At 71.9% G+C, this 56,255-nt stretch carries 49 protein-coding genes and 3 tRNA genes (2 of these 52 running past the window's edge); 27 read left to right on the top strand and 25 right to left on the bottom strand.

The genetic code is table 11. The features are described 5' to 3' along the window. A protein-coding gene (locus ACN6LM_RS03315; protein ID WP_445063743.1) for a sensor histidine kinase crosses the window boundary here: on the top strand, positions 1 to 1,240 show its 3' portion. 437 nt of this gene lie to the left of the window's left edge; the window shows 1,240 of its 1,677 coding nt (coding positions 438-1,677); the start codon falls outside the window, past its left edge; its stop codon occupies positions 1,238 to 1,240. Positions 1,241 to 1,303: 63 nt separating this feature from the next. Here the strand turns inward: ACN6LM_RS03315 and ACN6LM_RS03310 are convergent, their stop codons facing one another. Continuing rightward, positions 1,304 to 2,170 carry a Cof-type HAD-IIB family hydrolase gene (locus tag ACN6LM_RS03310; protein ID WP_445063742.1) on the bottom strand — a complete coding sequence of 289 codons (867 nt, stop codon included), beginning with the start codon at positions 2,168 to 2,170 and terminating at the stop codon, positions 1,304 to 1,306. A 143-nt stretch (positions 2,171 to 2,313) separates the two neighbouring features. Here ACN6LM_RS03310 and ACN6LM_RS03305 point away from each other — a divergent pair, with 143 nt between their 5' ends. Then, on the top strand, positions 2,314 to 3,180 hold the full coding sequence (locus ACN6LM_RS03305; RefSeq protein ID WP_445063741.1) for a DUF72 domain-containing protein: 867 nt from the start codon (positions 2,314 to 2,316) through the stop codon (positions 3,178 to 3,180). A gap of 9 nt (positions 3,181 to 3,189) precedes the next feature. Beyond that, on the top strand, positions 3,190 to 4,140 hold the full coding sequence (locus ACN6LM_RS03300; protein WP_445063740.1) for an LLM class flavin-dependent oxidoreductase: 951 nt from the start codon (positions 3,190 to 3,192) through the stop codon (positions 4,138 to 4,140). A 35-nt stretch (positions 4,141 to 4,175) separates the two neighbouring features. On the opposite strand, the gene ACN6LM_RS03295 is transcribed toward ACN6LM_RS03300, so the two are convergent. From ACN6LM_RS03295 to ACN6LM_RS03285, 3 genes are all read right to left on the bottom strand, one after another. Further along, positions 4,176 to 4,718, bottom strand: coding sequence for an RNA 2'-phosphotransferase (locus ACN6LM_RS03295; RefSeq protein ID WP_445063739.1), 543 nt, complete (start codon positions 4,716 to 4,718; stop codon positions 4,176 to 4,178). A 171-nt stretch (positions 4,719 to 4,889) separates the two neighbouring features. Beyond that, positions 4,890 to 5,801, bottom strand: a complete 912-nt coding sequence (locus tag ACN6LM_RS03290) for a MerR family transcriptional regulator (protein WP_445063738.1) — start codon at positions 5,799 to 5,801, stop codon at positions 4,890 to 4,892. A gap of 53 nt (positions 5,802 to 5,854) precedes the next feature. After that, positions 5,855 to 7,627 (bottom strand): SDR family oxidoreductase, encoded by a 1,773-nt coding sequence (locus ACN6LM_RS03285; RefSeq protein WP_445063770.1) that lies wholly within the window; start codon positions 7,625 to 7,627, stop codon positions 5,855 to 5,857. Positions 7,628 to 7,952: 325 nt separating this feature from the next. Between ACN6LM_RS03285 and ACN6LM_RS03280 the strand changes: the two genes are divergently transcribed. The 5 genes from ACN6LM_RS03280 to ACN6LM_RS03260 all read left to right on the top strand — a co-directional run bounded on the left by ACN6LM_RS03280 (position 7,953) and on the right by ACN6LM_RS03260 (position 12,499). Then, complete coding sequence (locus ACN6LM_RS03280; protein WP_445063737.1) at positions 7,953 to 8,963, top strand: ABC transporter ATP-binding protein; 1,011 nt, start codon at positions 7,953 to 7,955, stop codon at positions 8,961 to 8,963. After that, complete coding sequence (locus ACN6LM_RS03275) at positions 8,953 to 9,861, top strand: ABC transporter permease (protein WP_425813138.1); 909 nt, start codon at positions 8,953 to 8,955, stop codon at positions 9,859 to 9,861. The genes ACN6LM_RS03280 and ACN6LM_RS03275 overlap by 11 nt, the downstream gene beginning before the upstream one ends. Then, positions 9,858 to 10,769 carry an ABC transporter ATP-binding protein gene (locus ACN6LM_RS03270; protein WP_445063736.1) on the top strand — a complete coding sequence of 304 codons (912 nt, stop codon included), beginning with the start codon at positions 9,858 to 9,860 and terminating at the stop codon, positions 10,767 to 10,769. The genes ACN6LM_RS03275 and ACN6LM_RS03270 overlap by 4 nt, the downstream gene beginning before the upstream one ends. Positions 10,770 to 10,792: 23 nt before the next feature. Further along, positions 10,793 to 11,512 (top strand): ABC transporter permease, encoded by a 720-nt coding sequence (locus ACN6LM_RS03265; protein WP_445063735.1) that lies wholly within the window; start codon positions 10,793 to 10,795, stop codon positions 11,510 to 11,512. 294 nt (positions 11,513 to 11,806) lie between these two features. After that, entirely contained in the window at positions 11,807 to 12,499 is a 693-nt protein-coding gene (locus tag ACN6LM_RS03260) for a hypothetical protein (RefSeq protein WP_445063734.1), read from the top strand. Between the two features lie 80 nt (positions 12,500 to 12,579). Here the strand turns inward: ACN6LM_RS03260 and ACN6LM_RS03255 are convergent, their stop codons facing one another. The 9 genes from ACN6LM_RS03255 to ACN6LM_RS03215 all read right to left on the bottom strand — a co-directional run bounded on the left by ACN6LM_RS03255 (position 12,580) and on the right by ACN6LM_RS03215 (position 22,285). Beyond that, the gene (locus ACN6LM_RS03255; protein ID WP_445063733.1) at positions 12,580 to 13,386 is read right to left on the bottom strand and encodes an HAD family hydrolase; all 807 of its coding nucleotides are present in this window, start codon (positions 13,384 to 13,386) and stop codon (positions 12,580 to 12,582) included. Further along, positions 13,383 to 14,672, bottom strand: a complete 1,290-nt coding sequence (serS, locus tag ACN6LM_RS03250) for a serine--tRNA ligase (protein WP_445063732.1) — start codon at positions 14,670 to 14,672, stop codon at positions 13,383 to 13,385. The genes ACN6LM_RS03255 and serS overlap by 4 nt, the downstream gene beginning before the upstream one ends. A gap of 516 nt (positions 14,673 to 15,188) precedes the next feature. After that, on the bottom strand, positions 15,189 to 16,124 hold the full coding sequence (pheA, locus tag ACN6LM_RS03245) for a prephenate dehydratase (RefSeq protein WP_445063731.1): 936 nt from the start codon (positions 16,122 to 16,124) through the stop codon (positions 15,189 to 15,191). Between the two features lie 61 nt (positions 16,125 to 16,185). After that, the gene (gene efeB / locus ACN6LM_RS03240; RefSeq protein ID WP_445063730.1) at positions 16,186 to 17,472 is read right to left on the bottom strand and encodes an iron uptake transporter deferrochelatase/peroxidase subunit; all 1,287 of its coding nucleotides are present in this window, start codon (positions 17,470 to 17,472) and stop codon (positions 16,186 to 16,188) included. A gap of 8 nt (positions 17,473 to 17,480) precedes the next feature. After that, complete coding sequence (locus ACN6LM_RS03235; RefSeq protein WP_445063729.1) at positions 17,481 to 19,415, bottom strand: copper resistance CopC/CopD family protein; 1,935 nt, start codon at positions 19,413 to 19,415, stop codon at positions 17,481 to 17,483. A 14-nt stretch (positions 19,416 to 19,429) separates the two neighbouring features. After that, entirely contained in the window at positions 19,430 to 19,879 is a 450-nt protein-coding gene (locus ACN6LM_RS03230; RefSeq protein ID WP_445063728.1) for a copper chaperone PCu(A)C, read from the bottom strand. Further along, entirely contained in the window at positions 19,876 to 20,529 is a 654-nt protein-coding gene (locus ACN6LM_RS03225; protein ID WP_445063727.1) for an SCO family protein, read from the bottom strand. Before ACN6LM_RS03225 ends, ACN6LM_RS03230 begins: the two co-directional genes overlap by 4 nt. Positions 20,530 to 20,598: 69 nt before the next feature. Then, positions 20,599 to 21,330 (bottom strand): YcnI family copper-binding membrane protein, encoded by a 732-nt coding sequence (locus ACN6LM_RS03220; RefSeq protein WP_445063726.1) that lies wholly within the window; start codon positions 21,328 to 21,330, stop codon positions 20,599 to 20,601. Between the two features lie 139 nt (positions 21,331 to 21,469). Continuing rightward, positions 21,470 to 22,285: a hypothetical protein gene (locus tag ACN6LM_RS03215; RefSeq protein WP_445063725.1), complete on the bottom strand. Its 816-nt coding sequence runs from the start codon at positions 22,283 to 22,285 to the stop codon at positions 21,470 to 21,472. 267 nt (positions 22,286 to 22,552) lie between these two features. Here ACN6LM_RS03215 and ACN6LM_RS03210 point away from each other — a divergent pair, with 267 nt between their 5' ends. After that, positions 22,553 to 23,098, top strand: a complete 546-nt coding sequence (locus ACN6LM_RS03210; protein ID WP_445063724.1) for an ATP-binding protein — start codon at positions 22,553 to 22,555, stop codon at positions 23,096 to 23,098. A gap of 36 nt (positions 23,099 to 23,134) precedes the next feature. Here the strand turns inward: ACN6LM_RS03210 and ACN6LM_RS03205 are convergent, their stop codons facing one another. Both ACN6LM_RS03205 and ACN6LM_RS03200 read right to left on the bottom strand, forming a co-directional pair. Beyond that, the gene (locus tag ACN6LM_RS03205; RefSeq protein ID WP_445063723.1) at positions 23,135 to 24,595 is read right to left on the bottom strand and encodes an aminopeptidase P family protein; all 1,461 of its coding nucleotides are present in this window, start codon (positions 24,593 to 24,595) and stop codon (positions 23,135 to 23,137) included. 98 nt (positions 24,596 to 24,693) lie between these two features. Next, entirely contained in the window at positions 24,694 to 26,181 is a 1,488-nt protein-coding gene (locus ACN6LM_RS03200; RefSeq protein WP_445063722.1) for a PP2C family protein-serine/threonine phosphatase, read from the bottom strand. Positions 26,182 to 26,659: 478 nt separating this feature from the next. Here ACN6LM_RS03200 and ACN6LM_RS03195 point away from each other — a divergent pair, with 478 nt between their 5' ends. Beyond that, positions 26,660 to 27,361: a bifunctional DNA primase/polymerase gene (locus ACN6LM_RS03195; protein WP_445063721.1), complete on the top strand. Its 702-nt coding sequence runs from the start codon at positions 26,660 to 26,662 to the stop codon at positions 27,359 to 27,361. A gap of 609 nt (positions 27,362 to 27,970) precedes the next feature. Here ACN6LM_RS03195 and ACN6LM_RS03190 read toward each other — a convergent pair. The 3 genes from ACN6LM_RS03190 to ACN6LM_RS03180 form a co-directional block, all read right to left on the bottom strand. Continuing rightward, entirely contained in the window at positions 27,971 to 28,936 is a 966-nt protein-coding gene (locus ACN6LM_RS03190) for a DUF5926 family protein (RefSeq protein WP_445063720.1), read from the bottom strand. A gap of 132 nt (positions 28,937 to 29,068) precedes the next feature. Then, positions 29,069 to 29,545, bottom strand: a complete 477-nt coding sequence (locus ACN6LM_RS03185; protein WP_445063769.1) for an ATP-binding protein — start codon at positions 29,543 to 29,545, stop codon at positions 29,069 to 29,071. Between the two features lie 326 nt (positions 29,546 to 29,871). Then, on the bottom strand, positions 29,872 to 30,708 hold the full coding sequence (locus ACN6LM_RS03180) for a glycerophosphodiester phosphodiesterase family protein (RefSeq protein ID WP_445063719.1): 837 nt from the start codon (positions 30,706 to 30,708) through the stop codon (positions 29,872 to 29,874). 190 nt (positions 30,709 to 30,898) lie between these two features. Between ACN6LM_RS03180 and ACN6LM_RS03175 the strand changes: the two genes are divergently transcribed. The 5 genes from ACN6LM_RS03175 (at position 30,899) to ACN6LM_RS03155 (ending at position 35,999) form a co-directional block, all read left to right on the top strand. Beyond that, positions 30,899 to 32,410, top strand: coding sequence for a trypsin-like peptidase domain-containing protein (locus ACN6LM_RS03175; RefSeq protein ID WP_445063718.1), 1,512 nt, complete (start codon positions 30,899 to 30,901; stop codon positions 32,408 to 32,410). A gap of 53 nt (positions 32,411 to 32,463) precedes the next feature. Next, positions 32,464 to 32,548: transfer RNA gene (locus tag ACN6LM_RS03170), tRNA-Ser, on the top strand. A gap of 393 nt (positions 32,549 to 32,941) precedes the next feature. Further along, positions 32,942 to 33,253 (top strand): hypothetical protein, encoded by a 312-nt coding sequence (locus tag ACN6LM_RS03165; RefSeq protein ID WP_445063716.1) that lies wholly within the window; start codon positions 32,942 to 32,944, stop codon positions 33,251 to 33,253. A gap of 268 nt (positions 33,254 to 33,521) precedes the next feature. Further along, positions 33,522 to 34,181: a SigE family RNA polymerase sigma factor gene (locus ACN6LM_RS03160; protein ID WP_445063715.1), complete on the top strand. Its 660-nt coding sequence runs from the start codon at positions 33,522 to 33,524 to the stop codon at positions 34,179 to 34,181. Between the two features lie 168 nt (positions 34,182 to 34,349). After that, a complete protein-coding gene (locus tag ACN6LM_RS03155; protein ID WP_445063714.1) occupies positions 34,350 to 35,999 on the top strand; it encodes a long-chain fatty acid--CoA ligase in 1,650 nt (549 codons plus the stop codon). Positions 36,000 to 36,074: 75 nt separating this feature from the next. Here the strand turns inward: ACN6LM_RS03155 and ACN6LM_RS03150 are convergent, their stop codons facing one another. Together ACN6LM_RS03150 and ACN6LM_RS03145 are read right to left on the bottom strand one after the other, a co-directional pair. Next, positions 36,075 to 40,553: a PAS domain-containing protein gene (locus ACN6LM_RS03150; protein WP_445063713.1), complete on the bottom strand. Its 4,479-nt coding sequence runs from the start codon at positions 40,551 to 40,553 to the stop codon at positions 36,075 to 36,077. Positions 40,554 to 40,765: 212 nt separating this feature from the next. Further along, on the bottom strand, positions 40,766 to 41,224 hold the full coding sequence (locus ACN6LM_RS03145) for an SSI family serine proteinase inhibitor (protein WP_445063712.1): 459 nt from the start codon (positions 41,222 to 41,224) through the stop codon (positions 40,766 to 40,768). Positions 41,225 to 41,422: 198 nt separating this feature from the next. On the opposite strand from ACN6LM_RS03145, the gene ACN6LM_RS03140 reads away from it, so the two are divergent. The 5 genes from ACN6LM_RS03140 to ACN6LM_RS03120 all read left to right on the top strand — a co-directional run bounded on the left by ACN6LM_RS03140 (position 41,423) and on the right by ACN6LM_RS03120 (position 43,765). Continuing rightward, positions 41,423 to 41,513 (top strand) — tRNA-Ser (locus tag ACN6LM_RS03140). Between the two features lie 160 nt (positions 41,514 to 41,673). Then, a tRNA-Arg gene (locus tag ACN6LM_RS03135) sits at positions 41,674 to 41,746 on the top strand. Positions 41,747 to 41,862: 116 nt separating this feature from the next. Next, positions 41,863 to 43,077, top strand: a complete 1,215-nt coding sequence (locus ACN6LM_RS03130; RefSeq protein WP_445063711.1) for a helix-turn-helix domain-containing protein — start codon at positions 41,863 to 41,865, stop codon at positions 43,075 to 43,077. A 125-nt stretch (positions 43,078 to 43,202) separates the two neighbouring features. Then, complete coding sequence (locus ACN6LM_RS03125) at positions 43,203 to 43,619, top strand: ATP-binding protein (protein WP_445063710.1); 417 nt, start codon at positions 43,203 to 43,205, stop codon at positions 43,617 to 43,619. Beyond that, positions 43,616 to 43,765 carry a hypothetical protein gene (locus ACN6LM_RS03120; protein ID WP_161212536.1) on the top strand — a complete coding sequence of 50 codons (150 nt, stop codon included), beginning with the start codon at positions 43,616 to 43,618 and terminating at the stop codon, positions 43,763 to 43,765. Before ACN6LM_RS03125 ends, ACN6LM_RS03120 begins: the two co-directional genes overlap by 4 nt. A gap of 42 nt (positions 43,766 to 43,807) precedes the next feature. Here ACN6LM_RS03120 and ACN6LM_RS03115 read toward each other — a convergent pair whose 3' ends face one another. Together ACN6LM_RS03115 and sigJ are read right to left on the bottom strand one after the other, a co-directional pair. Then, positions 43,808 to 45,004 (bottom strand): NAD(P)/FAD-dependent oxidoreductase, encoded by a 1,197-nt coding sequence (locus ACN6LM_RS03115; RefSeq protein WP_445063709.1) that lies wholly within the window; start codon positions 45,002 to 45,004, stop codon positions 43,808 to 43,810. A 114-nt stretch (positions 45,005 to 45,118) separates the two neighbouring features. After that, positions 45,119 to 46,063, bottom strand: coding sequence for an RNA polymerase sigma factor SigJ (sigJ, locus tag ACN6LM_RS03110; protein ID WP_445063708.1), 945 nt, complete (start codon positions 46,061 to 46,063; stop codon positions 45,119 to 45,121). A gap of 49 nt (positions 46,064 to 46,112) precedes the next feature. Between sigJ and ACN6LM_RS03105 the strand changes: the two genes are divergently transcribed. The 4 genes from ACN6LM_RS03105 (at position 46,113) to ACN6LM_RS03090 (ending at position 50,248) form a co-directional block, all read left to right on the top strand. Beyond that, positions 46,113 to 47,015 carry a DUF2797 domain-containing protein gene (locus ACN6LM_RS03105; RefSeq protein WP_445063707.1) on the top strand — a complete coding sequence of 301 codons (903 nt, stop codon included), beginning with the start codon at positions 46,113 to 46,115 and terminating at the stop codon, positions 47,013 to 47,015. Between the two features lie 13 nt (positions 47,016 to 47,028). Further along, positions 47,029 to 47,904, top strand: a complete 876-nt coding sequence (locus tag ACN6LM_RS03100; protein WP_445063706.1) for an amidohydrolase family protein — start codon at positions 47,029 to 47,031, stop codon at positions 47,902 to 47,904. 78 nt (positions 47,905 to 47,982) lie between these two features. Further along, on the top strand, positions 47,983 to 48,723 hold the full coding sequence (locus ACN6LM_RS03095) for a response regulator transcription factor (RefSeq protein WP_445063705.1): 741 nt from the start codon (positions 47,983 to 47,985) through the stop codon (positions 48,721 to 48,723). A gap of 4 nt (positions 48,724 to 48,727) precedes the next feature. After that, positions 48,728 to 50,248 carry a sensor histidine kinase gene (locus ACN6LM_RS03090; RefSeq protein WP_445063768.1) on the top strand — a complete coding sequence of 507 codons (1,521 nt, stop codon included), beginning with the start codon at positions 48,728 to 48,730 and terminating at the stop codon, positions 50,246 to 50,248. Here ACN6LM_RS03090 and ACN6LM_RS03085 read toward each other — a convergent pair. Then, positions 50,245 to 50,607: a hypothetical protein gene (locus ACN6LM_RS03085; RefSeq protein WP_445063704.1), complete on the bottom strand. Its 363-nt coding sequence runs from the start codon at positions 50,605 to 50,607 to the stop codon at positions 50,245 to 50,247. The genes ACN6LM_RS03090 and ACN6LM_RS03085 overlap by 4 nt on opposite strands. 130 nt (positions 50,608 to 50,737) lie before the next feature. Here ACN6LM_RS03085 and ACN6LM_RS03080 point away from each other — a divergent pair, with 130 nt between their 5' ends. Both ACN6LM_RS03080 and ACN6LM_RS03075 read left to right on the top strand, forming a co-directional pair. Next, positions 50,738 to 52,111, top strand: coding sequence for a glycosyltransferase (locus tag ACN6LM_RS03080; RefSeq protein ID WP_445063703.1), 1,374 nt, complete (start codon positions 50,738 to 50,740; stop codon positions 52,109 to 52,111). Continuing rightward, positions 52,108 to 54,231: an ArnT family glycosyltransferase gene (locus ACN6LM_RS03075; protein ID WP_445063702.1), complete on the top strand. Its 2,124-nt coding sequence runs from the start codon at positions 52,108 to 52,110 to the stop codon at positions 54,229 to 54,231. The genes ACN6LM_RS03080 and ACN6LM_RS03075 overlap by 4 nt, the downstream gene beginning before the upstream one ends. 12 nt (positions 54,232 to 54,243) lie before the next feature. Here ACN6LM_RS03075 and ACN6LM_RS03070 read toward each other — a convergent pair whose 3' ends face one another. Continuing rightward, a complete protein-coding gene (locus ACN6LM_RS03070) occupies positions 54,244 to 55,116 on the bottom strand; it encodes an endonuclease/exonuclease/phosphatase family protein (RefSeq protein WP_445063701.1) in 873 nt (290 codons plus the stop codon). A 219-nt stretch (positions 55,117 to 55,335) separates the two neighbouring features. On the opposite strand from ACN6LM_RS03070, the gene ACN6LM_RS03065 reads away from it, so the two are divergent. Then, positions 55,336 to 56,100 (top strand): TetR/AcrR family transcriptional regulator, encoded by a 765-nt coding sequence (locus tag ACN6LM_RS03065; RefSeq protein WP_445063700.1) that lies wholly within the window; start codon positions 55,336 to 55,338, stop codon positions 56,098 to 56,100. 6 nt (positions 56,101 to 56,106) lie between these two features. Here ACN6LM_RS03065 and ACN6LM_RS03060 read toward each other — a convergent pair whose 3' ends face one another. After that, positions 56,107 to 56,255, bottom strand: partial view of an NAD(P)-dependent oxidoreductase gene (locus ACN6LM_RS03060; protein WP_445063699.1) — the 3' end only. 766 nt of this gene lie beyond the right edge of the window; only the last 149 of its 915 coding nucleotides appear in the window; the start codon falls outside the window, past its right edge — the gene reads right to left on this strand; it ends in the stop codon at positions 56,107 to 56,109.

Raw genomic sequence — 56,255 nt, 5'->3', positions numbered from 1 at the left:
TCTCGCGGAGAAGGACGGCGGCGGAGAGTTCAGCGACTACGACCTGCACCTGGTGCGGGTCCTCGCGACGGAGGCCGGGATCGCCATCGGCAACGCGCGGCTGTACGAGGCGGCCCGGCAGCGCGAGCGGTGGATCGACGGCTCGGTCGCCGTGACGACCGCGCTGCTCTCCGGCAGCGACGCCGACGAAGCGCTCACGGTCGTCGCGGAGCAGGCCCGCCGTCTCGCGGGCGCCGCGGCCGGCATCGTGCTGTTGCCGGCCGAGGGCGGCGGTCTGGAGATCGTCGCCGTCTCGGCGGATGATCCGGCCGACTCGCTCGGGGTGATCGTTCCGGCCCAGAGCCCCGTGGTGGGCATGCTCCTGAGCGGCGAGGCGGTTTTCGTGGACGACTCGGCCACCGACACCCGACTGATCACCAGGCTGGCGGATCCGTTCGGTCCGAGCATGCTGCTGCCCCTGCACAGCGGGGGCCGGGTGCTGGGCGCGCTGGCGATGCCCCGGGCCAGGGGCGACCGGTCCTTCACGGAGACGGAACGGACGCTGGCCACCCAGTTCGCCTCGCAGGCCGCGCTGGCCCTGATGATGGCCGAAGCCCAGCGCGACCGGGAACGCCTCGCGGTCTACGAGGACCGCGACCGGATCGCCCGCGACCTGCACGATCTGGTCATCCAACGGCTGTTCGCGACCGGGATGATGCTCGAGAGCGCGCAGCGGCGGTCGGACGTGCCGGAGGTGCAGACCGGGGTCGGCCGGGCGGTGGACGAGCTGGACGTGACCATCCAGGAGATCCGGACCGCGATCTTCGCGCTCCAGCAGGAACCGGCGGAGGCGCCGTCCGGGCTGCGCACCCGGGTCCTGCGCGAGATCAACATGGCCGCCGTGCCTCTGGGTTTCAAGCCGTTCCACCGCTTCGTCGGGGCGGTCGACTCGCTGGTCGGCGAGCTGACGGCCAAGAACTTGATCGCGGCGCTGCGGGAGGCGCTGTCCAATGCCTTCCGGCACGCCGCCGCGGCGCGCATCGAGGTGGTCGTGGACGCGACCGTCACGCTGGACGACGGGCGGAACGCGGTGCGGCTCTCGGTCGCCGACGACGGGGTGGGCATGCCGGAGGGTGGACGCCGCAGCGGTCTGCGGAACCTGGCCCGCCGGGCGGAGTCGCTGGGCGGGGCGAGCTGGTTCGAACAGGGGATCGGGGAGGGCGGCGGCGGTACGACGGTGGTGTGGCAGGCACCGCTGTGAGCACTGCTGCGCGGCCTCAGGGACAGGCCGGGCCCCAGGGGCCCGGCCCGCAGGCCCCTGGGCTCAGCGTCCCGCGAGGCTTCCCGCTCGTTCGGCGAGGATGCGCTCGATGACCACGGCCACGCCGTCCTCGTTGTTGGTGACCGTCCGGCCGGACGCGGCGGCGAGGGCGGCCGGGTGGGCGTTGCCCATGGCGTACGAGGTGCCGGCCCAGCTCAGCATCTCCACGTCGTTGGGCATGTCACCGAAGGCGACGACCTCGGCGGCCGCGATGCCGCGCTCGGCGCAGCACAGTTCCAGGGTGCTGGCCTTGGAGACGCCAGGCCCGCTGATCTCGATGAGCGCGGTGGGGCTGGACCGGGTGAAGGCGGCCCGTTCCCCGGCGGCCGCCCGGGCCAGCGCCAGGAACTCGTCCGGGTCCAGCTCGCCGTGCTTGGCGAGCAGCTTCAGCACGGGCACGCCTCCGCCCGGGGTCTCCTCGTGCAGCAGCTTCTCCGCGACCGCGATGGTGGCACCCGGGTCGAGGTGGAAGGGCGGATAGGCGGGCTCGTAGTGGATACCGGTGGTCAGCTCGACGGCGAAGGACGTGCCGGGCGCGGCGGCGCGCAGCGTGTGGACGACGTCCAGGGCCGTCGCGCGCTCAAGGCCCCGCACCTTCAGCAGCCGTCCACCGGCGTGCAGATCGGCGACGGCGGCGCCGTTGGCGCAGATCGCCAGACCGTGTCCGTGGACGTGGTCGCTGACGACGTCCATCCAGCGGGCGGGGCGGCCGGTGACGAAGAAGACCTCGACGCCCGCCTCCTCGGCGGCGGCGAGTGCCCGGACCGTGCGGTCCGAGACGGTCTTGTCGTCGCGGAGAAGAGTGCCGTCCAGATCCGTGGCGATCAGCCGGGGAGCGACAGGCGCGGACTGCTCGATAACGGTGGTCACCCGTACATTCTCGCGTACGAAAGCGCACGGGCGTGCGGAGGGTCGCACATTTGAGAGCCTATGGCTCTGACCTCCGAACATTCCTCCGGCATATGTCCGCGTCGCCCCGGAGTCGTGAGGAGAAGACGGGGAACACGGGCGGGATGGGAGAGATCCGGGTCGGCACCTGCTCATGGACGGACAAGGCCCTGTTGGCCAGCGGCTGGTACCCCCGGGGCAGCCGCGACGCGGAGGGACGGCTACGGCACTACGCCGCGCGGTTCCCGGTGGCGGAGGTGGACTCCACGTATTACGGGCTGCCCAGCATCCGCAACAGCCGTCTGTGGACCGACCGCACCCCGGACGGCTTCCGGTTCGACGTGAAGGCGTTCTCCCTGCTGACCGGGCACCCCACCCGTCCGGAGGCGCTTCCGGCCGACCTGCGCCCGGCCCTCGCGCGAGAGCGGGCGGGCGCCGACCCGGGCCTGCTGGACGAGGTGTGGCAGCGGTACAGCGCCGCGCTCGAACCGCTGCGGGCGTCCGGCCGGCTGGCCACGCTGGTCTTCCAGTTTCCCGCCCGGCTCGTACCGGGGAGGCCGGCGGAGGAGTTCCTCCGGCGGTGCCGTGCGCGTGCCGCGGGATGGCCCGTGGCGGTGGAGTTCCGGCATCCGGGCTGGTGGCACGGGGACCGGGCCGATGAGACGGCTGCCCTGCTGACGGATCTGGACGCGGCTGCCGTGGCCGTGGACATGGCCCAGACGCTGCCGGCCTCCGTGCCGCCGGTCGTACGGGTCACCCACCCGCGGTTCGCCCTCGTGCGCCTGCACGGCCGCAGCAGCGCCTGGGGAACGGGAACCAAGGAGGAGAGGTTCCGTCACACGTACACGACCGCTGAGCTCTCCGAGTGGGTGCCGCGTGTCCGCGAGATGGCCGAGCGGGCGCACGAGGTCCATGTGCTCTTCAACAACTGCTGCGGCGACGCCGCCGTCCGCGCCGCGGACGCGATGCGGCACCTCCTCGACCTCTCATAGGGTCGCCCCATGCGACTGAGCACTGTGATTCTGCCGATCCACCGCTGGCACCAGGATGGACGCGAGCGCTGGCGGCGCGCCGAGGAGCTGGGATTCCACGCCGCCTACACCTACGACCACCTGTCCTGGCGGGCCTTCCGGGACAGCCCGTGGTTCGGGGCACTGCCGACGCTCACGGCAGCCGCGGCAGCCACCGACCGGCTCCGGCTCGGCACGCTTGTCACCTCGCCGAACTTCCGCCACCCGGTCACCCTGGCCAAGGAGCTGATCTCGCTCGACGACATCTCGGCGGGCCGGATCACCCTCGGGATCGGCGCGGGAGGCAACGGCTTCGACGCGACGACCCTGCTGAGGAGCGGCGAGGTCCCGTGGACGCCGCGGCAGCGCGCCGACCGCTTCGGGGAGTTCGTCACGCTGCTGGACGCCCTGTTGCGCGAGCCGGCCGACAAGTCGTACGAGGGGGAGTTCTACGCGGCCACCGAGGCACGGAACCTCCCCGGCTGTGTGCAGCGGCCCCGGTTGCCCTTCGCCGTCGCCGCTACGGGGCCGCGCGGTCTGGCGCTGGCCGCGCGCCACGGTCAGGCGTGGGTGACCACGGGGGACCCGAAGCTGTACGAGGCGGGCAGCGGCGCGCAGTCGGCCGAGGCCCTCGGCCGGCAAATGGACGGGCTGGGGCGCGCGTGCGCGGAGACCGGGCGGGACGTGGCCGAGCTGGAGAAGATCCTGCTCACCGGATTCACGCCGGAGTTCAACCCGGGCCTGGCCGCGGGCGGGGGCCGGCCCTTCGACTCCGTCGACGCGTTCGTGGACTTCGCGGGCAGGCACGCGGAGCTGGGGTTCTCGGAGATCGTCGTCCACGCGCCGGTGCCCGCCGACGGACCGGGGTTCGACGCGGCGGTGCCGGACGAGAAGCTGTTCGAGGAGATCGCGACGCGGGGCGCGGCCCAGCTGGCCGGCTGACGGGGGGCGGGGTCCGTATGCTCTCGGGCCCCGGCTCAGCCCGGCAGGCGCAGGAACTCGGCGGGCACCGCATTCGTGAGCCACACCCCGTTGGCGCTGACCCAGAACGTGTGGCCCGCGCGGTGCATGGCGCCCGCGTCCACGGACAGCACGACGGGGCGCCCGCGCCGGGCCCCCACGCGGGTAGCGGTCTCGCGGTCGGGCGAGAGATGCACGTGGGTACGGTTCATCGGGCGCAGCCCCTCGGCACGGATCGCGCCCAGGGACCGGCCGACCGTACCGTGGTAGAGGTACTGGGGCGGTTCGGCCGGCGGCAGTCCCAGGTCCACGGTCACGGTGTGGCCCTGGCTCGCCCGGATGCGGTCGGCGTCCACGGCGAAGCGCTGCTTGTCGTTGGAGGCGACCACATGGTCGAGCTCCGCCCTGATGATCGGAAAGTGATGGCGAGCCGCCGCGCTCAGCAGCTCCTCGATCGGCACCCAGCCGTGGGCGTCGAGCGTGATTCCGATCCGGTCGGGCTGGTGCCGCAGGTGTGTGGAGAGGTACTTGGACACCTTGACGGTGCGTCTTTCGTCCATCCTTTCAGCGTGACCCTGACACGTCCTTGGCGCATCCTCATTTCGTTCGCGCTTCACCGAAACGATGTGGGCGCAGAGGTTTGATCCACAGTCAGTTTGAGTTATCCACAGGCAAATTGCAGCATCTGTGGACAACGGCCCGCCCGAATAGGCGTTTTGGGCAACATGTCGCTATCCGCGGGGTGGTGAGGCCAGCGAGTCCAACGTCCTTTTGTTCACCTCCCGTTCGGTCGCAGCGGCGATGAAGGCGCCCACGCCCTTGGGCCCAACCAGCTTTTCCACGGCATTGATCGTCGAGGCCGGCAATTGCACGGCGACCTCGCCACCAGCGGCGTGGACCGCTTCGGCGTACGCACCGGACGCCAGATGACCCTCCAAATGCCGCGTCGCGAACATCCGCATCGCACGCGCGAGTTCGACTTCCACGGTCTGTTGGGCGAGCGGCTTCAGGCGCCGCACCATCGACGCCGCGTCATCCGCCGCATCGGTCGTACGCGGATGGCCCAGATATCGGGCGAAGACATGCTCGGTCGTGAACTCCAGGAAGCGGGAGGTCATCTGCTCGACCTGGCCGCGAACTTCCCGCAACTGCGCCGCGATCGCCGTCAGCGGCACGCCCGCCGCGTACAACTCCACCGCGACCGCGAGTTCCTGAGGGCTCGGCACGCCGAACTCCTCGTCACTTCCCGGCAGGCGTTCGAGTACGCCGAGCTCGACCGCCTCGCCGATGGCCCGGTCATCGGCCTCTCCCCCGAACTTCGCGGTCAGTTGGGCGCGGGTGATGCGGCCGGCTCGCTCGCCGGTCCACGGGCCGTGCACCTCGGCGACGAGACCCAGGACACCCCCCAGCCCGCGTCCGGTGTCCCAGGCGTCGAGCAACTCCTTGATGCTGGCCAGGGTGTACCCCCGGTCCAGTAGACCGGCGATCTGACGGAGACGGAAGAGATGGTCGGGCCCGTACACATTTGCCCGGCCTCGTCGCTCCGGGGCGGGCAGCAGTCCGCGGTCCTGATAGCCCCGAATCGTACGGACCGTGGCGCCGCTGGCCTGAGCGAGATCCTCGATCCGGTACTCCGGCGCCAACCGCCCTGGCTCCGAACCGTGTTCGCCCTCGGAGTCTCCCGCACCCGCCCGGCTCACAGCGGCGGCTTCAGCCGGGCGATGCCCCGCAGCACGCCGGGGCCGACGCGGGACAGAAGGCGTACGGCATGCGACTCCGGTGTCACCGGGACGACGGCCTGATTGCGTACGACCGCGCGGAGAACCGCCTCCGCCACCTTTTCCGGCGGGTAGTTGCGCGCGCCGTAGAGCTTGCCGACGCGCCTTCGCAGTCGCTGCTCCTCCGCCGCGTCCGTCCCGACGAACCGCGCCGTGTCGGTGATGCCGGTGTTGACGATCCCCGGGCAGATCGCGCTGACCCCGATCGCCTTCTCGGCGAGCTCGGCGCGCAGACACTCGCTGAGCATCAGCACGGCGGCCTTGGACGTGCTGTACGCGGGGAAAGCGCGGGACGGCTGGAAGGCCGCCGCCGAAGCGATGTTGACGATGTGGCCGCCCTGGCCGCGCTCGGCCATCTGCCGCCCGAAGAGCCGGCAGCCGTGGATGACCCCCCACAGGTTCACATCGAGAACGTTCCGCCAGTCCTCGGGCGTCGTCTCCAGGAACGGCCCCGACAGCCCGATGCCCGCGTTGTTGACCAGCACGTCGACCACGCCGTGCTCATCGGCCACCCGGGCGGCAAGCTTCTCCATGGCCTGCTCGTCGCTCACGTCCACCGCCTCGGCCCAGGCTTCCGGAGCCCCGGCCGCCCGGGCCGACTCCGCGGTCCGCTCGGCCCCTTCGGCATCCCGGTCGACGGCCACCACCCTGGCGCCCGACCTCGCGAAGGCGAGCGCCGTGGCGCGCCCTATCCCGCCCGCGGCACCCGTCACCAGCACGAGCCGGCCGCCGAACCACTCCGCGTAGGGCCCATCCGCCCGGGACTCCACCGGAACGCCGGTCGTCCGGGCCGACTCGACGGCCGTCGCGAACTCACCGATCCACGAGGCCAGCTGGTCCGGGCGGGTGCGAGGCACCCAGTGCTTGGCCGGAAGCGAGCGGCGGGTCAGCTGCGGGACCCAGGACTCGAGGTCGTCGTAGAGCTGTTCCGACAGGAACACGTCCCCGGTCGGCGTGATCAGCTGCACCGGCACGTGCGCGTACGCGTCCGTACGGGGCCTGCGCAGCCGGGAACGCACGTTGTCCCGGTAGAGCCAGGCCCCGTGCGCCGCGTCGTTCGGCAGTGAGGGCGTCGGGTAATCGCCCGGGGGCACCTTCTCCAGCCGCTCCAGGATGCCCGGCCACCGCTTGCCGAGTGGCCCGCGCCAGGCCAGCTCGGGCAGGGCCGGGGTGTGCAGCATGTACACGTACCAGGACTTGGCTCCCTGTCCGAGGAGCTGATTGACCCGGCGCGGGGTCGGCCGGTGCACCCGGCGCTTGATCCAGTGCCCGAAGTGGTCCAGGGAAGGACCGGACATCGAGGTGAAGGACGCGATCCGGCCCTCCGTACGGCTGACCGTGGCGAACTCCCAGGACTGGACCGAACCCCAGTCGTGCCCCACCACATGGACAGGACGGTCCGGACTCACCGCGTCGGCCACGGCCAGGAAGTCGTCGGTCAGCTTCTCCAGCGTGAAGCCGCCGCGCAAGGGCTTCGGAGCCGTCGAGCCGCCGTGCCCGCGCACGTCGTACAGCACGACGTGCCATTCGTCGGCCAGCCGGGCGGCGACCTGCGTCCAGACCTCCTTGCTGTCCGGGTAGCCGTGCACCAGCACGATCGTCGGCCGCTCCGGATGCCCCAGCTCGACCACGCACAGCTCGATGCCCCCCGTGGCCACCCGGCGCTCGCGCGCGCCGGGCAGATCACGCAGCCGCGGGCCGCCGTTCCCCGCGGACCGCCCCTTGGCCGCGGGCCGTTCGCTCTTCCCTCGTGAAGCCATGCCACCGTCCGTTCGCTGCTGTGTGCGGTACGTGCTCGTAACGTGACACTGATGAATGTGACAATGGCCGACGGCTACGTCAAGGGGGAGAAGCGGCCTGTGGACAACTCTCCGTGCAGGCCGTGACCGCTTGTGTGAGGGGGTTGCCGTGGTCCTCAGTGAGGTCCCCTTACGGGTTCCCTACAACTCGAGTCTGACGCCGATCCAGCCGTCAGGTCTGACGACTGCTGTGGTCCGCGCCACTACCGTCGTATCCGTGAATGTCATCGCTGCCGAAGGTCTGAGTAAACGGTTCCCCCGGGTGACCGCGCTTGACCGGCTCACCCTGGACATCGGCCCGGGTGTGACCGGGCTGGTGGGCGCCAACGGGGCCGGCAAGTCCACGCTGATCAAGATCCTGCTGGGTCTGTCCCCCGCGACCGAGGGCAGGGCCGCCGTGCTCGGGCTCGACGTCTCGACCAGCGGTCCTGCCATCCGCGAGCGGGTCGGCTACATGCCGGAGCACGACTGCCTGCCGCCCGACGTCTCGGCCACCGAGTTCGTCGTCCACATGGCGCGCATGTCCGGTCTGCCACCGACCGCCGCCCGTGAACGCACGGCGGACACCCTGCGCCATGTCGGCCTGTACGAGGAGCGCTACCGCCCCATCGGCGGTTACTCGACGGGCATGAAACAGCGGGTGAAGCTGGCCCAGGCGCTGGTTCACGACCCCCAGCTGGTCCTGCTCGACGAGCCGACCAACGGGCTCGACCCGGTGGGGCGCGACGAGATGCTCGCCCTGATCCGCCGGATCTACAGCGACTTCGGCATCTCGGTCCTGGTCACTTCGCACCTGCTCGGCGAGCTGGAGCGCACCTGCGACCATGTCGTCGTCGTCGACGGCGGGAAGCTGCTGCGTTCCAGCTCCACCAGTGACTTCACGCAGACCACGACGACCCTTGCGGTCGAGGTCACCGACAGCGACACCCATCCGGACGGAACGGGCGCCCTGCGCCGTTCCCTCACCGAGGCGGGCGTCAAACTCGTCGGTCTCGACGGACTGGACACCCAGGGGCTGCCCGGTGCCGGTCACATCCTGCTGGTCGAGGCGACCGGCGAGGAGACGTACGACCTCGTGCGCGACAGCGTCGCGGGGCTCGGACTCGGCCTCGTACGGATGGAACAGCGCCGTCATCACATCGCCGAGGTGTTCCGCAGCGAGGAACGGCCCGCGGCCGTGCCGGCCGGAGCCGTACTGCAGAAGGGGGGCGGACACGATGAGCACTGAGACCGGCGCCGCGACCGGGAACGAGACCTCCCGGATCCACAACATCGGCTACCGCGCCTACGACGGCCCGCGGCTCGGGCGCGCGTACGCCCGCCGCTCGCTGTACTCGCAGACCCTGCGCGGCTCCTTCGGGCTCGGCCGGTCGGCCAAGTCCAAGGTGCTGCCCATGCTGCTGTTCGGCGTGATGTGCATGGTGGCGGCGATCATCGTGGCCGTCGCCATCGCCACCCCGGGGACGACGAAGCTCCCCATCAAGTACACGTCGTTCGCGATCTACCTCCAGCCCGTCATCAGCCTGTTCATCGCCGCGCAGGCACCGCAGGCGGTCTCCAGGGACCTGCGGTTCAAGACCGTGCCGCTGTACTTCTCGCGGCCGATCGAGCACGGGGACTACGTCCTCGCCAAGTTCGCCGCGATGGCCTCCGCGGTCTTCGTGCTGACCGGGGCGCCGGTCGTGATCCTCTACATCGGCGCGCTGCTGGGGAAGTTCGACTTCGGCGACCAGACCGAGTGGTTCGCCCAGGGGATGGTTTCCGTGCTTCTGCTCTCCGTGCTGTTCGCCGGACTCGGCCTTGTGATGGCCGCGCTGACCCCGCGCCGCGGCTTCGGCGTGGCGGCCGTCATCGCGCTGCTGATGATCACCTACGGGGCGGTCTCGACCGTCCAGGGGATCGCCTGGTCGACAGGTTCGGAGGGGGCGGTGCCGTGGCTGGGGCTGTTCTCCCCGCTCACGCTGGTCGACGGGGTGCAGACCGCGTTCCTCGGGGCGAGTTCGGCCTTCCCCGGCGGCAACGGCCCGGGCGCCGGGACGGGCGTCGTCTACCTGCTCGTTGTTCTCGCGCTCGTCGCCGGCTCGTACGCCGTACTGATGCGCCGCTACCGGAAGGTCGGGCTGTGACCACCATCGAGATCGATCACACCTCCCGCTGGTTCGGCAACGTGGTCGCCGTCAACGACGTCAGCATGACCGTGGGACCCGGAGTCACCGGTCTGCTGGGCCCCAACGGGGCGGGCAAGTCGACGCTGATCAACATGATGGCCGGGTTTCTCGCGCCGTCCACGGGCACGGTCACGCTGGACGGGAAGGCGATCTGGCGCAACGAGGCCGTGTACCGGGAGATCGGCATCGTCCCGGAGCGGGAGGCGATGTACGACTTCCTGACCGGCCGCGAGTTCGTGGTGGCCAACGCCGAACTGCACGGACTGGGCGCGGCCGAAGCGGCTGCGGCACTGGCCACGGTCGAGATGGAGTACGCGCAGGACCGCAAGATCGCGACGTACAGCAAGGGCATGCGCCAGCGCGTGAAGATGGCGTCCGCGCTGGTCCACAACCCGTCCGTGCTGCTGCTGGACGAGCCGTTCAACGGGATGGACCCGCGCCAGCGGATGCAGCTGATGGACCTGCTGCGGCGGATGGGCGCGGAAGGCCGGACGGTCCTCTTCTCCTCGCACATCCTCGAAGAGGTCGAACAGCTCGCCTCGCACATCGAGGTCGTCGTCGCGGGCCGGCACGCGGCGTCCGGTGACTTCCGCCGCATCCGCCGGCTGATGACGGACCGCCCGCACCGCTATCTCGTACGGTCGAGCGACGACCGGGCCCTGGCCGCCGCGCTCATCGCCGATCCGTCGACAGCGGGGATCGAAGTGGACCTGAGCGAGAACGCTTTGCGTATCCAGGCGATCGATTTTGCCCGCTTCACGGCGCTGTTGCCCAAGGTCGCACGTGAGCAGGGCATTCGTCTGCTGACCGTTTCACCGTCCGACGAGTCCCTCGAATCGGTCTTTTCCTATCTCGTAGCGGCCTGAGGCCGACAAGGAGCTGTGACGTCATGTACGACCCCACAGTCGCCCGGCTCACCTACCGGGCGCTGCTCGGCCGGCGCCGGGCCGCCATCCTCTTCGTGCTGCCCGCACTGCTGATCGTCATCGCGGTGGCGGTGCGGATGTTCGCGGGGGCCGACGACCAGGTGGCCTCGGACGTCCTGGGCGGATTCGCCATCGCCACCATGGTGCCGTTGATCGGCGTGATCGCCGGCACGGGCGCCATCGGGCCGGAGATCGATGACGGCTCGATCGTCTACCTGCTGTCCAAGCCGGTGAGCCGGCCGACGATCATCCTCACCAAGCTGATCGTCGCGATCGCGGTGACCATGGTCTTCTCGGCGGTGCCGACGATGATCGCGGGCCTGATCCTCAACGGCAACGGCCAGCAGATCGCGGTGGCCTACACCATCGCCGCACTGGTCGCCTCGATCGCCTACAGCGCGCTGTTCCTGCTGCTGGGCACGGTCAGCCGGCACGCGGTCGTGCTGGGTCTCGTCTACGCGCTGGTGTGGGAGGCCCTGTTCGGCAGCCTGGTGCCGGGCGCGCGCACGCTCAGCGTGCAGCAGTGGGCGCTCGCGCTGGCGGAGAAGACCGGTGGCAACGGTGCGATCACCTCGGACGTGGGTCTGCCGCTCGCCACGGTCCTGCTCGCCGTGGTCACCGTCGCGGCGACCTGGTACGCGGGGCAGAAGCTGCGCACGCTGAAGCTGGCCGGCGAGGAGTGAGCGGACGGCCGTCCGACATGTGACAACCCCCGGTCGATGGCCGGGGGTTGTCACATGTCGGACAGTCTTACGCGTAACTGTACTTTTATCGACGCGTTGTCCACGGTGCGTGGAGGCAACTGGAATCCGTGGCGTCGTAGCGTTCGTGAAAAGTGCAGATGGCCGATGCGGCGGGGGGAGCCCCCTCGTCGGTCGGTTCCCCGAGTGAGTGGCTACCGTGAGCGTCCTCCGCCCCTGAAGCCCGGGGAGAGGGCTGTCCGATTCCGCGAAGCTTTCATGAACGGAAGGCAGCTCATGCCGACGGAAGTCGCTCTGCTTGAATCGCGCGCGTTGCGCGTCGAGCAAATGGGGCGTGTCGACGCCCTGGACAAGGTGAAGTGCCTTGTCATGCTCCCGGACGGGATTCACGTTCGCACAGAAGGTGTGGCTCGTTACTTCGAAGTATCCACAAGGGCGGTCAGGAGGCTGACCGACAGGCATCAGACCGAGCTGTCCGAGAACGGGATGCGTGTACTGCGCGGCTCTGACCTGCGAGACTTCCATAGCGACATGCTGTCGCTATGGGGTGGCCAGCAGGAGGAAAGTTATCCACAGGCGGTCACTCAGCTCCGCCTCTACACCCGCCGGACCGTGCTCAACGTCGCCATGCTCCTTCGCGACAGCGACGTCGCCCGATGCGTGCGTACGTATCTGCTCGACGCCGAGCAGGACCTGCGCGCGGGGTACGCATCGCTCGAACACCGCGTCACCCGGGTCGAAAGCCACCTGGCCGGCGTGGGCACCGCGCTCCAGGAGCTGGGCCCGGTCCTCAGCCGGATGTCGCACCGGCTGGACAGCCTCGACCGGAGACTGGAGGCCACCCACCAGGTCGTCGGTGCCATGAGCGCGCGGCTCAGCGGGGTCTCGGAGGACGTCGGCCGGCTCGACGGCCGTATGGACGCCCTGGCGCGCAGTCTGAAGGAACTGAACCGCCACAACAAGCGCTGATCCGGCCCGGACAGGCGTGGAAAAGGCCCAGGGACCGAGGCCGTGCCCCGGTCCCTGGGCCCCTCGAAGAGGGCGACCGCCTACGACTCCCGCAGCAGTCGCTCCAGCACCACCGCGATCCCGTCGTCCTCGTTCGACGTGGTCGTCTCCTGAGCGACGGCCTTCAGATCGGCGTGGGCGTTGGCCATGGCCACGCCGTGCCGGGCCCAGGCGAACATCGGGATGTCGTTGGGCATGTCACCGAAGGCGATCGTGTCCGCGGCCTTCACGCCCAGCCGGCGGGCGGCGAGCGAGAGGCCGGTGGCCTTGCTCAGTCCCAGCGGCAGGATCTCCACGACCCCCGGACCCGCCATGACCACGTCCACCAGATTCCCGACCGCGGCCCGCGCGGCCTCGGCCAGTGCGTCGTCGTCCAGATCCGGGTGCTGTATGTACACCTTGTTCAGCGGCGCGGCCCACATCTCGGCCGGGTCCTGGACGAATACGGCCGGCCGCGGCCCCTCCTGCACCCGGTAGCCCGGCCCGACCAGCACCTCGCCGTCGAGCCCGTCGCGGCTCGCGGCCAGCGCCAGCGGACCGACCTCCGCCTCGACCTTGGAGAGGGCGAGCCCGGCGAGCTGCCGGTCCAGGGTGAGCGACGTGAGCAGCCTGCGCTCACCCGCGTGGTAGACCTGGGCCCCCTGCGCGCAGACGGCCAGCCCTTCGTAGCCGAGGTCGTCCAGGATGTGCCGGGTCCACGGGACGGCGCGGCCGGTGACGACGATGTGCGCCGCGCCGGCGTCGGCGGCGGCCTTCAGGGCGTCGCGTGTCCGCGCGGAGACGGTCTCGTCGTCGCGCAGGAGGGTGCCGTCGAGGTCGGTCGCGACGAGCTTGTAGGGGAAGGTCACTTGGCGACCGGCTCCAGAATCTCGCGCCCGCCCAGGTAGGGGCGGAGCATCTCGGGCACCCGCACCGAGCCGTCGGCCAGCTGGTGGTTCTCCAGGATCGCCACGATGGTGCGGGGGACGGCGCAGAGCGTGCCGTTCAGCGTGGCCAGCGGTCGCATGGTCTTCTTGCCGTCGCGGTTGTCCCGCATCCGGACCGAGAGCCTTCGTGCCTGGAACTCGCCGCAGTTGGACGCCGACGTGAGCTCGCGATACTTGCCCTGGGTCGGGATCCACGCCTCGCAGTCGTACTTCCTGGTGGCCGAGGCTCCCAGGTCGCCGCTGGCCACATCGATGACCTGGAAGGGCAGTTCGAGGCCGGTGAGCCACTGCTTCTCCCAGTCCAGGAGGCGCAGGTGCTCGGCCTCCGCCTCCGCCGGATCGACGTACGAGAACATCTCGACCTTGGTGAACTGGTGCACCCGGAAGATGCCGCGGGTGTCCTTGCCGTACGTGCCCGCCTCGCGGCGGTAGCAGGAGGAGTAGCCGGCGTAACGCAGCGGCAGTTTCTCCGCGTCGATGATCTCGTCCATGTGGTACGCGGCGAGCGGTACCTCGGAGGTGCCGACCAGATACTGGTCGTCCTTGTCCAGGTGGTAGACGTCCTCCGCCGCCTGGCCGAGGAAGCCGGTGCCCTCCATGGCGCGGGGGCGGACCAGGGTCGGGGTCAGCATCGGGGTGAAACCGGCCTCGGTGGCCTGGGCGATCGCCGCGTTGACGAGGGCGAGCTCCAGCAGCGCGCCGACACCCGTCAGGTAGTAGAAGCGCGAGCCGGACACCTTGGCGCCGCGCTCCATGTCGATCGCGCCGAGCGCCTCGCCGAGCTCCAAGTGGTCCTTGGGCTCGAATCCCTCGGCGCCGAAGTCGCGGATCGTCCCGTGCGTCTCCAGGACGACGAAGTCCTCCTCGCCGCCGACCGGCACGTCCGGGTGGACGATGTTGCCGAGCCGCAGAAGCAGGTTCCTGGTCTCCGCGTCGGCCTCGTCCTGGGCGGCGCCGGCCGCCTTGACGTCGGCCTTGAGCTGCTCGGCGCGGGTCAGGAGTTCGGTGCGCTCTTCGGGCGAAGCCTTGGGGATGAGTTTGCCGAGCGACTTCTGCTCGGAACGGAGTTCATCGAAAGCGGTCCCGGACGACCTGCGCCGTTCGTCGGCGGAGAGCAGGGCATCGACGAGTGCGACGTCCTCTCCCCGGTTGCGCTGGGAGGCGCGAACACGGTCGGGGTCCTCACGAATCAGGCGAAGGTCAATCACTCCTCCAGGCTACCGGTGTCCGCTTCGCCCACTTGAACCGATAGGAACAAGCGTGGCGCTTTGCCCGAATTGCCGGTATTCGGCATTGTGGAGCGAGTGGGTCACGAGGCTTGTGTGCTGGGGCAGTTGGGCAGGGCTTTTCCACAGGAGTGGCCGACTCGTCAAAGTTATCCACAGGCTGTGGGGGAAGTCTGTGGATGCGGAAGAGGTCATTCTGAGGGGCTGGTGAAAACGCGTGGATTCAAGGTTCAAACCCGTTTCACGCGCTCGTTCGGGTGGGAATTGCTAGCCCTAAAGAGTTGATCAACGGAATTGGGCTGACACGGGGCGAACAGGTGCCCTGTGGATGGATGTGAGCGCCCCGTGTCGGTTTGTCGACCATGTCGGATTGCGGTGTCGACTTGTCCCCAGGTGGGATCTCTCACCTGTGGATAACTTTTCCCGGCGCGGACAATCCTCTGATCTCACCGGCTCTGTGGACAGGCGGTGGCCCGGGACCGGGGGCCCCGGGCTCGGTCAGGCCCGCCCGTCCTGGCTGCGTGCCAGCCAGTCGGACGCCTCGGTGAACTCCGCGTCGGACGTTCCCGCGCGCAGTGGACGTACATCCTCCGGAGACACACCGGCCCGCGGGTAGGAGCCGAGGAAGCGCACATTCGGGCAGATGCGCTTGAGCCCCATCAGGGCCTCGCCGACCCGGCGGTCGGAGATATGGCCCTCCGCGTCCACCGCGAAGCAGTAGTTGCCGATGCCGGCCCCGGTCGGCCGAGACTGGATCAGCATCAGGTTCACCCCGCGCACCGCGAACTCCTGGAGCAGTTCGAGCAGGGCGCCGGGGTGGTCGTCGCCCAGCCAGATCACCACGGAGGTCTTGTCCGCGCCGGTCGGCGCGGAGGGCCGGGCCGGACGCCCCACGAGCACGAAGCGGGTCTGCGCGTTCTCCGCGTCGTGGATCTCGGTCACCAGCGGTTCGAGCCCGTACCTCTCCGCCGCGAACTCCCCCGCGAAGGCCGCGTCGTAGCGGCCCTCCTGCACGAGCCGCGCGCCGTCCGCGTTGGACGCCGCCGACTCCCATACCGCCTGCGGGAGATGGGCGGCCATCCAGTTGCGCACCTGCGGCTGCGCGGCCGGGTGAGCGGTGACCGTCTTGATGTCGGACAGCTCGGTGCCGGGTCGTACGAGCAGCGCGAAGGTGATGGAGAGCAGCACCTCGCGGTAGATCATCAGCGGCTCGCCGCTGGTGAGCTGGTCGAGGGTGGTGGTGATGCCGCCTTCGACGGAGTTCTCGATCGGTACCAGTGCCGCAGCGGCCGTTCCGTTGCGCACCGCGTCCAGAGCCGCCGGTACGGAGACCATCGGGACGAGTTCGCGGGTGGCGGCTTCCGGGAGCGTACGGAGGGCGACCTCGGTGAAGGTGCCTTCGGGGCCGAGATAGGCGTAGCGCGTGGCGGACATACCGTCACCCTAATGCGCGGGCAGGGCGCGGCAGGCCCGGACGGGCGGCCCTGCCACGGGCTCAGGACTCCAGAAGCCGCTGCCCCACGTACTCACCGGGCGCCGCCCCGCCCGGCACCGCGTACAGCCCGCTCGCCTCGTGGCGGATGAAGGGGGAGAGCGCGTCCCCCCGGTCCAGCTTGCGCTGCACCGGGACGAAGCCGCGCAGCGGGTCGGCCTGCCAGCAGATGAACAGCAGCCCGGCGTCCGGGGTGCCGTCCGGGGCGATCCCGTCGTGGTACGAGAACGGCCGGCGCAGCATCGCCGCCCCGCTGTTGCGTTCGGGCGACGAGATCCGGGCGTGCGCGTTGTCCGGGATCAGGAGCTTGCCGTCCGGGCCCGCCTTGTCGAGGTCCATCGCGGTGGTCTCGGTGCCGCCGCTGAGGGGCGCGCCGTCCGCTTTGCGGCGGCCGATGACCCGCTCCTGGCGCTCCACCGGAAGGTTCTCCCAGTCGTCCAGGAGCATCCGGATGCGCCGGACCACCGCGTAGGAGCCGCCCGCGAGCCAGTCGTACGCCGGGTCCTGGCCGCCGGGGACGAACAGGCGCTTGTCGAAATCGTCGTCCGTGGGCTTCGGGTTGCCCGTGCCGTCGACCTGGCCCATCAGGTTGCGGGCCGTCATCGGCTTGGCGGTGGCGCCCGGTGTGCGGTTGAAGCCGTTCATCTGCCAGCGCACGGTGGCCGTCGAGGCGGCCTCCTTCTGGACGGCCCGCAGTGCGTGGAAGGCGACGAGGGCGTCGTCGGCGCCGATCTGGACCCACAGGTCTCCATGGGACCTGTGGGCGTCGAGGTGGTCGGAGGAGAACGGGGGAAGCGGGTCGAGCCCCGGCGGGCGGTGCGCGGTGAGGCCCGTGCGTTCGAAGAAGGTCGCGCCGAAGCCGAAGGTGACGGTGAGCGAGGACGGGCCCGCGTCCAGCGCGACACCGGTGTCGTGTCCGGGGCCGTCCGCCGCGCCCGCGACGGGTTCGCCGGCCATCAGCCGCCGCGCCAGCGCGGACCACCGGCGCATCAGAGCGGCGGCCTGCTTCCGCCCGGCTCCCGGGGCGAGGTCGAAGGCGATCAGATGGCCGGCTGCCTGAAGCGGAGTGGTGATCCCCGGTTGATGTTTCCCGTGAAACATCACCTCGGTGGAGCCGACCGTGGTCAGCGCGGCCGGTGCCTCGTCACGGGTCAAGGCGTAGCCGGTGGCGCCGCCGGCCGCCCCGAGGACCAGTCCGGTCGCCCCGGCGGCGCCTGCGGTGCCGAGAAGCCGCCGCCGGGAAAGGGCATGGGTGTTGCTGCTGTCGCTGTTCGTGCTTTTTCCGCTCACGGTCCTGCTCAGCCGATCTTCACGTTCTTGTCGACCGTCGTCTGGTCGATGTCGGAGGTCCGTACCGTCACCGCGACCTTCCAGTCGCCCGCGATCGGGAGCTGGAGGCCGGTGGCGGTCCAGTGGCCCTCGGTCAGCCGGACCGGGACGGCCGGCAGGGGACCGATGTCCTTGGACTCCAGGGTGAAGGCGATCTTCACCTCGGGGACGTCCATGGGCTTCTTGTCGGGGTCCTCGATCCACAGGTGGATCACGTTCGCGCCGGTGCGGCCGGGGTCGATGTCCACCCGTACCGTGCCCTTGCCGTTCGTCCCGCCCGTGTCGAAGGGGAGCGCGAGGTTGACGGGACCGCTGTCCACGGGCCCGGCCGCCGCCGACGTGGCGCGTGCCGCCTCTTCCTGCGTACGGCCCGGCTCGGTCGACGTGAGGACCGTGGTCACCGCCAGCAGGGCCACGGCGACGCCGACCTCGGCCAGCACGGAGCGGCGCAGTCCGGAGCGGCCGGGGTCGGCGTCGCGTATCCGCCTCTTCTCGGCAGTGGCCACGGCGGCCCGCTGCCGGGCGAGCTGAGCGGCCCGGGCGGGGTCCCCGGCGGTCTCCGCCTCGGCTTCCGGTTCGGCCTCGGGCTCTTCGTCGGCTTCGGGCGCCACCGCGGCCGGGGCATCGCCGCTCCCCGCGAGCCTCCCCGTCCACCGGCGCGACATCGACGCGATGCCCACCAGGACGGCGACGAGCCCCACCTTGACCAGCAGCAGCTGTCCGTAACCCGTGCCGGTCAGCGCCGACCACGTGCCGACCTGCCGCCACGACTGGTAGACCCCCGTGGCGACGAGGACGACCACGCTGACGAAGGCGATCGTGGAGAAACGGCGGACGGCGGCCGAGGGCAGGTCGGGCGTGCGGTACAGCGCGGTCAGCAGGGCCACGAGCCCGCCGAGCCAGGCGGCGACGGCCAGCAGGTGGAGCACGTCCACGGGCATGGCGACGCCGGGCTGGATACCGGTCGACGCGTGCTCGGCGAGCGCCCAGGTGCCGGCGATACCGGCGGCGATGACCGCGCCGCCGATGGCGAGGCCGAAGGTGAGGTCCCTCTTCTCGCGCGGGTCCTCGCGCTTGGCGTACGTGCCGAACAGCACGGCGACGAACAGCGCGCCGGCGCCGAGCAGCAGGAGCCGGGACACCAGAGCGGCACCGGGCTTGGTGTCGAGGACCGCCTTGAGGCCGTCGAGGTCGAGGACGTCCCCCAGCTTCCCGGAGCCGGTGTACGAGCTGCGCAGGAGCAGCATCGCGATGGTCGCCGCGGTGAGCGTCATCCAGCCGCGTACGACCAGACGTTGCAGCGGTCGCGCACCCGCCCCGCGCCGCCAGCAGGCCAGGACGAAGGCGGCGCCGCCCGCGAGCACGATGAACCCGGCGTACGCGGCGTAGCGCGCGATGTCGTAGAGCGCGCCGACGAGCCCGCCGCCGGCCTCGCTGTCGGGGAGGGCGACGGTCGTCTCGGAGGGGGCCCCGATGGAGAAGGTGAAGGCGCCGGAGACCGGGTGGCTGTCGGCGGAGACCGCCTGCCAGGCCACGGTGTACGTGCCGTCGCCGAGGCCGCCGCGCAGGGCGACGCCGTACTTCACGGTGGACCCGCTGTGCAGGTCGCGTGGGGCGGCCCCGGTGTCGGCGCGCTTGCCCGAGGGGTCCAGGACGCGGATGGAGTCCGCGCCCAGGGCGACCTGTTCGGAGAAGGTGAGGGTGACCTCCGCGGGTGCCGTGGCGACCACCGCCCCGTCCTGCGGATCGCTCCCGGTGAGGGCTGCGTGGGCCGACGCGGGAGCCGCTACGGCCAGCAGCAGACCGAGCACCGCGCCGAGCAGCGCGGTGAGCAGGCCGGTCGCGGCGAGCGGCCGGCGCAGGGCGGACGGGGGCGGCCCGAAGTGCGGGGCGGTGGCTGTCATGGCGTGTCAGTCCCTCACTGCTTCTTCGGGTTGTGGGTGGTCTCCTTCACGGGAAGGTCGACCTCGATCGCGCCGGCCTTCTCGAAGTGCAGTTCCACGGACACCTTCTGGCCCTGCTTGGGCTGCTTCTTGAGCTTCATGAACATGATGTGGCTGCCACCACGTTCGAGATCCAGCTCACCGCCCGCGGGCACGTCGAAGGACGTCACCTTCCGCATGACCTGGTTCTTCGTCTCGTGGATCGTGACGTCGTCCGAGAGCGGGCTGGTGACCGAGGTGAGGCGGTCGTCGCCGGTGCCGTTGTTCTGCACGACGAGGAAGCCGGCCGCCATGTCGTTGACGGGCTGCGGCATGAACCCGCCGACGACCTTCAGTTCCGGCTTGTCCGAGGAGGACGAGCACCCCGCCAGCGTCAGGCCCGCGGTCACGGCCAGAACGGCGGCGAGGGTGGTGCGGTGGTTCACGGGTTCTCCCCCTTGACGATCTTGGGGAGGTCCTTGGTGTAGTCGTCGGGCGTGGTGTCCTCGCTGTACAGCACGTAGCCCTTGTCCGTCTTCGGGGAGAAGGCGATGACCTGTGAGCCGTGCATCGAGACGACCGTGCCGTCCTTCTCCTTCTTCGGCGCGGAGATGCCGATGCCGATCTGCCGGGCGCCCGCCTGGATGGCCGGGAAGTCGCCGGTGAGACCGATGAAGGAGGGATCCTGCGCCTTGAGCCAGCTGCCGAGGGAGGCCGGGGTGTCGCGTTCCGGGTCGGTGGTGACGAAGACGACCCGGAGGTCCTCCTGGTCGGCCTTGGGCAGGGACTTCTTGGCGATGGCGATGTTGCTCATGATGAGCGGGCAGACGTCGGGGCAGTTGGTGTAGCCGAAGTAGATGAGCGTCGGCTTGCCCTTGGTCTCCTTGCGCAGGTCGTACTTCTTGCCGTGCGTGTCGGTCAGGACGAGGTCCGGCTTGGTGAACGGCTGGTCGAGCACCGTCGCGGCCTGCGTCTTCGTCTGCATCGACACGTCGGCGACGGGCTTCTTGCTGTCGTTGTCACTGCCGCCGCAGGCGGACAGGGCGAGCGCGGCCGCGACGACGAGCGTCGCGGCCGGTACGAACTTCTTAACCATGGAGCACTGTTCCTGAGGGGTCGGTGGAGCGGGTGGGGGCCAGGAAGCGCCTGGCCCCCGTGTGGACTGTCAGGCCGTACGACGACGCCCGGCCAGGACGCCGAAGGCCACGCCGGCGACACCGATGACGATGCCGACGATGCCGAGCACCCGGGCGGTGTTGTCGGAGGAGGACGACGAGGCGGCGGTGGTCTCGCCGCTCTTCTCGGCGGAGCCGGCGGAGGAGTCCGAGGACTTCGAGTCCGCGCCGGCCGCCCCGTGCGCGTCATCGGCCGGGGCCGTGAGCTTGAGGACGGGGGCGGGGGTCTCCGGCTCCTCGGCGCCTTCCTTGGGCTCCTCGATCCAGCGGACGACCTCCTTGTTGGAGTACGTCTGGACGGCCTTGAACACCAGCTGGTCGGCGTCCTCGGGGAGCTGGCCGACGGAGAGCGGGAACTGCTGGAAGCGGCCGGGCTCGATCTTGCCGCCGGTCCAGGTGACCTTGGAGACGGCCTCGTTGATCGTCTTGCCGTGCATCTGCAGCGGCTTGGCCAGCTTGCTCGTCGTCACCTCGATGTCCCAGCCGGGCACCGGCTGCGGCATGACGGACGCCAGCGGGTGGTCGGTCGGGAAGCTGACCTCCAGCTTGGTCGTCGAGGCGTTGTCGCGCTCGTTGGGGACCTTGAAGTTGATGACGGCGTAACCGCCCTTGGCGGCCTCGCCCTGCGGCTGGACGCTGACGTGGGCGGAAGCCGTGCCGGCGAGCAGCAGCACGGTGGACGCGGCGACGCCGCCGGCGAGGGCGATGCGGGAAACGTTCATGACAGGGATCACTCCACAGGGCACGAAGGGAAGGTGCTCCGGCGCACGGGTGCGCACCGGTATCGCGACGCCACTTCCGTACGGCCGCGTGCACGACCAGGCCGGAAGGGCTGGTGCGCATCGCGTGGAGGGCGTCGCGTCAGGCTGCGAGAGCGAGCACGGAGGGCGGTCCGCGCCTGATCACCAAGTGCTGCAACGGATCCCCGGCGGCCGGGCGCGGTGCGTCCACGGCGGTACGAGGGGTGCGCGGCCCGGTCGCGGGTTCGCCGGCCAGGCCGGTGCGCAGGGCGGCGACGAGACGGAACGCGTCCCGCAACGCCCGGAGCCGGGCCCCGGCCGCGACCTGCTGGGCACCGTGCGCCGACAGCCGGGCGAGCCGGAACAGAGCCACCTCGCCCCGCCTGAGCAGCCAGCCGGTGGCCAGGGCGGCCAGCAGGTGCCCGAGGAGCATGGGCAGGCTGGGAAGCGTGTGGAGGAGGCCGGCCGGGGTGGCCCATGCGGGGCCGGAGGGGGCCGCGGCCAGATGCTGGTGCGCCTGGGCGGTCACCGCGGCCGGGTCGATGCCCGCGGTGCCGACGATGTGCCGCGCGTCGGCGGCGTCCAGCTGCCGGGGCCCGGCGCCGCAGACGAGGCTCGCCGCGAACCGGATCAGCGCGTCGTCGCCGCCCGTCGCCTTGGGGGCCGTGGCGTGCGTGCCCAGTCCGAACAGGGTGTGCAGGGCGAGCTGTCCGCCGGCCAGGGCCGCCGCGATGGAGGGCAGTGAGCGTTCGCGTCCGGCGAGAGGGACGGCCACCGCGAGGACACCGAGGAAACCGGCGAGCAGCGTCCACCACGGGACGGTCGCACAGGCGGCCAGCGCATGCCCGGCCGCGGACAACGCGACGCAGACCGCGGCGAACACCGCGGCCCTCAGTAGCCGTAGACCGGCTCCGGCGCGTCCCACAGGCACAGACATGGCGGCCCCATCATCGCACCCGGGCCCCCACCCCCGTACGGCAGGTCCGGAAGGTCGCCTTCCGGGTGTATTGGGTGTGAGCAGGGGCGTTCGCACGGTTCCGGCGGCTCCCGGACCGGTTGCAAGAGGCGTACGGAACCGGGATACCTCGGTGTGGTGCGTCCGGCTATCCGCCGAATGGGCGGTATCAGAGCGCGCGCGTGCTTACGACCGCCCCGGTGCGGCAATACGTAGCGGTATGTCTAGCCGCAGCCAGGAGGCCGGAGCATGAGCATCTGGTGGTCACTCCATTTGCGGCGCGATGCTGCGAGCGTCCCGCTCGCCCGTCGGTTCCTGCTCGGCACGATGGAATCCGCGGGCGTGGACCCGGACATCTCCTTCGACCTGTCTCTCGCGCTCAGCGAAGCCTGTGCGAACGCGGTCGAGCACGGCGGGGAGCACGACGACACCTCCGACGGCGCCGGGAAGGGCCGGGAGGTCTGGGAGGATCCGTCGGCCACGGCCAGTGGCCAGTACCGGGTCACCGCGTATCTGGACGGCGAGAAGTGCCGCATCGAAGTCGCCGATTCGGGACCCGGTTTCCCCACCCGGGGCGGGCCGCACACGTCTGAGCGGCAGCCCGGGAGCGGACTGCCGGATCCGCAGTACGCGTCGTATCCGCCCGTCACCGCCGAGGAGGGACGGGGTCTGTGCCTGATCGAACAGCTCGCCGACCACGTTCACTTCGGCAACCGCCCGGGGTGCGCCGGCGCGGTCGTGAGCTTCGACAAGGTCCTGAAATGGCGGAAGGGCGCCCTGCTCATGGTGTCCTGAGCGGGACGCCCCTCCGTCCGTACGGCAGCCGGCGGATCAGCCCTTGAGCCGCGCCATCCACGCCTCGACCTCGTCGGCCTGCCGGGGCAGCTTGTCCGAGAGGTTCCGGTTGCCGTCCTCGGTGACGAGGATGTCGTCCTCGATCCGGACGCCGATGCCCCGGTACTCCTCGGGCACGGTGAGGTCGTCGGCCTGGAAGTACAGACCGGGCTCGACGGTGAGGCAGACGCCCGGCTCCAGCGTGCCGTTCACGTACGCCTCGGTCCGGGCGGCAGCGCAGTCGTGGACGTCCATGCCGAGCATGTGGCCGGTGCCGTGCAGGGTCCAGCGGCGCTGGAGGCCCAGCTCCAGGACCTTCTCGACCGTCAGGTCGCCGAGCAGGCCCCACTCGACGAGCTTCTCGGTGAGGACCCGCTGGGCGGCGTCGTGGAAGTCGCGGAAGTCGGCGCCGGGCTTGACCGCGGCGATACCCGCCTCCTGCGCCTCGTACACCGCGTCGTAGATCTTGCGCTGGAGCGGTGTGAACGTGCCGCTGATGGGCAGGGTGCGGGTCACGTCGGCCGTGTAGAGGTCGTTGGTCTCCACCCCGGCGTCCAGCAGCAGCAGCTCGCCCGAGCGCACGGCACCGTCGTTGCGCACCCAGTGCAGGGTGGTCGCGTGCGGTCCCGCGGCGCAGATCGAGCCGTACCCGATGTCGTTGCCCTCGATGCGGGCGCGCAGGAAGAACGTTCCCTCGATGTAGCGCTCGCTGGTGGCCTCGGCCTTGTCGAGGACCTTCACGACGTCCTCGAAGCCGCGTGCGGTGATGTCGCACGCCTTCTCCAGCTCGGCGATCTCGAAGGCGTCCTTCACCAGACGCGCCTCGGAGAGGTGGACGCGCAGCTCCTCGTCGCGCTCCGCGGTGACCTTGTCGGTGAGAGCGGCCTCGATGCCGGCGTCGTGACCGCGGACGTTGCGGACGGGGCCGGTGGCCTCGGCCAGCGCGGCGGGCAGCTCGCGCACGTCCTTGGCGGGGATGCCCAGCAGCTGTTCGGCCTCGGTGAGGGAGTGGCGGCGGCCGACCCACAGCTCGCCCTGGCCGTCGAGCCAGAACTCGCCGTTCTCCCGGTTCGAGCGGGGCAGCAGGTAGACGGTCGCCTCGTGGCCGTCGTCCTTCGGCTCCAGCACGAGGACGCCGTCCTGCGTCTGGTCGCCGGTGAGGTACGCGTACTCGGTGGAGGCGCGGAAGGCGTACTCGGTGTCGTTGGAACGGGTCTTCAGGCGGCCGGCGGGAATGACCAGCCGCTCGCCGGGGAAGCGTGCGGACAGCGCGGCGCGGCGGTCGGCGGTGTGACCGGCCTGGGCGATCGGCTCCAGGCCGTGCAGCTCGGTGTCGGCCCAGCCGGACTGCATGCTGGCGGCGAGCTCGTCGGACACGCCCGGGTACAGGCCGTTCTTCCGCTGCTTGACCGGCTCTGTCTCTTCGGTCTCCGGGGTCTCCGGGAACTCCTCAGACACGACTGTTCTCCTTGATACGACACTGGACCTCTTCCATCGTACGGGCGTACGGAAGGGGGCCCAGGGCCGGAAGACCTCTTACACAGGAGGGGCCCGGCTCAGTCGAACCGGGCCGCGAGCACGACCACGTCCTCGGCGCCGTCCGCCCGCCGCGCCCCGTCCGGCAGCACGGCGCGCACCACATGGTCGGCCACCGAGGCGGCGTCCCCGCGCAGCGCCCTCGGGACGCTCGCCGCCGCCGAGTGGAGGCGCGCGTACGCCCGGTCCATCGAGTCGCCGGCACGGCGCAGCAGGCCGTCGGTGTACAGCAGAACCGTCTCGCCGGGTGCGGGCGTGATGTCCACACTGGGCGCCTCCCAGCAGGACAGCATCCCCAGCGGGGCGGAGAGCGTGGTCTCCACGTACGAGGTGCGGCGCTCGCCGGTGATCAGGGGCGGCGTGTGCCCGGCCCCGGCGAACAGGATCTTGCGGCGGGCGGGTTCGCAGTACGCGAAGAGGGCGGTCGCCGAACGGGCCGGCTCGGTCAGCCGGAGCAGCAGTTCGAGATCGGAGAGCACGGCGACCGGGTCCTCGCCCTCCATCACCGCGTACGCGCGCAGCCCGGCGCGCAGCCGTCCCGTGGCGGCCAGCGCGCTGGGGCCCGAGCCGCCCACCGAGCCCACGGCGAGACCGAGGGCGCCCTCGGGCAGGGCCAGCGCGTCGTACCAGTCCCCGCCGCCCTGCGGGGCCACCTCGTGGCGTACGGCGAGCTGGACTCCGGGGATCCGGGGCAGCCGGGTGGGCAGCAGCTCCTCGGCCACGGTGGCGACATCCGCCCTGGCCCGTTCCAGTTCCAGCAGGCGGGCCAGGTGCTCGGACGCGTAGCCGGCGTACAGGCCGACGAGGTGGCGCTGGCGTTCCAGGGGCTCCGCGGGTTCGTCGTAGAGCCAGACGGCGGCGCCGAGGCGTCCGGTCGTCGCGGTGGCGAGGGGCAGTGCGTAGCTGGCGGCGTAACCGAGGCGGGCGGCGACCTCGCGTCTGCGGGGGTCCAGGCCGCTGTCACCGAGCAGATCGGGGGCGGTCAGCGGGGAGTCCGGGTTGGGCAGGCCCTCCAGGACGCGTCCGTACGAGGTGGCACTGCGGGGAACGGTCTCGATCTCCCCCAGTTCGGCGTGGGCCAGCCCGAGCCCGATGGTGCTGACGGGGCCGCGTCGGTCGGACGGTTCGAAGGCGACCAGGCCCCGGCGGGCGCCGACCAGGGCGGCTCCGGCTTCGAGGAACTCGTGCAGTGCGTCGTCCAGGGTGCTGGTTCCGGCCAGGCGCTCGGTGAGCTCGTGGAGCGTGGTGAGGTCGGAGACCCAGCCGGCGAGCCGGTCCTGGATGAAGGCGCCGGGCAGGGCGGGCACCGCCCCGATGGGGTCGGCAGTTTCATCCGAAACCGTAACTGTGGGATCGATTCCAGCCACTTTTGGCAGGTGCGGAGCGCTCATGGTCGCCGGCTTTCCGAGCGGTGTGTTCCGTCGAATAGCATCGCAAACCCCCATGTCATTCTGCGCCGCTACCAGTGCATCCACATGTACACGCACAAGTGAGGCAATGTCCAGCATTGTCCCCTCGGGAAACCCGGTGTCCGCGCCTTAATCAACTTGGCCAAAAAACGCACCTCGCTGTGCGCATTAGCGGTCGACTGGGTCTGCCCGACGGGGGAGCACCTCCGGGTGAAGCCCCACGGGTGCGTCATTCCGGGCATGCTGGGTACGTAATTCTTTGGATGGCCAGGGGCGGCCCCGCCCGCCCCCGGAACCTGGCAGCAGACCCGGACGTCCTCACCTGTGACGGCCGCGCACCACCCCCCGAGTGGTGAGGCCGCACGCAACGGACCGCAGGCGCGCCGTGCGCCCCGCACCTCGCCACGATGCCGACCGCAAGCAGCTCGATCCGGCTCAGCACGGCTCACGCTCGGTACCGACGAACGACCCGTACCGCAGGCTCGACGAGCACGTACACCCAGAAGCCGCAGGCATGGTGTGACCACGCACGATGCGAGGCGGACCCTCGGCGTTCAACGGAAAGGAACGAGCGCTCATGCGCGAGATCCTCGGAAGGCGACGCAGGCCCGGCCGCAGGGGCGGCTCCGCCCGGCTCGACGCGGCCCTGACCTGCGCCACGGAGTGGCAATGGCCCGTGGTCCCCGGAGCGGGACTGCGCGGGGACGGTGATCGCGGCCGTCGCTGCGCGTGCCCCGATCCCGAGTGCCCGGTGCCCGGCGCGCACCCCTTCGATCCCGGACTGCTCGCCGCGACCACCGATGGCCGGATGGTGCGCTGGTGGTGGACGAACCGGCCGACCGCGCCGGTGCTGCTCGCCACGGGCGGCCACGCGCCGTGCGCCTTGAGCCTGCCCGCGCCGGCCGGTGCGCGCGCCCTGGCCGCGCTGGACCGGGCGGGCCTGCGCCTGGGCCCGGTCGTGGCGACACCCACCCGGTGGGCGCTGCTGGTTGCCCCGTACACCCTGGAACGGCTCGGTGAGCTGCTGTACGCGCAGGACCGGGTGCCCGGCTCGCTGCGGTTCCACGGGGAGGGCGGTTACGTCGTCCTGCCGCCGTCGGAGATCGGCACGGGGCAGGTTCGTTGGGAGCGCGCGCCGGAGCGCACTCCGGGTTCACGCCCCAAGGGTGCCGCCGCGCCGGTCGTGGCGCCCTGGCTTCCGGATGTCGAGGCGGTGCTGGACGCCTTGGTCGTGGCGAGCGTGAGTGCCCCGGACGGCGGTAGCAGACTGACGCACTGAGCGGTTGGGGGAAGGGTTGGCCGGATTCCGATGTCCGTGTGTTCTTTCAGGGGCCATTCATTACGGAGTTCTGTCGCTTCTCTGTCCGATCTCCGGTGAATCTCTTCCGTTCTTCCCCACTCCCTCCCACTCCCTTCCGCAGGGCATCACGATTTCCGGGTAAACGGAGGGACCGCTTGTGACGCATCCGCTTGTCCGGTGGTGTCGCTGATGCCGAGGGAATTCGGATGCGGTAAAGCCCGGCGGCGTGGGGCTCCCTGAGGGCGCCTCGGGCGCTGTTCCCGCCGCGGCGCAGGTCCAACCGGCTTCTTGGGCTGCGGGACTGACGCCCGGCCATCGCGCGGAGGAGCTGGAGCGGGTGACGGGCGGAGGGGTCCGGGCGGGGCCCGTACGCGGGCCTGCGCGCCCCGGGTGCGCGGAGCGCGCCGTACCCGGAAATGAGGATGCCCGATCGCTGGCGACGGGGGATGCACCAGCGACCGGGCTTCTTGAACGGTAACAAGAGATCTGCAGTTCGCAAATTCGATCTCGTGTATGAGGACAGCGATTTACCTGCCAGTACGGCGAGTTGTGACGGGAGTCACCGTCCGGGCTGAGCGCCGGTGACGGTCAGCTGAGTGTCACTTGGCGGTTGGTGAGCCCGCCGCGCGCCCGCCGCTCGTCGGCGGTGAGCGGAGCGTCCGACGCGAGCGCGGTCGCGAGCCGCTCCGCGAACGCGGCGGCGGGCTTCTCGCAGTCCTCGGCACCCATCGCGCTCGGCAGGTCCCAGACGGGGACCATCAGACCGTGCGCCCGGAACGAGCCGACCAGCCGGGTGTCCTCGCCGAGCGAGGACTCGCCTGCGGCGTGCAGCCGGGCGAGCGCGTCCAGGAGCTGTTCCTCGGCGTGCGGCATGACCCAGCGCAGGTGGTTCTTCTCCGGCGTCTCGCACCAGTAGGCGGCGTCCACACCGGACAGCAGGGCGGTCGGGATCGCCGCCTCGTTCGCCCGTTCGAGCGAGGCGGACACCTCGGCGGTGGCGTTCTCCGAGTCCGGCACCCAGAACTCGAAGCCGGAGTGCACCACCGGCTCGAAGGGCGCGTCGTTGTCCAGGAGGTCCTGCAGCCGGGGCCCGTCGGCCGGCACGCGGCGGGCGGCCACGGGCGAACCGGGCTCCGCCTCCAGCGCGCGGCTCAGTGTGTCCGCGAGATCCCGGCTGAGATCGCCGGACGAGGTGTCGTTCTGCAGGGCGAGGAGGACGGAGCCGTCGTCGCGGCGCAGCGCGGGCCATGCCATGGGCAGGACCGTCGCGAGCGTCACCGACGGCACGCCCTCGGGCAGGCCGCCCTTGAGCGTCAGGCCGGCCGTGGCGGCCGGGACCAGCTCGCGCAGCGCGACCCAGTCGCACTCGCCGGCCAGGCCCTCGAACGGACGCTGGACCAGCTCGGTCACCGCCTGGGCCGCGGCGCGGCCGTGACACGCCTTGTAGCGGCGGCCCGAACCGCACGGGCAGGGCTCACGAGCCCCGACCACCGGGATCTCGCCGTCCTTGAGCTGCTGCTTCCCGGCCTTGGTCTGAGGGCGCTTCTTCGCCATGGTGGGCTTACTCCCGAGTGCGACAGTGCGGTCTGGCCCGCGAGCCTAGCCGCCCCGTCGCCCGCCGGCGCACCACCGCCGTGCCCGCGGGCTCAGCCCGCGTGGGCGAACCGCTCGGCACCGACCGGGTGTTCAGCCCGCGTCATCGAACGCGTCGTCGAACGCGCCGGTGAAATCCAGCCCTTCGAGCCCCGGCACGACGGTGGCCCTCGGCGCGCCAGGCAGTCCGGTCATCCCGGCCGCCCGTCCGCTGCCCCGTCCGCCCGGCCGGTCGCCGCGGGGGGCGTGGCCTCCGTCGACGAGCACCCAGACGGTGACCTCCCCCGGCGCGTCGTCCCGTACGCCCCACTCCTGGGCCAGGGCGCTGATGATGTTGAGCCCCCGGCCGCCGCGAGCGGTCACCGAGGGGGTGGCCGGAATCGGCCGGGTCGGACCTCCGCCGTCCGTCACCTCGACAGTCAGCCCGCCCGTCCTGTCGACGCGCCAGGCGGCGCGCACGTCGCCGTCCCCCGTCTCGCTCTGCCAGCCCAGCGGCCTGCCGTGCCGGCAGGCGTTGCTGAGCAGCTCGGAAAGAATCAGCACCGCATCGTCGACGACCGAATCCGACACCCCGTGGCTGCGCAACTGCTCGCGCATCCGGTGCCGCGCCTGGCCCACGCCCGCAGGACCGTGGGGAACGGCCATGCTCGACGACGTGGGCACCTCCTGTGCCACCACCAACGCCACCCCCGAGACCTCCTTTGCCCCCACGCCACGGAGTGGATGCCCTCCTGAGCTGTGCCGGAAACCGGCAAGGGGGCTGGCAGTGACGCACTCGTCACGAACAGGCACAGTCCGAGTGCGCCGGTGTACTCCCTGTAGTTGATCTCCTGATGGGCAGATGGGTTGATGCGTTCATACGCACATACGCCGAGGCGTGCCCCGGTGCGTCGATGTCATGAACGGCCCAGCTGTGCCAGGACCTGCTTGGGGCGGTTGGTGATGATGGCCTCGACCCCGAGCTGTACGCAGAGCTCGACGTCCTCCGGCTCGTTGACCGTCCAGACGTGCGCCCGGTGCCCGGCCCGGTGGAGCCGTTCGATGTAGCCGGGGTGGCTGCGCACGATCCGGACGCTGGGTCCGGCGACACGGGCCCCCGCGGGCAGCCGTCCGTCGCGCAGCCGGGGCGACACGAACTGCATCAGGTACACGGTGGGCAGGTGGGGCACGGCCGCCCGGACGCGGTGCAGCGAACGGGCCGAGAAGCTCATGACGCGTACCGGTGAAGGGGTGCCGGCCGGCGGCGGTGCGTCGAGCTCGAAGCGTTTCAGCAGGTGCAGCAGGCGTTCCTCGACCTGCCCCGCCCAGCGGGTGGGGTGCTTGGTCTCGATGGCCAGCTGGAGCGGCCGCCCGGCCGCCCGCGTCTCCACGAGGAGTTCGAGCAGCCGTTCCAGGGTGAGTACGGAGGTGAGCTCGCCGGGCACCGGGTCCCAGTCCGGCGACTCTCTGTCGTCGCGGTCCTTCCAGGAGCCGAAGTCCAGGGCGGCGAGGGCGTTCAGCTCCAGGGCGGAAACCGCGCCGCGGCCGTTGGACGTACGGTTCACCCTGCGGTCGTGCACGCAGACGAGGTGGCCGTCGGCGGTGAGGCGTACGTCGCACTCCAGGGCGTCGGCGCCGTCCTCGATCGCCTTCCGGTAAGCGGCGAGGGTGTGCTCCGGGGCGTCGTCGGACGCGCCCCGGTGGGCGATGACCTGGATGGGATGCTGCTGCCGTGCTCGGTTCACCCGGGTCATGGTGTCACCGCGGGAACACGGCCGTGCACACCTTGCGACGCGGGACCGTTTTGTCCGATGTAAGGGTCGTGCGCAGATGCACAGGTCCTGCTTACAGTGGCCTGACGTGTCGTGGGAAAAGCTGACTGCGGACACGTACACAGCGGATCTCTTGCCGAATGACTGATGTGGAACCGAGGAGTAAAGAGCTGTGAGCACCGAGAACGAGGGCAACAAGGGCAACGCGGCCGAGTCCGCCCCGTCCGTACCTCCCGTGCCGGCCGACGCTCCCCAGGCGCCCCCCGAGGACACGCCTGCCGCCGCCCCCCACCCGGACGAGACGGTCACCCGGCAGCAGCCGGTCACCCAGGCGCCGGACCAGCCGCCCGCCCAGGCCCCCGTACCCTCCTCGCCGGACCCCGCGACCGCGCAGACGGCCGCCTACCCGACGAACCCGCAGTACGCGCCCCCGCCCCCGCCGCAGTCCGCGGCCGACGCGGGCTGGCCTCCGCCGCCGCCGGCCGTTCCGGCGTACGCCCAGGGGGCGCACGGCAGTGGCGGCGGTCCCGTGTGGGGCGCGCCCGGCGGAACGCACACCCCCGAGGCGCCGCGCAAGCGCCGTGCGGGCGGTCTGGTGGCCGCCGTGGTGGTTGCGGCGCTCGTGGCGGGCGGCATCGGCGGCGCCCTCGGCTACTGGGCCGCAGACCACAACGACGACGCCGGCTCGACCACGGTCTCCGCGTCGGCGAACCAGCAGGACCTCAAGCGCGACCCGGGCACGGTCGCCGGCGTGGCCGCCAAGGCGCTGCCGAGCGTCGTGACGATCGAGGCGCAGGGCGGTGACGGCGAGGGCGGTACGGGCACCGGCTTCGTGTACGACAAGGAAGGCCACATCCTCACGAACAACCACGTGGTGGCCTCCGCGGCGGACAGCGGCCAGCTCACGGCGACGTTCTCCAACGGCAAGAAGTACGACGCCGAGGTGGTCGGCCGGGCCCAGGGGTACGACGTGGCCGTCATCAAGCTGAAGAACCCGCCGAAGTCCCTGTCCCCGCTGCCGCTGGGCAACTCGGACCAGGTGGCGGTCGGCGACTCCACGATCGCGATCGGCGCCCCGTTCGGCCTGTCCAACACGGTCACCACGGGCATCATCAGTGCGAAGAACCGCCCGGTCGCCTCGGGCGACGGCAACGGCGGCAGCAACTCGTACATGAGCGCCCTGCAGACCGACGCCTCGATCAACCCGGGCAACTCCGGCGGCCCGCTGCTCAGCTCGGGCGGCGCGGTCATCGGCATCAACTCGGCGATCCAGTCGACCGGCAGCTCCGGCCAGAGCCAGGCGGGCTCCATCGGCCTCGGCTTCGCGATCCCGATCAACCAGGCGACGACCGTCGCGCAGCAGCTGATCAAGACCGGTCAGCCGGTCTATCCCGTCATCGGCGCCACGGTGACGATGGACGAGAAGAGCGGCGGCGCCGTCATCGCGGACCGGGGCACCGGCGGCACGGACGCGGTCACGAAGGACGGCCCGGCGGCCAAGGCGGGCCTGCGCGCGGGCGACGTCATCACGAAGTTCAACGACACCGTCGTCGACAGCGGCCCCACCCTGATCGGCGAGATCTGGACCCACAAGCCGGGCGACCGGGTCACCCTGACCTACGAGCGCGACGGCAAGACGGCGACGGCCGAAGTCACCCTGGGGGAGCGCAAGGGCGACAGCTGACCGGTTAGGCTGTCCCCGCGCCGGACCGGTCCTCACCGACCGCACCGGCGCGGGGTGGGTTGCCCGAGCGGCCTAAGGGAACGGTCTTGAAAACCGTCGTGGCGCGAGTCACCGTGGGTTCAAATCCCACACCCACCGCAGTGAACGGCCCCCGACCGGGCGAACCGGTCGGGGGCCGTTCGTGTGTGTGGGGGGCGGTGCTTCTAGGATCGGCGGTGGGGGCGGGGTCGTAGCGCAGAGGTCGTCGCGCGCGGTCTCCAAAGCCGCGAGGACGCCGGTTCGAATCCGGTCGGGTCCGCCTCTGCCCTTCCCCTGTCGGGTGCCGCTCATGGGGGCGCAGGGCGCACGGTTCGACCCAGGTCAAGGGTTTGGTTCGGGTTCCTCACGCCTGCGGGGGAACCGGAAGCCAGGGGCGGTTCGGCGGTGGGGCGGTGGGCAGTTCTGGTCCGCGACGTCGTGATCAGAACCGGGCGGTCGGCCGCCGGCCCGGGCTCAGCCTCAGCCCTACTTCCGGTTCCTGGAGGAACAGACATGGCAAGCATCCGTACCGCTCGTGCCCTCGCCGTCGTTGCCGCGCTGCCTCTGACCGCCGTTCTCCTCGGCGGAGTGGCCCAGGCCGACAACGGCTCGTTCGCGAGCGGTGGATCGAACGCGGGCGTGGCCACGATCAGCGGCAGCGGGGTCGGGCGGGACAACGCGGGCAACTCCTCGACCTCGCAGCAGCAGGCGACGGGCGCCGGAGCGTCGAACCAGAGCAACTCCGCGCAGGTGAACGGCTCCGGTTTCACCGACATCGACCAGTCCACGTACAACCTGGCGGTGAACTTCACGAACCTCTGGTGAGCCCCGCGCCGTTCGCGGCCCTGCCGGGGGCCGGACCGCGACGGGCTCGCACGACGGCCCGCCCGTACGCCGGAGTGGCGTACGGGCGGGCCGTCCGCCGTCCACCTCGCGGCCGTACCGGGACCTCGGGGCCGACCCTGAGGACCCGGGTACGCCCCCCTCCACCTACAGGAGGTGGAGGGGGACCCGGTCCTACACCCTGAGGCGGACGCGGTTTCGGGACCTGGGGGCGATTTGGGAGGCGGGGCCCCGCTTCTAGCGTGGAGCCATGACCACGCCAGTCCGCACGGGCACCCACAGGGGAGCCGCACCGGCATGCACGTCGGCCGCGGTACGCACTTACGCGCCGGCGCGCACCGCTGCCCCGGCGCGCACGCCGGGCACCTCAGGCCGTGCCGCACACGCCGCGCGCACGTCGGCGGCGCCGCACCTTCCGTACCCCTCGTTCACGTCGTTCGTGCAGGCACGCGGTCCGGTGCTGCTGCGGGCGGCGCGCTCGCTCACCGCCAACCCGAGCGACGCCGAGGACCTGCTGCAGACCGCGCTCACCAAGACCTACGTCGCCTGGGACCGGATCGAGGACCACCGTGCCCTCGACGGCTATGTCCGCCGGGCCCTGCTGAACACCAGGACCTCGCAGTGGCGCAAGCGCAAGGTCGACGAGTTCGCCTGCGACGAGCTGCCCGAGCAGGAGGCCGTTCCCGGCCCGGACCCGGCGGAGCGCCAGTCGCTGCACGACGCGATGTGGCGCGCCGTCCTGAAGCTGCCGGCCCGCCAGCGGGCGATGGTCGTCCTCCGCTACTACGAGGACCTGAGCGAGGCGCAGACCGCCGAGGTGCTCGGGGTGTCCGTCGGCACGGTCAAGAGCGCGGTCTCCCGGGCGCTCGGCAAGCTCCGCCAGGACCCGGAGCTGATCGCGGACCGCTGAGCGGTGGCCTCCGCAGAGGCGGAAACAGAGGGGCCCGCCCCGGTTCCGGGCGGTGTGACAGTGCGTGGCGACACCGATTCGTACTCCCGGAAGTAGTGACATACCAAGCGGTATGTGCGCAGAATCAGCGGAACCCTACTGCCGCGTAGCGCCCACCGGGAGGACGCCGTGCTCAGCACCATGCAGGACGTACCGCTGACTGTCACCCGCATCCTGACGCATGGGATGACGATCCACGGGAAGTCGCAGGTCACGACCTGGACCGGAGAGCCGGAGCCGCACCGGCGCAGCTTCGCGGAGATCGGCCGGCGCGCCACCCAGCTCGCCAACGCCCTGCGCGACGAGCTGGGCATCGACGCCGATCAGCGTGTCGCGACGCTCATGTGGAACAACGCCGAGCACGTGGAGGCGTACCTCGCCATCCCGTCCATGGGTGCCGTTCTGCACACGCTGAACCTCCGCCTTCCCGCCGAGCAGCTGGTCTGGGTCGTCAAGCACGCCGACGACAAGGTCGTCATCGTCAACGGCTCGCTGCTGCCGCTCATCGCGCCGCTGCTTTCCCGGCTGACGTCGGTGGAACACCTGATCGTCTCGGGTCCCGGCGACCGGTCCGTGCTGGACGGCGCGACGGTGCGCGTACACGACTACGAGGAGCTGCTCGCCGACCGCCCCACCAGCTTCGACTGGCCGGAGCTGGACGAGCGCCAGGCCGCCGCGATGTGCTACACCTCCGGCACGACGGGGGACCCGAAGGGCGTCGTCTACTCCCACCGTTCGGTCTACCTGCACTCCATGCAGGTCAACATGTCCGAGTCGATGGGGCTGACCGACAAGGACACCACCCTCGTCGTCGTTCCGCAGTTCCATGTCAACGCCTGGGGTCTGCCGCACGCGACGTTCATGTCCGGCGTCAACATGCTGATGCCGGACCGTTTCCTCCAGCCCGCCCCGCTCGCCGACATGATCGAGCGGGAGCGCCCGACGCACGCCGCGGCCGTCCCCACCATCTGGCAGGGACTGCTCGCCGAGGTCACCGCCAATCCGCGCGACCTCACGTCCATGGCCAACGTCACCATCGGCGGCGCCGCCTGCCCGCCCTCCCTCATGGAGGCGTACGACAAGCTGGGCGTCCGCCTCTGTCACGCCTGGGGCATGACGGAGACCTCGCCGCTCGGCACGATGGCCAACCCGCCCGCCGGACTGACCCCGGAGGAGGAGTGGCCCTACCGCGTCACCCAGGGCCGCTTCCCGGCCGGTGTCGAGGCGCGCCTCGTCGGCCCGGCCGGCGAGCACCTGCCGTGGGACGGCGAGTCGGCCGGTGAGCTGGAGGTGCGCGGCGCCTGGATCGCCGGTGCCTACTACGGCGGCGCGGACGGCGAGGCGTTGCGGCCCGCGGACAAGTTCAGCGAGGACGGCTGGCTGAAGACCGGCGACGTCGGCGTGATCAGCGAGGACGGCTTCCTCACGCTCACCGACCGGGCGAAGGACGTCATCAAGTCCGGTGGCGAGTGGATCTCCAGCGTCGAGCTGGAGAACGCTCTGATGGCCCACCCGGATGTCGCGGAGGCCGCCGTCGTGGCCGTCCCGGACGAGAAGTGGGGTGAGCGTCCGCTCGCCACCGTCGTCCTCAAGGAGGGCGCCACCGCCGACTACGAGGCGCTGCGGGCGTTCCTCGCCGAGTCCGGCATCGCGAAGTGGCAGCTGCCGGAGCGGTGGTCGGTCATTCCGGCCGTGCCGAAGACGAGCGTCGGCAAGTTCGACAAGAAGGTCATCCGCAAGCAGTACGCGCAGGGCGAGCTGGACATCACGCAGCTCTGAGTCCCTGTACGGAATGGGCGAGGGCGGTACGGGTGCGTTCCCGTACCGCCCTCGTCGTATGCCTCTGTACGCCGGTCAGTTCGTGCCGATCTTCGCGAGCAGGTCGACGATGCGGGACTGCACCTCATCGCTCGTGGAGCGCTCCGCCAGGAACAGCACGGTCTCGCCCGAACCGAGGCGCGGCAGCTCCGCCTCGTCGATGTCGGCTGAGGTGTAGACGACCAGCGGGGTGCGGTTCAGCTGGCCGTTGGCGCGCAGCCAGTCCACGATTCCGGCCCGGCGGCGGCGTACCTGCATCAGGTCCATCACCACCAGGTTCGGCCGCATCCGGGTCGCCAGCGCGACGGCCTCGCTGTCCGTCGCGGCGCAGGCGACCTGCATGCCCCGCCGTTCCAGCGTCTCCGTCAGCGCGGCCGCGATGTCCTGGTGCTCCTCGATCAGCAGGACGCGTGGCGGGTGCTGTTCGCTGTCGCGCGGCGCGAGCGCCTTCAGGAGTACGGCAGGGTCGGCACCGTACGCCGCCTCCCGTGACGCCTGTCCCAGGCCGGCGGTCACCAGCACGGGCACCTCGGCGGCGACCGCCGCCTGCCGCAGGGACTGGAGCGCCTTTCGGGTGATCGGCCCGGTCAGCGGGTCCACGAAGAGCGCGGCGGGGAAGGCCGCGATCTGCGCGTCCACCTCCTCGCGCGAGTGCACGATCACCGGCCGGTAGCCGCGGTCGCTCAGCGCCTGCTGCGTGGAGACGTCGGGTGCGGGCCAGACGAGCAGCCGGCGCGGGTTGTCGAGCGGCTCGGGGGGCAGCTCGTCGTCAACCGGCTGCGGGGAGGGGCGGTTGGCGACCTCGACAGCGCCACCGGGGCCGTCCAGCGGCTCGGGTCCCTCGGCCGCGCCCTCGTCGGGCGCGCCGATGGCGTACGCGCGCCCTTCGGCGGCGGGAGCGGAGAGCAGCTGCCCCGATCCCTGCCCGTGCACGGTGGGGGCGGGGGGTGCGGCGGTGGGCGCTGCAGGCCCGGGCTGCGGGGCCGCGGGGGCAGGTGCGGGCGACGCGGGGCGCTCGTCCTGGCCGGGCTCGGGCTCCGGCGGCGCGGCCAGCTTGCGGCGCCGGCCGACGCTGCTGCCGCCGCCGCCCAGAGTCTGGTTCTGCTGGTGGGCGATGTGCTGGGCGAACGGCACGCCCTGCCCCAGCGTGCGCACGCTGAACGCGCGCCCCTGAGTCGAGTCCGACCCGCCCGGCATCGGTGCCTCGGCGGGCAGCGGCTGCCGCCGCACGTCGGGCGCGGGCGCCAGCGTACGGGGGCGGGCCGGGGGACCTGCGGGGGTGCCGGTGCCGGTGGTGTGGGTCGTACGTCCGGTGCTCTGCGTCTCCGGCGCGGCGACGGGTGCGGCGGGCCCCTGCCCGGAGGCGTCGTCGTCCCCCCAGCCGCCGGGGTGCGCGGGCGGTTCTGGCAGGTCGGCGGGGGCGGACCGCTCCGGCTGGGCGACGGGCACGCCGGGAGTGCCGAGCCTGGGGTCGGCGGGGGTGGGCGGCGCGGTTTCGGCGCCCGGTGCGGGCGGTGCGACCGGCGCGGGCAGCGCGAATGGGGCGGGCCGCACCTCCTGCGGGCCCGTGTCCCCGTGGCGGGCGCGGCGCCGGCCGGTTGGGGCGGGCGGCGCCTGCGGCGGCGCGGGGGCGTGCTCCGGCGCGCCGACGGCGTCGGCCGGGGCAGCGGCAGCGGCGGGGGCGCCGGGGCCGGCGTCCGGTGCGCCGGGCAGCCCGGCACCGGGCCGGTACGCGGCGGGCCCGGCCGGAGGTGTACCCACGCCCGCGCCGTGCGAACCGCCTGAGACGGCCTCATCCGTATCCATGCCGACGCGGTACGAACCCGACGCGGCGGCCTCGTCCGTACCCACGCCGATGCCGTGCGAATCGGACGCGCCGGCCGCCTCCTTACCCACGCCGACGTCATACGAACCCGACGCATCGCCCTCAGGCGCGCCGGCAGGCCCCGGCGCCCCGACCGCACCCGCGACCCCCGCGCCCAAGGACCCGTCCGGCTCCCCGGCACCCGGCGCCACCCGGTCCGCGTCTGCGGGCGGGAGGGCGAAGGGGACGCGCGGTCCGGCCTCGGCGGCGGCGGCCCGTTCCTGGGCGGCGGCCAGGGCGCGGCGGCGGCGCCCGGTCGGCTGCGGCGCCGGCGCGGGCAGTCCCGGCGAGGGCGAGGGCGAAGGGGCCACCGGACCGGGAGCCGGGCGCCCGGCGTCATCGAGGTTCGAGAAGGCGGCGGGCGCCGTGGACTCGACGGCGTTCACGACGGGGGGAAGGGCGAGGCGGCCCTCGTCGCCCGGGTTCCCCCGGTGCCCGCCGGCCGCGACCGGGACCTGTGCCCCGGCCGGAACGCCCTGCGGGGGCACCGTCTGCCCGCGCTGCGGACGGCCGGCCTGCGCGCCCTCGGCGGCGGTCACCACGGACCCCTCCGACGGAGCGGCCGCGGGCAGCGCGAGGGCCTGCCCCGGGGCGGACCGGGCCACCTGCGCACCCGTCTCGGCGGGGCTGGGCCGCCCGCGACGGCGTCCGGAGCCCTCGGTGGCCTGCTGGGCGGGGATCAGCTCGTTCGGGACCGCGACCTCGGCGGCGGGGGCGGCACGGCGCGCACGTCGGCGCCCGGTCGGGGCGGCGGCGCCGGTGTCCCCGGGGGCCGCTTCCAGCTCGCCGCTGCCGTCGGAGCCGCCCATGGGGCTCTCCAGGAAGGCGTCGGTGGAGGAACGCCGCGCACGGCGCCGCCCCTTACCCGCCTCGGGCGCCTCCGACACCACCGGCGCCGGGTCCGCATGACCGGTCTCCTCGAGGGGAAGAGGCGCGGGTGCCACCGGAGGAGCCGCCTCCACCTGAGGCACCGGGGGCGCCACGGTCCCCGCACCCGCGCCGATCGGCACCTCGAGGACGTACGCACTGCCGCTCATGCCCGGCATCTCGTGCGTCTGGAGCACACCGCCGTGCGCGCGGACGATGCCGCTCACGATGGGTACGTGCACCGGGTCTCCCCCGGCGAACGGTCCACGCACCTCGATGCGTACGACGTCACCGCGCTGGGCGGCGGCGACCACGACGGTCGAGTCGACGTAGCCGCCACCGGGCACGAGACGGGCCTTGCCGGTCGAGTCGACGCCGGCGACGTCCGCGACGAGGTGGGCGAGGGCGGTCACCAGGCGTCCGGCGTCGACCTCGGCCTCGATCGGCGGGGCGTGCACCGCGAACTGGGCGCGGCCGGGGCCGATCAGCTCGACCGCGGCGTCGATGCCGGCCGTGACGACGCCGTCGAGCAGCACCCGCGTCTTGACCAGCGCCTCGGCGCCGGCGTCGAGGCGCTGGTAGCCCAGCACGTTGTCGATGAGCGTCGTCATGCGCGCGTAGCCCGCTGCCAGGTGGTGCAGGATCTGGTTCGCCTCGGGCCACAGCTGGCCGGCAGGGTCGGCGGCGAGCGTGGAGAGCTCGCCGCGCAGCTCCTCCAGGGGGCCGCGCAGCGACTCGCCGAGCACGGCGGTGAGCTGGGTGTGCCGGGCGGTGAGGTCGGTCAGCCGCTCGGCCTGCTCCTCCAGTTCGGAGGCATAACGCTCGGTGCGGTCGGCCAGCTCGGAGGCGTGGGCCTCCTCGACGGCGGCGAGCTCGGCGGTGTGCCGCTCGGTGAGTTCGGCGACCGCGGCGGTGTGGGTCGCGGTCAGCTCGGCGATCTCGTCCTTGCGCCGCTTGTCCAGCTCCTCGTAGGGGCGGCGGTCGGTGAACGTCATCACGGCGCCGACGAGCTGGTCGCCGTCACGGACGGGGGCGGTGGTCAGGTCGACCGGGACCTGTTCCCCGCTCTTGGACCACAGAACCTGTCCGCGCACCCGGTGCTTGCGTCCCGACTTCAGCGTGTCGGCGAGGGGGGACCCCTCGTACGGGAAGGGCTCGCCCTCGGCGCGCGAGTGCAGGATCAGCGGGTGCAGCTCCTGGCCGCCGAGGTCGCTGGCCCGGAAGCCGAGGATCTGCGCGGCGGCGGGGTTGACCAGGACGACCCGGCCGTCCGTGTCCGTACCGACGACGCCCTCGGCGGCGGCGCGCAGGATCATCTCGGTCTGGCGCTGCGAGCGGGCCAGCTCGGCCTCGGTGTCGACGGTGCCGGAGAGATCGCGCACGACGAGCATCAGCAGCTCGTCACCGGTGTAGCTGCCCCCGTACGAGCCCTGGACGTCCTTGTACGCCGCCTGCCCGTCCTCCAGGCTGGCGCTGGTCACCTCGACGGGGTACTCGTGGCCGTCGGTGCGGCGCGCGACCATGCGCGTCGGCTTGGTACGGCCTCGCTCGTCCGCAGCCTCCGGCCGTCGCATCGACCCCGGGATCAGCTTGGAGTCGAACTCCGGCAGCAGATCGAGCAGCCCGCGGCCGACGAGCGCGGTGCCCGGCGACTCGAACATTTCGAGGGCGATGGTGTTGGCGTTGACGACCGTACCGTTGCAGTTGACGAGCAGAAGCCCGTCCGGAAGGGCGTCGAGTATGGCTGCGAGGCGAGCAGCGCCTCGGGATGGCCTGCTGCTCACGACGACGCTTCCTCCCTGATTACTGCATCTTGCCGACAGCGGCCCCATCTTGCCCCTCGGGCCTCAAGCTGTCACTGAAGGAGTCTAAAGGCAGGGAAGGGGCGTGGGACTGCGGATGAGGGGGAGCTCTCACCAAGGTTTGGTGCGTACGTTGTACGGCTCCGAGGCGCATCGCGCACCGCGGTGGCCCGCCGAGGGGGCCGCGGGCGCGGTCAGCGCACGTTCGGCAGGACCGGCCGCAGACCGTTCCACCGGGCGATCTCGCACCCGTTGGTCCGCCTGAACGAGGCGTCGACGTGGCGGCCGTGCCAGGTGCCGGTGACCCGGGCGGTGGATTCCCCGCCGTACTGCTGCGTACACATCGCGTCCCGGGGAACGGGCGCGAACGGGTCCGCCCCCTCCCCGTCCAACTGATCGAGCCGCTCGCACGCCTGCGCGGCGACCGGGTGGCTCCCCCGGGCCGGCTCGCACTCCAGCTCGTACCTGCCGTCGGCCTCCGGGTTCCCCGACCCGGCGACGACCACGGTGAGCCGCGTCCCCGCGCCGTCGTCCTGGAGGAGCGGCAGGGACAGCGGCAGCGGGAGGGGCCCGGAGGCGGCGGTGGCGGCGGGCGCGGCGGCGGACAGTGCGGCGAGGGAGGCGACAGCGGTCAGGGCGAGACGGCGCATCATTGCGGACTCCTGTGGCGGAAGAACCTGCGGGGGCGGCGCCCCCGCCCTGCCTAACGCGCCACCCGCCCCGGCGTTGCGCACGGCAATCGCTTTGCTCTCGTGGCCGCCCGCCTAGTACCGTAGGCCGCGATTGGTGGCGCGGCGTGCAGCTGTGTCATCATCTGCACGCACCACTCGCGCTCGCGCGGGCGTTGCGCTGGAGGCGTCGCCTAGTCCGGTCTATGGCGCCGCACTGCTAATGCGGTTTGGGGCTTACCCCCCATCGAGGGTTCAAATCCCTCCGCCTCCGCACCACACCGAAGCCCCGGTCCCCAGGACCGGGGCTTCGCTCGTTCCTGGCGTTTGCGCAGTTCAGGCGGGGTGCGGGCAATGGATTTCGCGTCCCGGCGCAGGTCATGTAATGTTGTTCTCGCAACGCCGACGGGGCAGAAAAAACCCCGGAAGCACAAGCACTCGTAGCTTAACGGATAGAGCATCTGACTACGGATCAGAAGGTTGCAGGTTCGAATCCTGCCGAGTGCACAGCAAATGAGAGGCCCCGGAGGAATCCGGGGCCTCTTTCGTTTGCGCTGCTTGGTCCGGCGGTCCTGCGTCCTGGTCCTACTGTCCGTGCCGAGCCGCGGGCGTACCGTGGCCGCGTGGCGAACGATGATCTGGGGCGGACTCTGCGGCGGTTGAGGCGGTTGGCTTCTCTGACGCAGGAAGAGCTGGCCGAGCGGGCGGATGTGTCCGTCGATGTGATCAGGCAGCTTGAGCAGGGGCGGAAGAAGTCGGCACGCCTTCCTACGTTGCACGCGCTCGCGAACGGTCTCGGCGTTGAGCTGACCACGCTCCTGGGGGACCCGCCCGCTGTCGCCTCCTCGGGGGAGAACGACGGGCCGCGCTTCGTGGCGGTGCGTCGCGCCATCATGCCCGCGCTGTGGGGGCCGGCCCCGGAGCCGCCCGGGGACGGCTTCGCGATGGATCGGCTGCGTGAGCGGATCGCGGAGGGGTGGACGCAGTACCACTCCGCCGAGTTCGACGCCGTGATGACGGTCCTGCCGGAGCTCATTGCGGATGCGCGAGCAGCCGCCGTTTCGTCCGAGGGGGAGGTGCAACGGGCCGGCTTCGGTGCTCTGGGCAAGGCGCTTCAGCTTGCCGGGCATGTCGCCGTGCGGATGGGGAAGACCGATCTCGCTCTCATCAGTCTGGAGCGCGCGATAGAGGCGGCCGGACAGTCGGGCGATCCGCTGCTCGTGCCGATGATCGTCAACTCCACGGCGTGGACGTACCAGCGGCAGGGCCGTCTGGAAGACGCGTTGGGCATCGCGCTCCGTACCGCTGACGAGATGGTGAGCGCGGGGCGACTCGACACCGTGGACGGGCTGAAGGTGTGGGGAGCGCTGACCATGAGTGCTGCCACGTCCGCCGCGCGGAGTGGGGACTACGAGCGTGCGGCGGCGATGATGGGGGCGGCGGAGAAGGAGGCCGCGCGTGTCGCCAAGCTGCCTGACGGTGGTGACAACCGGATGGTCAGCGTCTTCAGCCCGTCCTCCGTGCGGATTGAGCGTGTTCGGCTGGCCGTTCAGTACGGGCACCCGCAGGATGCCCTGGCTCTGGCCAAGGGGATGCGGTTGAGCAAGGACACGCCGCCGTCCTGGCGGACGTGGCTGCTTCTGGACGTGGCACGGGCGCACACGGACACGGGGGACGCGGCCGGAGCCGTAAAGACTCTGGAATCCCTGCGCCGGGTGGCACCGACGTGGATGCAGCACCACACCTTGGCCGTGGCCATCGTGCGGGACCTTTGGTCCCTGCCCAACCACCCGGCCGGGCTACGGCCGTTGGCCGAGTTTCTCGGGGTCTGCGCATAGCGTCCTGAAAGTAGGACGCTGCGCCCCTGTAACCCCTACTCGCATGTCGCTTACATGAGCGGACAGTGCCCCGGCGGCCGTGCGACCGGCCCCGGGGCTCGGCCGATCTGAAAGAGCAGACCGACATGCCGCAAGCTACAGCGGAGGCCCGCCCTGTCGGGCCTCCCGGGTACAGCCAGACGATGCCGCGCGAGCCGGAGAGCGCCGCTGCCGCCAGACGTTTCACCGATACCGCCCTGTCCTGTTGGGGCTTGGAGGAGTTGGCCGACGACTGCGCCCTGATCGTGAGCGAACTCGTCGCCAACTCCGTGAGGTACGCCCGCCGGGACTCCATCCGCGTGGTCGTGGAGCGCACCGCTCCCCGGGCGGTCCGCGTGGCCGTCACGGACTTCAGTCGCGCGCTGCCCGTCGAACGTCAGGTGGGAGACAGCGACGAAGGTGGGCGGGGCCTGTTACTCGTGGCGGCTCTGGCATCCGACTGGGGCACGGACGAGCGCCGTTGGGGCAAGGTTGTCTGGGCTGAGCTGGAAGGGCGCGGATGAGCACCGACGAGAGCCTTGGCCGCAGCGCGGCCCGTGCCCATCTTTCTCAGCTGATCGACATGTTCGGCGTGGACGGGTGCTTGAGGGTCAACGTGGTGCCTGAACCTGCACCGGAGGCTGCAAGTGAGGCTGCCGAAGAGGAGTAATTCAGACGGGCGCGGGAAGGGAGGCGGCGGCCCGGGTCCCCCTCACCGTTCCGCAGCCGCCACCGGCGCGACCGGGGCAGCAACCGCGACCGGCCGGCGTCGGGTCGGCATTCCGACCGTCGGGTTGGCCACGCCCCAGGCGGCGCCCTTGCAGACGAGTTCCTTGTAGACGGCGGCGATGCGGCCCGTCAGCGCCGCCTTGACCGCGCGGTCGTCGGCGGTGACGTACTGGATGAGGCCGTCCTTGCGGCCCAGCGAGACGCACTGGTTGAAGTAGCGCAGCGGGGTGGACGGGATCTTGGTGCCGGCGAGGCGGGCCGCGAGGGCGTCGGCGGCTTGCCAGGCGGTGGGGCCGCCCGAGGCGCAGGACATCCGGAGCGGCTTGCCGCCGGGGCCGGCGACGAGGGCCGCGTCCCCGATCGCGTACACATCGGGGTGCGAGACCGAGCGCATGGTCGCGTCGACCACGATCTGCCCGGTCTCCGAGGTCTCCAGGGTGGTGGCCACCGCGAGCGGGTGGACCGCGAAGCCGGTCGTCCAGACGGTGACCGCCGCCGGGAACGAGGTGCCCTCGGCCGTGGTGACGTGACCGGCGCCGACCTCCGCGACGGCGGTGTTCTCGTGGACGGTGATGCCGAGCCGGTCGAAGACCTTGCGGACGTGGGCGCGGCCCTTCGGCGAGAGCCAGTCGCCGAGGCCGCCGCGCGCGGCGAGGGCGATGTCGAGGTCCGGGCGGGCCTCCGCGAACTCGGTGGCCGCCTCGAGGCCGGTCAGCCCGCCGCCGACGATCAGCACGGACTGCCCGGGCGCGAGGGCGGCCAGCCGGTCGCGCAGCCGGAGCGCGCCGGGGCGGCTCGCGATCTCGTGGGCGTGCTCGGCGGTCCCGGGGACGCCCTGGGTGTTCCAGGCGCTGCCGAGGGCGTAGACGAGGGAGTCGTACGCCAGCTCCTCCGCGCCGTCCGCGCTCTCGACGGTGACGGCCTTGCGGTCGACGGCCACGGCGGTGACGCGGCCGACCTTCAGCTCCACGCCCGTTCCGGCGAACATCTCGGTGAAGGGGCGGGGCCTGAGGTCCTGGCCCGCCGCGAGCTGGTGCATGCGGACCCGCTCCACGAAGTCGGGCTCCGCGTTGACGAGGGTGACGGTGACGTCCTCGCGGCGCAGCCGCTTGGCGACGCGGCCCGCCGCGATGGCTCCGGCGTATCCGGCTCCGAGGACGATGATGCGGTGCTGCTGCATGTGCCTGCTCCTGTCTCGCGCGGGTCCGCCCCTGCGGGGTGGTTTCTCGCCCCTTGAACCGGGTGGCCCGCGCTTTCCTGACAGGAGAGTGATGTGACCTGAGTCACTGAGTACTTAGAAGGCCGTGAGCAGCGGCTTTCCGTGTTCCATGGCCGCCCACTGCCGGGTCGCGCGTTCCAGCTTGTCCGGGTTGACCTGGTTGCGGAACGAGGCGATTCCCTCCGGCGTGACTTCCACGCTCATGACGCCGATGACGCGTTCGCCGACGACCGCCAGGACGGCGGTGGCGCCGTTCGCGTACGTCATGTGCAGTGCCACGGAACCGCCGGTCACCGCTGTCTTCGCCTTGCCCGGCTTGAGCAGGCCGCGCATGAACGTCGCGACGGCCTTCGCTCCCTCGAACGCCTTGGCGCGGGCCGGCACCTTCCCGCCGCCGTCGCCGATGGAGATCGCGTCGGCGGTCAGCAGCTCCACGAGCGGTTCGGTACGGCCGCCGGCGGCGGCGAGCAGGAACTCCTCGATGACCCGGCGGGCGGCGGCCTCGTCCACCTCGGTGCGCGTCCGGCCGTCGGCGATGTGCTTCTTCGCCCGGTGGTAGACCTGCTGCACGGCGGCCTCGCTCAGCTCCAGGATCTCCGCGATCTCCCGGTGCGGATGGCCGAACGCCTCGCGCAGTACGTACACGGCCCGCTCGCCCGGCGTCAGCCGCTCCATGAGCGTGAGCACGGCGTACGAGACCGACTCGCGCTGTTCCACCGTGTCGGCGGGGCCGAGCATGGGGTCCCCGGCGAGCAGGGGCTCGGGCAGCCAGGCGCCCACGTACGTCTCGCGGCGGGCGCGGGCGGAGGTGAGCTGGTTGAGGCAGAGGTTGGTGAGGACCTTCGTCAGCCACGCCTCGGGGACCTCGATCCGTCCGGTGTCGGCGGCCTGCCAGCGCAGGTAGGTGTCCTGTACGGCGTCCTCGGCCTCGCTCGCCGAGCCCAGGAGGCGGTAGGCGATGGCCTCCAGGCGGGGCCTGGCCGCCTCGAACCGGTCCACGTCCTGCACGGTCGGGGTCATGCCCGGCATCCTAGGGCCCGTTGTCAGTGCCCGCCCGTAAGGTGCGGACATGGACTGGCAGTGCACCGGCCTCCGTTGGCCCGAGGGCTCCGACGGCCCCGCGCTGGGCTGGCGCAAGGGGGCGCGGACGCGGGCGAGCGTCCTGGCGTACGGAACGGAGTTCGGCTTCCGGGCGTCCGGCGAGCGGCGCTGCTCCGGGGCCCGGGGCCATGCCTGCCCGCTGGGTGCCGTGGTCCCGGCGGGCTCCACGGGCGGGCGCTGCCCGGAGTGCGGGCGGCTCGACCGGGCGCACTCGGTGGCCGCCGACACGATCCCGGACGACCCCCGCACGTACCGGGTGTACCTCGCGTGGTTCGGGCCCGGCATGCTGAAGGTCGGGATCACCGCCGAGGAGCGGGGCGCGGCGCGGTTGCGGGAGCAGGGCGCGGTGGTCTTCAGCTGGCTGGGCCGGGGGCCGCTGATGGCGGCGCGCCGGGCCGAGGAGGTGCTGCGGGCGGCCCTCGGGGTCCCGGACCGCATTCCGTACGCCCGTAAGCGGGAGGTGCGGGCGTCCCTCCCGGACCCGGTGGAGCGGGCGGCCGAGGTCGCGGAGCTGTACGGCAGGGCGGCGGCCCTGGAGGGCGCCGGCCGGTCGGAGGCGCTGGAGCGGCTGCCGTTCGCGGCGGTGGACCACGCGGGGGTGTTCGGGCTGCGGGCGGGGGCCATGGCGGCGACGGGGGGCGGTCCCGTCCGCGCGGTGGCCGGGCTGGTGGACGGGGGCGCGGTGGCGGGGAGGCTCGTCGCGGCGGCCGGACCCGATCTCCACCTGGACACCGGCCCGCAGGGCCTCGTCATCGTGGACACGCGGCTGATGACCGGCTGGACGTTGTCGGCGGCCGGGGCGGGCGCGGCCGGGGCCCGTGTGCCGACCGTCGTGGTGGGGGGTGGTGCGGCGCAGGAGGGGCTGTTCTGAGATGGTCGGCGGTATGGGTGACGATCGCGACGACGTGGTGCGGTTCCGGCAGCGGCTCGGACTGCCCGGACTCATCGACGTGCACACGCATTTCATGCCGGAGCGGGTTCTGCGCAAGGTGTGGGCGTACTTCGACATGGTGGGCCCGCTGACCGGGACGGAGTGGCCGATCGCCTACCGGCACGAGGAGGCGGAACGGCTCGCTGTGCTCCGCTCGTTCGGGGTGCTCCGCTTCACGTCGATGCTGTACCCGCACAAGCCGGGGATGGCGGCCTGGCTGAACGACTGGGCGGCCGGATTCGCCGCCCGGACACCGGACTGCCTGCACACCGCGACGTTCTTCCCCGAACCGGACGCCGGGCGCTATGTGCGGGAGGCCGTGGAGGCGGGGGCCCGGGTCTTCAAGGCCCACCTCCAGGTCGGCGCGTACGACCCGAACGACCCCCTGCTCGACCCGGTGTGGGGTCTGCTCGCGGAGGCGGGCATCCCGGTCGTGGCGCACTGCGGCTCGGGCCCGGCCCCCGGCGAGCACACCGGCCCCGGACCCATCGGCCGCGTCCTCGCCCGGCATCCCCGGCTGCCGTTGATCGTGGCGCACATGGGGATGCCGGAGTACGCGGAGTTCCTGACGCTCGCGGAGACGTACCCGGAGGTCCGGCTGGACACGACGATGGCGTTCACCGACTTCGTCGAGGACGCCAGCCCGTTCCCCCCGGGGGAGCGCGGCCGCCTCGCGGATCTCGGCGACCGGATCCTGCTGGGGACGGACTTTCCGAACATTCCGTACCCGTACGCCCACCAACTGCATGCCCTGGAGCGCCTGGGGCTGGGCGACGACTGGCTCCGGGCGGTCTGCCACGACAACGCGAAGGCGCTGTTCGGCGTCTGAGATCCCCGCTGCGGCTTTCTCAGGGAATTCACAGAAACGGAAAAGGACTCTCTCAGAGCGGTCTCACAGGCTGGCGTCATGACGACGACGACCTCGCCCCAGGGGCGTACCGAACTGCTCAGGCCGGACCGCACCCCCGTGCGGGTGCTGGTCGTGGACGACGAGGCTTCGCTCACGGAGCTGCTGTCGATGGCGCTTCGTTACGAGGGCTGGGAGGTGCGCAGCGCGGGGGACGGGGCGGACGCCGTGCGTACGGCCCGCTCGTTCCGGCCCGACGTGGTCATTCTCGACGTGATGCTGCCCGACATGGACGGGCTCGCCGTCCTCGGCAGGCTGCGGCGGGAACTGTCCGACGTGCCGGTGCTGTTCCTCACCGCGCGGGACTCCGTGGAGGACCGGATCGCCGGGCTCACGGCGGGCGGCGACGACTACGTCACCAAGCCGTTCAGCCTGGAGGAGGTCGTGGCCCGGCTGCGCGGACTGATCCGGCGGTCGGGTACGGCGGCGGCGCGCGGCGAGTCGCAGCTCGTCGTGGGCGACCTGATGCTGGACGAGGACAGCCACGAGGTGAGCCGGGGCGGGACGAACATCCACCTCACGGCGACCGAGTTCGAGCTGCTGCGGTTCCTGATGCGCAACCCGCGCCGGGTGCTCAGCAAGGCGCAGATCCTGGACCGGGTCTGGAACTACGACTTCGGCGGCCAGGCCAACGTGGTCGAGCTGTACATCTCCTACCTGCGCAAGAAGATCGACGCGGGCCGCACGCCCATGATCCACACCCGGCGCGGGGCGGGGTACCTGATCAAGCCCGGTGAGTAGCGGAGTGCGGCGGCCGTGGACCCTGCGCACCCGCCTCGTGGTCTCGGCGGTGACGCTGATCGCCGTCGTCGCCGCCGTGATCGGCTCGGTCACCGCGATCGCGTTCCACAGTTATCTGTACGGGAAGCTCGACGGACAGTTGCGGGACATCGCGGTCCGGGCGCAGCGGGTGCCGGGTGTTCCCGCGCCCGGGGGGCCGAAGACGTCCCCGGGGCATGATCCGCTCGGTTTCATCGGCATGGGCGGCCAGCCGCTGGAGACCTTCGGCGCGCTGGTCGAGCAGGGGGAGATCACGGACTCGGCCGTCGTGAAGGACGGCGGTTTCGACGCCGGCGAGAACACCGAACCGCTGACCGCAGCCCAGCGGGACGCCGTGTCGGCGGCCGGTGTCACGGCGGACGACCGCGCGCACGACGCCGAGCTGCCCGGTCTGGGCGGTTACCGGGTGCGGGCGGTGCCGACGGACGACGGCGGCACGGTCCTCGTCGGCATCCCCACCACCGAGGTGAGCCGTGCGCTGGGCACCCTGATCCTGGTGGAGGTCTGCGTGACCGGTGCGGGGCTCGTCGCGGCGGGGATCGCGGGCGCGGCGATGGTCGGTGTCGCGCTGCGGCCCCTGCGGCGGGTGGCGGCTACCGCGACCCGGGTGTCCGAACTGCCCCTGCACAGCGGCGAGGTGGCTCTCCTCGAACGGGTGCCGGACGCCGAGGCGGACCCGCGCACGGAGGTGGGCCAGGTCGGCTCGGCGCTGAACCGGATGCTGGGGCACGTGGGTTCGGCCCTGGACGCGCGGCAGCGCAGCGAGACGCGGGTGCGCCAGTTCGTCGCGGACGCCAGCCACGAGCTGCGGACCCCGCTGGCCTCGATACGCGGCTACGCCGAACTCACCCGGCGCGGCCGGGAGGACCCCGGCCCGGACACCCGGCACGCGCTCGGGCGCATCGAGGCGGAGGCCCAGCGGATGACGGGCATGGTCGAGGACCTGCTCCTGCTCGCCCGCCTGGACGCGGGCCGCCCGCTCTCGTACGAGAGCACCGATCTCTCGCCGCTCGTCGTGGACGCGGTGAGCGACGCCCGCGCGGCGGACCGCGCCGGGCCCGTCCGCCACTGGCGCCTGGACCTCCCGGACGCCCCCGCGAGGGTCCGCGCCGACCCCACCCGCATCCACCAGGTCCTGGTCAACCTCCTGGCCAACGCCCGTACCCACACCCCGCCGGGCACCACGGTCACCGCCCGTGTCCTGGCCGGGCCCGCCGCCCCCTGGGTCACCGTGGAGATCCAGGACAACGGCCCCGGCATCCCTCCGGACCTCCTCCCCCACGTCTTCGAGCGCTTCGCCCGCGGTGACGCCTCCCGCTCCCGTCACGCCGGCTCCACGGGCCTCGGCCTCGCGATCGTCCAGGCGGTGGTGACGGCCCACGGCGGTGCGGTGGAGGTGCGGTCGGTGCCGGGGGAGACGGTGTTCGCGGTGCGGCTGCCGGTGGAGCGGGTCGGATGCGGACGGCCCCGGCCGGACAGGCCCTAGCGGGTCAGCGTCTCGAAGCCGTTGTCACCGCAGTACGCCACGATGAGGCCCAACGCTTCGGACTCGTCGCTGTTCATCGCCGCCGCTGTGGCCTCCGCCAGCGTGCGGCCCGCGCCCACGGGCTCGTCCGTGAGCGGCTGCATCGCCGCGAAGACGTCGCTCGCGATGGCCCCGGCCTCCTCGCCACCCGCCGCGTCCGGAGACTCCTCGTCGTGCGCCCTCTGCCACGCGCCCAGCTGCCGGCAGTAGTTCTCGCGCCAGTCGGTGAGCTGCTGTTCGCTCGCGCCCGCGTCGGACGAGCACCCCGCGACCGCCGCCACCAGGGCGAGGGCCGGTCCCACCGCTTTGAGCCCACGCATCCCTGTGCCCCTGGCCGTGATCACGACGGCCGCGCCCGCGACCGCCGCAGAAGCATACGTCCGTCGGTCCACAGGCACGCCACAGCCTCACCACACGCCTGTGACAGCGCCGTTGGCGACTGTCGACAGCATGCGAACAGAGACTCCTTGGAGCACCTTGCCGGCCCGGGACCACCTCCTCGCCGGCGTGGCCGGTGCGGCGGGTGCGCCCGTGCTCGATGTGGTGGTGCCCGTCTACAACGAGGAGAAGGACCTCGAACCGTGCGTGGTGCGGCTGCACGGGCATCTGGCCCGCACCTTCCCGTACGCCTTCCGGATCACCGTCGCCGACAACGCCAGTACCGACCGGACGCCCGAGGTGGCGGAGCGGCTGGTGCGGTCGCTGCCGGGGGTGCGGTCGGTCCGGCTGGAGGAGAAGGGGCGCGGGCGGGCGCTGCGCACCGTGTGGACGCACTCGGACGCGCCGGTGCTCGCGTACATGGACGTCGATCTGTCCACCGACCTCAACGCCCTGCTTCCGCTGGTGGCGCCGCTCATCTCCGGACACTCCGACCTCGCCATCGGGTCGCGGCTCGCGCGGAGTTCGCGGGTGGTGCGGGGGACGAAGCGGGAGTTCATCTCGCGGGCGTACAACATCATCCTCCGCTCGTCGCTGGCCGCCCGGTTCAGTGACGCGCAGTGCGGGTTCAAGGCGATCCGGCGGGAGGTCGCGCAGCGGTTGCTGCCGATGGTGGAGGACACCGGCTGGTTCTTCGACACCGAGATGCTGGTGCTCGCCGAACGGGCTGGGCTGCGCATCCACGAGGTGCCCGTCGACTGGGTGGACGACCCCGACTCCACGGTCCACATCGTCCGGACCGCCACCGAGGACCTGAAGGGCGTGTGGCGGGTGGGCCGGGCGCTGGCCGTCGGCGCGCTTCCGCTGGACCGGCTGGCGCGGCCCTTCGGGGACGATCCGCGCGACCGGGCGATCGGCGGGGTGCCGGGCGGGCTCGCCCGCCAGCTCGTCGGATTCTGCGTCGTGGGTGCCCTCTCCACGCTGTTCTACCTGGCGCTGTACTCCCTCTTCCGGCTCGGCACCGGGCCCCAGCTCGCCAACGGGGCCGCGCTGCTCGTCTCGGCCGTCGCGAACACCGCCGCGAACCGGAGGCTCACCTTCGGGGTACGCGGCCGGGGCGGCGCGGTCCGTCACCAGGCGCAGGGCCTCGTGGTCTTCGCCATCGGGCTCGCCCTGACCAGCGGTTCGCTGGCGGCCCTGGGCGCGGCCTCCGGTTCGCCCTCGCACAGCACCGAACTCGCGGTGCTCATCGCGGCGAACCTCGCGGCGACGGTGCTGCGCTTCCTGCTCTTCCGCGCGTGGGTCTTCCCGGACCGGGAGCGGGGAAACCCCGCGTCACCGGCCGTGGCGTTCCCCGCCGCCGACCCGGGAATCCCCGCGCACGATGCCGCCGTCCCCGCACCGCCGGCCGCCGGAACCACCCACGACCCGAGGAACGCCCGATGACACCGCTCGATCCCGCATACGCTCCGGCCGCGCGGCCGGACACACCCCCGGGGCACGCACGGGCCGATGCCCCCCTGCCCCGCCGCATCTGGCGCGGCCGGGCCGAGGACGCGCCGTGGGTGCGTCCCGCCTTTCTGGCCCTGCTGCTCGTCATCACGCTGGCCTACTTCTGGAACCTCAGCGCATCGGGCTACGCCAACTCCTTCTACTCCGCCGCCGTGCAGGCCGGCAGCCGCAGCTGGAAGGCGTTCTTCTTCGGCTCGCTCGACGCGGCCAACGCGATCACCGTGGACAAGCCTCCGGCCACCCTGTGGCCCATGGCCCTGTCGGTGCGGGTCTTCGGACTCAGCTCGTGGGCGATCCTCGCGCCGCAGGTGGTGATGGCGGCCGCGACGGCCGGGGTGCTGTACGCGACCGTGCGCCGCCGGTTCAGTGCCGCCGCCGGGCTCATCACCATGGCGGTGTTCGCGCTGACACCGGTCGCCGCGCTGATGTTCCGCTTCAACAACCCGGACGCGCTGCTCGCGCTGCTGATGACGGTCACCGTCCACTGCGTCCTGCGCGCGATGGAGAAGGGCCGCACGAAGTGGCTGGTGTGGGCGGGTGTCGCGGTGGGAAGCGCGTTCCTGTCGAAGACCCTCCAGGCGTTCCTGATCCTGCCGCCGCTGGCGGTGCTGTACGCGGTGTTCGCACCGGTCCCCGTACGGAAGAGGTTCGGGCAGCTGGGTCTCTCCGCGCTCGCCATGGTCGTCGCGGGCGGCTGGTGGGTGGCGGTCGTCGAACTGTGGCCGGCCTCCTCACGCCCGTACATCGGCGGTTCGCAGAACAACTCGTTCCTCGAGCTGACCTTCGGCTACAACGGGCTCGGCCGCATCAACGGCGAGGAGACCGGCAGCGTCGGCGGCGGTGGCGGCCGGGGCGGCGGCCAGTGGGGCGAGACCGGCATCGGCCGGATGTTCAACTCCGAGGTGGGCGCCCAGATCTCCTGGCTGCTGCCCGCCGCCCTGATCCTGCTCGTCGCCGGGATCTGGCTGACCTGGCGGGTGAGGAGGACGGACACCGCGCGGGCCGCGTTCCTCGCGTGGGGCGGTTCGCTGCTGATGACGGCCGCCGTGTTCAGCTTCATGGCCGGGATCTTCCACCAGTACTACACGGTGGCCCTGGCGCCCTACCTGGCCGCGCTGATCGGCATGGGCGCCACGGTCCTGTGGGAGGAGCGGGCCCACTGGTGGGCGGGCGCCGCGCTCGCCGGCACCGTCGCGGTGACGGCGTACTGGGCGTACGTCCTGCTCGGCCGCACCCCGGACTACCAGCCGTGGCTGCGGACGGCCGTCCTCGCCACCGGTCTCGTGGCGGCGGTGGGCCTGCTGCTCGCGGCCCGGCTGGGCCGCCGACTGGCCCTCCTCACCGTGGTGCTGGGCTTCGCCGCGTCGCTCGCCGGGCCGGCCGCGTACACCGTGAGCACCCTGAACACGGGCCACCAGGGCTCCATCGTCACGGCCGGCCCGTCCTCGGGCGGCATGGGCGGCGGTCCCGGCGGCGGACCGGGCGGCGGCGGCATGCGGCCGCCGGGTCAGGGCGGCACCAGCCAGCAGGGCGCCGGCCTGGGGCAGCCCCCCACCGGCAACCCGCCCGGCCAAGGCCGGAACCAGGGCGGACCCCCTGCCCGGAACGGCGGGCCCGCCCAGAACGGCCGGCGCGGCACCCCGCCCGCCACGGGCGAACGCGGCGGAGCCGGCGGCATGGGCGGTCTCCTCAACGGCGCGTCCGTCGGCTCCGAGGCCGAGGCGCTCCTGGAGAAGGACGCCGACGCCTACACCTGGGCCGCCGCGGCCATCGGCTCGCAGAACGCCGCGAGCTACCAACTCGCCACCGAGGAACCGGTCATGGCGATCGGCGGCTTCAACGGGAGCGATCCGTCCCCGACGCTCGCGCAGTTCAAGAAGTACGTCGAGGACGGCCGCGTCCACTACTTCGTCCCGGGCGGCATGGGTGGAGGCGGCATGGGAGGCAGTGGCACCGCCTCGCAGATCTCCTCCTGGGTGGAGGAGACCTTCACGGAGGTGACGGCAGGCAGCGCCACCTTCTACGACCTCACCCGGCCGAAGACGGACAGCTGACGACCGGAGAACTCAGCGCCGCAGCAACAGATCGGCCACGACCGGGCGGTGGTCCGAGGCAAGCGACTCCTCGGCCACCGCCGCGCCGCGTACCCGGACGGTGTCCTTCGAAACGGCCACATAGTCGATCCGCTGCACCGGATTCCGCGCCGGGTACGTCGGCCCGCCCGGCTCGATGTCGGTCAGCTCCTTCCACAGCGGCGCCAGCTCCGGCGCGGTCGGCGGCGCGTTGAAGTCGCCCAGCAGGATCTGCCGTACCGGCCGCCGCTCGTGCGCCCGGTCCTCCGCCATGATCCGCCGCGTGTCCGCGACCTGGGCGACACGGACGGACGGGTCGCCCCGGTAGTCGAGATGCGTCGCGTACACGTGGACCGGCAGGCCGCGCACCTTCAGCACCACCTCGCCGAAGCCGGGCGCGGGCGCCGGAACCGGGTTCGGGTCCTGCGTGGAGAGCCGGGTCAGATCGTGGTTCTCGGCGCTCACGATCCTGTACCGGGACAGCACGGCGACGCCGAACTCCCGCCGGGGGCCGCCCTCCTCCACCGGATCGAGGTTGTAGATCGGCGCGAAGGAGACGTGCATCCCCAGCCGCCGGCCCAGCTCGGCCGCCAGGTCCCGCCACTCGCTGCGGTCGCCCCAGCGGACGTCCACCTCCTGGAGCCCGATCACATCCGCGTCCAGGGCGCGCAGCGCGGCCACCTGCCGGTCGAGATCGAAGACGTTGTCCATGCCGGCCCCGGCATGGATGTTGTACGTCGCTACCCGCAGCGGGACCGACTGCCCGGGCGCCCGCCCGTGCCCCGCCGCCGTCGCGGGAGGCGCGAGCGCCGCCACCGACAACCCTGCGGCCACCAGGACTTCCACCGTACGACGACGCAGTGACATATCACTCCAGCTTCCGGGGCAGGCCGTATCCGATGCGGCGACCGGCACCGTACCCACGAGAGGACACTTGTACGCCCCAACCACCCCGATCCCTGGGCGGCCGTGCCGAGACAGCGGCATAGCATCGGGCGGGGCCTGCCGGACCGTACGCCTCCGTTCAGCGGGTAAGCGGTACGCGGCCGGTGCGTCCATCCCGCCGGCGAGACGAGGGAGTGCGCCATGGTGTCCGCGGCCGACCGCGTGAAGAACCCCGTCCGGTCCAGCGTGTGGCTGGAGACCCGGCACCCCGCGCGCTCCCGCCGGACGGCCCAGCCGGCCGGGCTCGACCGGGAACGGATCACCGCCGCCTCGGTCCGGCTGCTGGACGCCGAGGGCCTGGCGAAGTTCTCCATGCGCCGGCTGGCCGCCGAGCTGAACGTCACGGCGATGTCCCTGTACTGGTACGTGGACACCAAGGACGACCTGCTGGAACTGGCCCTCGACGCGGTCTACAGCGAGATCGCGCCACCGCCTGCCGACGCCCCCTGGCAGGACCGGCTGCGCGCGGTGGCCGCGGCGTACCGGGGGCTGCTGGTGCGGCACGTCTGGGTCTCGCCGCTCGCGGGCCGGTTCCTCAACCTCGGCCCGCACGCGTTGCTGGTGACCCGCACCGTGCAGGACGTGATCCGGGCGACCGGGCTGCCGCCGGAGAGCCGGGGCGGGGCGCTGTCGGCGGTCTTCCAGTTCGTGTACGGATTCGGCACGGCCGAGGGCCGGTTCGCGCGGCGGAGCGCGGAGGCGGGACTCACCCAGGACGAGTACGTCCGGCAGGCGATGGCCGCGATCCAGGAGCAGCCCCGGCTCGACGGCTTCGTGGAGGACTCGCCGGGCCTGACGGCGGCGCGCGGCGGGGCCACCGTGGAGGAGACACGCGAGCGCGACTTCGCCCTCGCGCTGGACCTGCTGATCGCGGGGATCGACGCGATGCGGGAACGCGCCCGGTAGGGCTGCTCAGTAGCCGCGCGCGGTGTCCACCGTGAGCGCCGGGACCCGGCCCGCCGAGAGGTCCCGCAGGCACGCCGCGAAGTCCGTGACGATGTCCTCGTCCGCCGTGATCCCCGCGGAGTGCGAGGTGACGACCGTACGCGGCAGCCGCCAGC

It is taken from the genome of Streptomyces sp. SAS_281 (assembly GCF_052542855.1).
This window is presented reverse-complemented; position numbering and strand designations above follow the sequence as displayed.

What these genes read in the sequence shown, in the direction of transcription:
- ACN6LM_RS03305 (WP_445063741.1), top strand. Translation starts at nt 2,314, where the DNA reads ATGGGAGAGATCCGGGTCGGCACCTGCTCATGGACGGACAAGGCCCTG.
- ACN6LM_RS03300 (WP_445063740.1), top strand. Translation starts at nt 3,190, where the DNA reads ATGCGACTGAGCACTGTGATTCTGCCGATCCACCGCTGGCACCAGGAT.
- ACN6LM_RS03295 (WP_445063739.1), bottom strand. Translation starts at nt 4,718, where the DNA reads ATGGACGAAAGACGCACCGTCAAGGTGTCCAAGTACCTCTCCACACAC.
- ACN6LM_RS03275 (WP_425813138.1), top strand. Translation starts at nt 8,953, where the DNA reads ATGAGCACTGAGACCGGCGCCGCGACCGGGAACGAGACCTCCCGGATC.
- ACN6LM_RS03265 (WP_445063735.1), top strand. Translation starts at nt 10,793, where the DNA reads ATGTACGACCCCACAGTCGCCCGGCTCACCTACCGGGCGCTGCTCGGC.
- ACN6LM_RS03260 (WP_445063734.1), top strand. Translation starts at nt 11,807, where the DNA reads ATGCCGACGGAAGTCGCTCTGCTTGAATCGCGCGCGTTGCGCGTCGAG.
- pheA (WP_445063731.1), bottom strand. Translation starts at nt 16,124, where the DNA reads ATGTCCGCCACGCGCTACGCCTATCTCGGCCCCGAAGGCACCTTCACC.
- ACN6LM_RS03235 (WP_445063729.1), bottom strand. Translation starts at nt 19,415, where the DNA reads ATGACAGCCACCGCCCCGCACTTCGGGCCGCCCCCGTCCGCCCTGCGC.
- ACN6LM_RS03225 (WP_445063727.1), bottom strand. Translation starts at nt 20,529, where the DNA reads ATGGTTAAGAAGTTCGTACCGGCCGCGACGCTCGTCGTCGCGGCCGCG.
- ACN6LM_RS03220 (WP_445063726.1), bottom strand. Translation starts at nt 21,330, where the DNA reads ATGAACGTTTCCCGCATCGCCCTCGCCGGCGGCGTCGCCGCGTCCACC.
- ACN6LM_RS03215 (WP_445063725.1), bottom strand. Translation starts at nt 22,285, where the DNA reads ATGTCTGTGCCTGTGGGACGCGCCGGAGCCGGTCTACGGCTACTGAGG.
- ACN6LM_RS03210 (WP_445063724.1), top strand. Translation starts at nt 22,553, where the DNA reads ATGAGCATCTGGTGGTCACTCCATTTGCGGCGCGATGCTGCGAGCGTC.
- ACN6LM_RS03200 (WP_445063722.1), bottom strand. Translation starts at nt 26,181, where the DNA reads ATGCTGGACATTGCCTCACTTGTGCGTGTACATGTGGATGCACTGGTA.
- ACN6LM_RS03195 (WP_445063721.1), top strand. Translation starts at nt 26,660, where the DNA reads ATGCGCGAGATCCTCGGAAGGCGACGCAGGCCCGGCCGCAGGGGCGGC.
- ACN6LM_RS03190 (WP_445063720.1), bottom strand. Translation starts at nt 28,936, where the DNA reads ATGGCGAAGAAGCGCCCTCAGACCAAGGCCGGGAAGCAGCAGCTCAAG.
- ACN6LM_RS03180 (WP_445063719.1), bottom strand. Translation starts at nt 30,708, where the DNA reads ATGACCCGGGTGAACCGAGCACGGCAGCAGCATCCCATCCAGGTCATC.
- ACN6LM_RS03165 (WP_445063716.1), top strand. Translation starts at nt 32,942, where the DNA reads ATGGCAAGCATCCGTACCGCTCGTGCCCTCGCCGTCGTTGCCGCGCTG.
- ACN6LM_RS03160 (WP_445063715.1), top strand. Translation starts at nt 33,522, where the DNA reads ATGACCACGCCAGTCCGCACGGGCACCCACAGGGGAGCCGCACCGGCA.
- ACN6LM_RS03145 (WP_445063712.1), bottom strand. Translation starts at nt 41,224, where the DNA reads ATGATGCGCCGTCTCGCCCTGACCGCTGTCGCCTCCCTCGCCGCACTG.
- ACN6LM_RS03125 (WP_445063710.1), top strand. Translation starts at nt 43,203, where the DNA reads ATGCCGCAAGCTACAGCGGAGGCCCGCCCTGTCGGGCCTCCCGGGTAC.
- ACN6LM_RS03120 (WP_161212536.1), top strand. Translation starts at nt 43,616, where the DNA reads ATGAGCACCGACGAGAGCCTTGGCCGCAGCGCGGCCCGTGCCCATCTT.
- ACN6LM_RS03115 (WP_445063709.1), bottom strand. Translation starts at nt 45,004, where the DNA reads ATGCAGCAGCACCGCATCATCGTCCTCGGAGCCGGATACGCCGGAGCC.
- sigJ (WP_445063708.1), bottom strand. Translation starts at nt 46,063, where the DNA reads ATGACCCCGACCGTGCAGGACGTGGACCGGTTCGAGGCGGCCAGGCCC.
- ACN6LM_RS03105 (WP_445063707.1), top strand. Translation starts at nt 46,113, where the DNA reads ATGGACTGGCAGTGCACCGGCCTCCGTTGGCCCGAGGGCTCCGACGGC.
- ACN6LM_RS03100 (WP_445063706.1), top strand. Translation starts at nt 47,029, where the DNA reads ATGGGTGACGATCGCGACGACGTGGTGCGGTTCCGGCAGCGGCTCGGA.
- ACN6LM_RS03095 (WP_445063705.1), top strand. Translation starts at nt 47,983, where the DNA reads ATGACGACGACGACCTCGCCCCAGGGGCGTACCGAACTGCTCAGGCCG.
- ACN6LM_RS03085 (WP_445063704.1), bottom strand. Translation starts at nt 50,607, where the DNA reads ATGCGTGGGCTCAAAGCGGTGGGACCGGCCCTCGCCCTGGTGGCGGCG.
- ACN6LM_RS03080 (WP_445063703.1), top strand. Translation starts at nt 50,738, where the DNA reads ATGCGAACAGAGACTCCTTGGAGCACCTTGCCGGCCCGGGACCACCTC.
- ACN6LM_RS03075 (WP_445063702.1), top strand. Translation starts at nt 52,108, where the DNA reads ATGACACCGCTCGATCCCGCATACGCTCCGGCCGCGCGGCCGGACACA.
- ACN6LM_RS03070 (WP_445063701.1), bottom strand. Translation starts at nt 55,116, where the DNA reads ATGTCACTGCGTCGTCGTACGGTGGAAGTCCTGGTGGCCGCAGGGTTG.
- ACN6LM_RS03065 (WP_445063700.1), top strand. Translation starts at nt 55,336, where the DNA reads ATGGTGTCCGCGGCCGACCGCGTGAAGAACCCCGTCCGGTCCAGCGTG.